The organism is Okibacterium sp. AC114 (assembly GCF_979253355.1).
This window is the reverse complement of the sequence record NZ_CEEDBR010000001.1, coordinates 1-57671: the sequence shown is the minus strand read 5'-3', so window position 1 is coordinate 57671 and position 57671 is coordinate 1. Positions and strand designations below refer to the sequence as shown.

Genomic DNA, 57671 nt, shown 5'->3' with positions numbered 1-57671 from the left:
TGGTCGGGCATGCGCGGCGTGGTCACACTGGCGGCCGCGCAATCGCTGCCCGAGGACACGCCCTATCGGGAGCAGCTCATCCTGATCGCCTTCACCGTCGCGGTGCTGACACTCGTCATTCAGGGCGGAACACTGCCCGCGCTCATCCGCCTGCTGCGCATCGAGGGCATCGACCAGGCGCAGGACCACCGCGAGTTGGCCGAGCTGCTCGACGAGATCAGCTATGCGGGGCTGGCGGTGCTCGACGACCCGAACGAGACGCTCGGCAGCACCGAAGAGATCGACCCCGACGTGATCGAGCGTGTGCGGCAGGCGTCGTTCCTGCGAGCCGAATCGGTGTGGGAGCGCACGCACGAGCTCGACTCCCCCGACGAGACGAGCCTGCGCTCCACCCCGCATCACCTCTATCGCACGCTGCGCTTGGCGGTCGTGGATGCCGAACGCGAACGCCTGCTCCAGGCCGCCAGCCGCGGGGCCTACCCGTCACGGGTTCTGCGCGAGGCCCAGTCGATGCTCGACCTCGAGGAAACGCGGTTGCGGCCCGCCCGCCCGAGCCACTGACGCGTCGACCCGTACGACCCCTCGACTTGCACGGAGGCTCTTGTTTCCGTAACTTTGGTTAGGCAATCCTTACTGCACCTTCCATCCCCACCCTGAGGCGCCGCATCCGAGGCCCGTTCAGCCGCTCGCGCCCTTCCGCGCGACGCCGGCGCCGAGCGGGGATGCGGGCTCTTCGAGAGGAACCCATGTCTCGCGCGTCCCGCTTTCTGACCATCTCCGCCACGGCAGTCCTCGCCGTCGGCCTCAGCGCCTGCAGCTCCGGCGGCGCCACCACCGGCTCCTCGTCGGACGGCGGTGACTTCGAGACCATCACCATCAAGCACGCCCTCGGCACCACCACCATCGACGCCAAACCCGAGCGCGTCGCCACCGTCAACTGGGCCAACCAGGAAGTGCCGCTGGCGCTCGGCGTCGTGCCCGTCGGCATGGCCGCCGCCACGTTCGGCGACGACGACGACAACGGCATGCTGCCCTGGGTCGAGGACAAGCTGAAGGACCTCGACGCCGAGACCCCCGTGCTCTTCGACGAGACCGACGGCATCGACTTCGAAGCCGTCGCCGACACCAACCCCGACGTCATCCTCGCCGCCTACTCGGGCCTGACGCAGGAGGACTACGACACGCTCAGCGAGATCGCCCCCACCGTCGCCTACCCCGAGACCGCGTGGGGCACCCCGTGGCGCGAGATGATCGAGATCAACAGCGAGGCCATGGGCATGAAGGCCGAGGGCGAGGAGCTCGTGGGCAAGCTCGAGAAGGAGATCGCCGACACCGCGGCGAAGTTCCCGCAGCTCGACGGCACGACCGCCATGTTCCTCACGCACGTCGACAGCACCGACCTCAGCGAGGTCAGCTTCTACACGACGCACGACACGCGCGTCGCCTTCTTCGACGACCTGGGCCTCAGCCAGCCGAAGAGCATCGAGGATGCCTCGGCCACGACCGACCTCTTCTCGCTCACGCAGAGCGCCGAGCAGGCGGATGCCTTCAACGACGTCGACGTCATCGTGACCTACGGCGACGACACCCTCGTCGCGGCCCTCGAGGCCGACCCCGTGCTGTCGCAGATGCCCGCCGTCAAGAACAAGGCCATCGTCGCCCTGCCGAGCACGGGTCCGCTCGGCACCGCGGCCAACCCGACGCCGCTGTCCATCTCCTACGTCCTCGGCGAATACACCGAGCTGCTCGCGCAGGCCGCAGACAAGCAGTAGTGGTCCTGACGACGCCTGATCGCGCCGAGGATGCCGCCATCGTGCGGCGTCCTCGGCGTCTTCGTGGTGTCTGGCTGCTGGTCGCGCTCGGCGTGCTGGCCCTCGCCATGTTCGCGTCGCTCACGATCGGCTCGCGCGACGTGGACGTGTCGGATGTCCTCGCCGCCCTAGGTGGGGGCACCGACGGGTTCGCCGAGGCGTCGGTGGCCAAGCGCATCCCCCGCACACTGCTCGCGGTCGTCGCGGGTGCCGCCCTCGCCGTCTCGGGCGCCGTGATGCAGGGGGTGACACGCAACCCGCTCGCCGACCCCGGCATCCTGGGCGTCAACATGGGCGCCTCGCTCGCCGTCGTCATCGGCATTTCCTTCTTCGGCCTCACGGCTGCGAGCGGTTACATCTGGCTCGCCCTGGCCGGTGCCGCGATCGCTGCGGTCTTCGTCTATACGATCGGTTCGCTCGGACGCGACGGCGCAACCCCGCTCAAACTGGCCCTCGCGGGCGCGGCCACGTCGGCCGCCCTCGCCTCCTTCGTGAGCGCCATCGTCATCCCGCGCGGCGACGTCTCGGCCAGCATCCGTTCGTGGCAGATCGGCGGGGTCGGCGGCGGCACGTTCGCGAGCCTCGAACAGGTCGCGCCGTTCCTGCTCGTCGGTTTCGCCATCTGCATCCTGTCCGCGCGCGGCCTCAACTCTCTCGCCCTCGGGGACGATCTGGCCGCCGGTCTCGGCGAACGGGTCGCCCTGGCGCGCGGCTCGGCGGCCCTCGGCGCCGTCATCCTGTGCGGGGCCACGACGGCCATCACGGGTCCGATCGCGTTCGTGGGCCTCGTCGTTCCGCACGCCGTGCGCCTCATCGTGGGCGTCGACCATCGTTGGCTCATCCCCTTCTCGGCCGTCGCCGGCGCCATCCTGCTGACGGTCGCGGATGTCCTGGGCCGCATCATCGCGCGCCCCACCGAGATCGACGTGGGAATCTTGACCGCCCTCATCGGGGCGCCGTTCTTCATCTGGATCGTGCGCCGCCAGAAGATCAGGCAGCTATGACCTCCAGCGCCCTGCACCCCACCTCGCCGACCTCCGACCTGACCTCGGATGCCGCGGGCCGCCGTCTCGTCGACGAGGTCGCGCGCAATCGCATCCGCCGTGGCCGCCGCCGCCGCACCGTGATGATCGTGCTGGCCCTCGCCGTCGTGGCCGTCTTCGTTCTCAGCCTCATGGTCGGGCAGACCTTCTACACGCCGCTCGACGTGTGGCACGTGCTGATCGGCGAGCAGGTTCCGGGTGCCAGCTTCACGGTCGGCCGCCTGCGCCTGCCCCGAGCCACCCTCGCGATCGCGGCCGGGCTGTGCTTCGGCCTGGGCGGCGTCACGTTCCAGACCATGCTGCGCAACCCGTTGGCCAGCCCCGACATCATCGGCATCAGCGCGGGGGCGAGCGCCGCAGCGGCCTTCGCCATCGTCACGCTCTCGCTCGACGACGCCCAGGTCTCGGCCTTCGCCATCGTCGCCGGCCTGGCGGTCGCGCTCATCGTCTACGCGCTGTCGTATCGCGGGGGCGTGGCCGGAACGCGCCTCATCCTCATCGGCATCGGCGTGGCAGCCATGCTCGAGAGCCTCACGACATGGGTGCTGTCCGGCGCGGCGCAGTGGGACCTGCAGGAGGCGACGCGCTGGCTGACGGGCAGCCTCAACGGAGCGAGCTGGCCTCAGATCATCCCCGTCTTGATCGCTCTGGCCGTGCTCGGGCCCGTGCTGCTCGCCCGATCGCGCGACCTGTCGACCACCCAGCTCGGCGACGACACGGCCGCGGCCCTCGGAGTGCGCGTCAACCTGACGCGCCTGGTGGTCATCGTCACGGCGGTCGGACTCATCTCGTTCGCCACGGCCGCCGCAGGACCCATCGCCTTCGTGGCCTTCCTGTCGGGCCCCATCGCGGCCCGCCTCGTCGGGCCCGGCGGCTCCTTGCTCATTCCATCGGCGCTCGTCGGCGCGCTGCTCGTGCTGGTCGCCGACTTCGCCGGGCAGTATGCCTTCGGCTCGCGTTTCCCCGTCGGCGTCGTGACAGGCGTGCTCGGTGCGCCCTACCTGATCTGGCTCATCATCCGCTCGAACCGCTCCGGAGGCTCCCTGTGACCGAACAGCACACGCTCGTCGTCGAACGGCTCGTATTGGGCTACGGCGACCGCGTCGTGATCGACGGCCTCGACCTCGTCGTCCCGACCGGCCGCATCACCGCGATCGTCGGCGCCAACGCGTGCGGCAAGTCGACGCTGCTGCGCTCGATGTCGCGGCTGCTCACGCCCCGCGGCGGTTCGGTGCTGCTCGACGGCAAGCAGATCCACAAGATGCCCCCCAAGCAGCTGGCGCAGACGCTCGGCCTGTTGCCGCAGTCGCCCATCGCACCCGAGGGCATCACGGTGTCGGATCTCGTGGGCCGCGGGCGGCATCCGCACCAGGGCATCTTCTCGCGGTGGAGCACCGACGACGACGAAGCCGTTGCGGCGGCACTCGAGGCCACGGGCATCCTCGATCTCGCCGAGCGTTCGGTGGACGAGCTCTCGGGCGGCCAGCGCCAGCGGGTGTGGATCGCCATGGCCCTGGCGCAGCAGACCGACCTGCTGTTGCTCGACGAACCGACGACGTTTCTCGACGTGAATCACCAGGTCGAGGTGCTCGACCTCCTGACCGACCTCAATCGCGCGCGCGGCACGACCGTCGTGATGGTGCTGCACGACCTCAACCTCGCCGCGCGTTATGCCGACAACCTCGTGGCGATCGCGGATGGCGCGGTGCACGCCGCCGGTCCCGCCGCCGAGGTTCTCACCGAGGACTGCGTGCGCGCGGTCTTCGGCCTCGACAGCCGCGTGATCGTCGACCCCACGTCGGGGGCGCCGCTCATGCTGCCCATCGGCAAGCACCACGTGCAGGTCTGAGCACGCGCCCGCCTTCCCCGCATCGATAAAACGGAGTACACTCCCTTTTAGGATCGATCGGATCAGGGAGGTGTCGGATGTCGCCAGAACAAGGCCGACGCGAGCGCAACAAGCTCGACAAGCAAGAGCGCATCTTCGCGGCCGCCTCCGAGCTCTTCGGGGCCGACGGCTATGACGGCGTGACGACGCAGCGCATCGCCGAGCGCGCGGGCGTCACCAACGGCACCCTGTTCCGCTATGCCGCCAACAAGGCCGAGCTACTGCTCATGGTCATGAACAGCGAGTTCGCGGCGCGCATCTCCGAGGGGCGTGAGGCTGCGGCATCCGAATCGGCAGCCGAGCCCGCCGCCCGCGTGATGGCGCTGCTCGAGCCCATCGCCCGCGGCAGCCGCGATCCCCACGAGAGCACGAGCCACTACCAACGCGAGCTGCTCTTCGGCGAACCGACCGAGCGCTATCGGGCCGAGGGGCTCGCACTGACCGAGACGCTACAGCGGGAGATCTCGGATCTCCTCGGCGGGGAAACCGGCGACGACGCCACGCTCGCCGCCCGCGCCATCAGCAACGTCTTGCACCTCGAGATCGCGCGCGCCGCACTCGAGGGCTCTTCCGCCGACGACCTGAGCGCCACGATCGCGCGGCAGGTCGACCTGATCTCGAGCGGCTACCTCCGCTCCCGGCATCCACTCACCCCGGATGCATCCCTCACAGAATCACCCACGAAAGAGGACAACTCATGACGAAGCTTCAGCGCGTCACCGTGCTGGGAACCGGCGTTCTCGGCTCACAGATCATCTACCAGACGGCCTATCACGGCTTCGATGTCGTGGCCTATGACATCAGCGACGAGGTGCTCGAGGGCGCCCGCACCCGCACGGCCGGCCTCGCGCAGGTCTACACGCACGAGGTGAAGGGCGCCACCGAGGCCAGCACGACCGAGGCGCTCGGCCGCATCACCTACAGCTCCGACCTGGCGGCCGCCGTCGCCGATGCCGACCTCGTGATCGAGGCCGTGCCCGAGAGCCTCGACATCAAACGCGACACCTATCAGAAGCTGGCCGCCGCGGCCCCCGAGAAGACCATCTTCGCGACCAACTCGAGCACGCTGCTGCCGAGCGATCTGCGCGAGTTCACGGGCCGCCCCGAGAAGTTCCTGGCCCTGCACTTCGCCAACCACGTGTGGGCGCAGAACACGGCCGAGGTCATGGGCACCGACCAGACCGACCCCGCCGTCTTCCAGCAGGTCGTCGAGTTCGCCGGGCAGATCGGCATGGTCCCCATCGAGATCAAGAAGGAGAAGGCCGGATACGTGCTGAACTCGCTTCTGGTGCCGCTGCTCGACGCCGCCGCCGAGCTCTATGTCGACGGTATCGCCGACCCCGAGACGGTCGACAAGACCTGGCGCATCGGCACGGGTGCGCCGCTCGGACCGTTCCAGATCTACGACATCGTGGGCCTCACGACGGCCTACAACATCGCCTCGACACACGGCGGCAAGCAGGCCGAGTTCGCCCGCCTGCTGAAGGAGAACTTCATCGACCAGGGCAAGCTGGGCACCGCTACAGGTGAGGGTTTCTACAAGTACAACTGATTTCACGCAGCACATCGGATGCCGTCGCCCCACCTCGGGCGGCGGCATCCGTCGTTTCCTCCCGCCTCTCCGCCCCCATGACGGACACCGACACGGATACCGACACGCCGCGCGCCCGGCAGAAAACCGGGACCTCTTCGACACCCTGATTCCGCACGAAACCGCCGAATGCGAGGCATCCCCGTCGCCGCTTTGTATTAATACAGGGTGCAGATGCATAGGGCTTGCATACTGTGGCAGGACTCGCACGGCGTCCCGACCAACCGGCCCGACGGCCGGGCGGACGCCACAGGCCACCACGGAGGACGACATGAACACACCGCAACGAACACATCCACGGGCACACCGCCCACGACTCGCGCGGTTCGCCGCGCTCACGACCGCCGCCTGCCTCGCGTCGGTCTCGCTGATCGCGACAATGCCCGCCGCGCACGCCGCCGGCGAGGCCGCCACCACGCTGCCCGGCACGATTCTGCAGGGCGGAGTCACGAACAATCACACGACCACGGTCTTCGCATATGTGAAGGCCGGCGAGGCCTTCACCGCGACGTTCGGCGAATACCCCGGCATGGATTCGCGCATGACCGTCACCATTACCGATCCACATGGAAAAGTACGTCAGACGAGCGAACCCGGCGGCCCCGTCGCCATCGACACGCAGATCGTCTCCGACATCGATGGCGTGTGGTCTGTGACGATCACAGATCCCGCCGACATCGGCACCAACCGGCCCCAGTACCCCGGCGTGACGTGGAGCATCGCCGCCGAGAAGGACGGCGTCGCCATCCCCGGTCGCGTGTTCAGCGAATCGCTCGCCTTCAACACCCCCGCCGAGACCACGTTGAGCCTCTTCGCACTCACCAAGACGGGCGGGCTCTACCGCGAGACCCTGCGGGATTACAACGGCGTCGACTCGACCATCCAGGTCACCAACAAGGGCAATGTGCTCGCCGACGACCCGAGCTGCGACCCAGCTTACCTGTCGGTGCCGATGCCCCGGTCGTCCGAATCCGGCGGCTCGGGGGCGGCCTACGAGCAGCCCACCTCCTCCGCCACCTGCGCGGGCCTCGAACGCTACCGCCTGTTCCTCGACCAGCCGGCCGCCGATCTCCCCGCCTCGGTCGCCAACTGGGCCGACGGCCGCACGACCGAGACCTGGGTGGGAGCAACCTACACGGCACCGACGATCTCGGGCCTCGCCTTCGCGCGGTCGGGCACAGCCAGCAACGCGGGCACCCTGACGGGCACGCTCGGCACGCAGCCCGGCACCGTGAACCTCGAGATCGACGCCGACGGCGACGGGGTCTTCAACGGTCCCGCCGACGTCACGCAGACCCTGATCGTTCCTCAGACCGGTCCGTTCTCGTTCGAGTGGGACGGCAAGAACGCCCGCGGCGAACTGGTCGACACGGCGACCACGAGCGCCTTCCGCACGACGCTCGCCCAGACCAACGAGGCGCACTTCCTGCGCGTCGACACCGAAGTCTCGCGCGGAGGCGTCGAGCTGCTGCGGCTCACGGGCGGCAGCACCAACCCGAGCGTCGTCTACTTCGACGACTCGCGTTTCGCCGACACCTCGGCCGAGCGCTACTCAGGCACGTCGGTGCTCGCTTCCGGCCCCGACGGCATCGACAGCACGGGCGGCGTGCACCGCTGGACGGGCGACGACACATCGGCAAACCGTCCCCCCAACGCCAACACGGGCACCACGGGCAGCTGGGGCGACCAGCGCAGCATCGACGACTGGACCTTCGGGGCCGAGAGCGCCGTCGCATCCGTCGCCATCGACCCGCTGACGCCGCACCTCAGCATCGAGAAGCACGGTGCCGCGAGCACGTCACCGCTCCTCGCGGGGAGCACGATCGACTACACGGTCATCCTGACGAGCGACGGCACGGGCGACTTCACGACCACCAACCCCGCCGAAGCCGTCGACCACCTCGACCAGGGCGTGCTCGACCAGGCCACACTCGTCGAGGACAGTATCGCGACGACGACCGGCACGGCCACCATCGACGCTCAGGGGCGTCTCGTCTGGAACGCGGGCGCCCTGCCCGTCGGCGCCACCTCGACCCTCACGTTCAGCGTGACCGTGCTGCCGAACGACGACCCCGCTCGGGCCGACATCGTGAACACCGCCTGCATCGCTTCGGCTCCACACCGGCCGTCGACCTCTGAATACGGCACCGACGAGAACCCGTGCGCCACCGTTCCGTTCACCCCGCCCGTGCCGCCGACCCCGGCGACTCCGCCCGCGACACCGCCCACGGTTCCGCCGACCACGCCGCCGGCCACTCCCCCGGCGCCGCGCGTCACCCCGCCCGGTTTGGCCTCGACGGGTGCCGACAACCCGCTGGTGATGGCCGGCCTCGCCACCGGAACCGTGCTGTTGGGCGCCGCCATCGTCGGCCTCGTGGCACTGCGTCGACGTCGATCGGATGCCGCAGCTTCGGCGTCGGCGGCAGCATCGGGCTCAGGCATCCCCGGGTCTGACACGCCGTAGGCCCGGCACCGCGTAGGGGTTCTCCTCCGCAGCCACGGCAACCGCCGCGGCGACCGCTTGAGCAACTGCTTGAGCAACTGCTTGAGCAACTGCTTCGGCAACAAACGTGGGCTCGCGTCCGGAAACATCCGGCGCGGGCCCACGGTCGTTTCTCCCACCCGGCAGCTGGCAGCGCACCGCGGGGCGCACCGGGAACGACGCGGCACAGAAGAAACCGAGCGGGGAACGGCGCCGCGGTCATAAGGTCGTGGCAAGACATCCGAAGAAGGAGCGCCATGACCGAGAATTTCACGCCCGAGGAACGTGCCGCCATGAAGGAGCGCGCCGCCGAGGTGCGCAAACAGGCGAGAAAAGACGCCAAGGCCGACCCCGAGAAAGACCTGCTCGAGAAGATCGCCGAGATGGCCGACGACGACCGGGCCATCGCCGAGCGACTGCACGCGCTCGTCGCCGAACACGCCCCCGCCCTGACCCCCAAGACCTGGTACGGCATGCCGGGTTATGCGCTCGACGGCAAGGTCCTCGTCTTCTTCCAGGCGGCCTCGAAGTTCAAGGTGCGCTACGCGACCATCGGTTTCAACGACACGGCCGCGCTCGACGAGGGCACGCTGTGGCCGACGGCCTTCGCGGTGACGAAGCTGGGCCCCGACGAAGAGGCGTTCATCGGCGAACTGCTGCGCAAGGCGGTTCCGGCACCGTAGCGTGAGGGCATGACATCCTTGCCGCCGCCACCCGCCGCCGATCGACCCGCCGCCCTCGTCACGGGCGCCTCGCGTGGCATCGGTCGAGCGATCGCGATCGCCCTGGCCGCGCGCGGTGACCGCGTGGCCGTGCACTACGGTTCGAGCCGCGCCGACGGCGAAGAGACACTCGCACTCTTGGCCGGTAACGGCCACACGCTCGTCTCGGGCGACCTCGCCGACGCCCACCAGGTGCGCGCCCTGATGGATGCCGCGAGCGCCGACCTGGGCGACATCCACACGCTCGTGAACAACGCCGCCATCGGCCCCTCGGCAACCAACGGGCACCGCGTCGACGAGGTCCCCTACTCCGACTGGCAGCACGTCTGGACCGACATGATCGACGTCAACCTGCGCGGCGCCGCCAACCTCACCTACTGCTTCGCCAACCACCGCATCGGCGCGGGCGGCGGCGGCACGATCGTCAACATCGGCTCGCGCGGCGTCTTCGTGGGCGAACCCGACTATCCCGCCTACGCGGCCACGAAGGGAGCCCTGCACGCTTTCGCTCAGTCGATGGCGGTCGCCCTGGCCCCGCACGACATCGCCGTCTCCACGATCGCGCCCGGCTTCGTCTCCACCGACCGCCAATCCGAGAAACTCTCGGGCCCGGCGGGCGACACCATCCGCGCCCAGAGCCCCTTCGGCCGCGTCGCCGCGCCACACGAGATCGCCGCCGCCGTGCTCTACCTGTCGTCGCCCGACGCCACCTGGGCGTCCGGCACCATCCTCGACCTCAACGGCGCCTCGCACCTGCGCAGCTGACGGCCGGTCGATCGGAGCTCATCTCAGCACCGGGGCCGGCGCCGGGCACAAGCGGCGGGCTCGCCACGGCCGGTCCGCGACAAGCCCACCGTTGTGCGATCAGCGGTTCAGAGCCGCGTTGCGAGGGCGACGACAGGTCGCCAGCAAGCCGCCCAGCGCGAGGAGCAGCGCGCCGAGAGCGAGCCAGGTGCCGAGTTGCGCACCGGTGTCGGCGAGCCCCCCTGTGGGGCCGCGGGTAGGCAGTGCCGACGCTGGGTCATCGAGCGTGGGCTGGCCGACTCCCGGCGCGAGGGTGCCGGGCAGCTCGGCTCCCGGCTGAGGACCGGGCGTAGGCGTCGGATCGGGCGAGCCGGGCGTGGGCATGGGCTCCGGCGTCGGCGTCGGGTCCGGCGTCGGCGCGGGGTCGGGCGTCGGCGTGGGGTCGGGCGTTCCCGGGTTCCCGGGTTCGGGTTCCGGCTCGGGTTCCGGCTCCGGTTCGGGTTCGGGTTCGGGTTCGGGTTCCGGCGCGATCACGACCAGCCCATCGACTGCCGCGCGGAGCTGCGCGTGAGCAGAGATCGCGGACTCATATGGCGTGTTCTCCTCGGCGAGCACCGCACGAGCCGCCTCCAGAGCGGGCGCAATACGGGCGACGCTCTCGGGCGTGTAGAGCACAGCATCCACCACTTCGGCCGTCGCGATGAGCGCGGCGAGCTGCCGCAGCACCTTCCACTCGAGTTGACCGGCAGACAGCGTGAGACCGCGCAGGGCTTGAGCGACCTCCTGCGACGAAACCCCCTTCTTGGCGGCCGTCTGACGCGCCGCCTCGAGCGCCGTCGTGAAGGTGCGGAAGTCCACGTCGAGGTAGCGGTCGCCCTGCTGCTCGAGCGGCGCGTACCGCGCGATGGCGGCGGCGAGCGGGCCCACGTCGACGCCGTAACCGAAGTCGAGCCAGTCGATGTTGGCCACGTAGGGGTGGGCGGCATCGGCCTGGGTGCGCAGCACGAGGAACACCGTGTGTGCGCCCGAGATACTGGCAGGGAGGTCGATCGTCGTGGTGCCGACGGCGCTCCAGGCCGAGCCGGTGACGGGCAGCGGGATTGTCGCGTACGGCGAACCCTCACGCGTATCCAGGTACACCTCGATACGCGAGTCCTTCCCGCTGCGAGACGAGTTGTTCACGTAACGCACGGTCACCGACGTGGCCGGGTTGGCGCCCAGGTCGACACCGTCGTAGCGCAGCCAGTCCCCGTCGTGCGTGCCCTTGAGGTTGGTGTAGCGCACACCGTCGGACCCGGTGCTGTTCTCGACGCCCAGGTCGCCGCCGCTGTTGGCGGCGAAACTCTCGGCCTCGAGGCGGTAAGACGTGGTCGGGCCTGTCGCCTGTTGCGTGAATCGGAAGGAGTCCAGGTTGGCGATCCACGGGTAGGTGTCCGTAGTGGTGCCACGGAACACGAAGTAGACGCTGTTGGCGTCGGCGAAGGCATCCGCATCACCGATCACTGCCTGCGCCGTGGTGTACGCGTTCCAGTCGGCGCCCGATCGGGGCAAGGCGATAGTCGAGACGAGCGGGCCGTCGGGCGCGTTGACGCGCACTTCCACGGCCGAGTCGGCCGGGCTGCGGCCCGAGTTGGTGACATAGCGAATGTCGAGACCGGTGGGCAGTCCCTCGGCGAAGTCCATTCCCGTGAAACCGATCCACGAGCCCGAACGGACACCGCCCAGGTTGATGCTCTCGTTCTTCAGGTCTCCCCCCGACCATGTGTCGGATGCTTCGGCCTCCAGGGTGCGATAAGCGCCTTCGCCGAGCGTGAGACCGTCAAGAGCCGCGCTCACGGTACGGAACGACTGCTGCAACGCGGTGTCGGATGACTTCGCATCGGCGAGCAGGGCACGGGCGCGGTCGAGCGCCGAGCGGAACGTGCCGAAGCTCGCGGGTGAGTAGTTGCCCTGCACCACGAGGGAGGCCTCCTCGACGAGCTCGCCGAGCTTCACACGCCAGTCAGATCCGATCGCGACCGTGAAGGGCGACACCGGGCTGAGGCCGGCACCCGTCACGTGCTGGGCGCGCACGCCGCCCGCAAAGGCGGTATCGGCGAGCGCGAGGTGGAACGTGGACGGAGCGATGGTCGCGAGGGTGCCCGTGAGCGAGAGCGTCAGGGTCGAGGCGTCGGTGCGCTTGAGGCTCGCCGTGAGCCCCGCCGGCAGCCCGACGATGCTCGCACGGCCGGCGGCAAGCAGGTCCTCTCCCGTGGTTCCCGCGAGGCGCACACCCCCCGTCAGCGTGATGGTCGTCTGGGTCTTCACGGCGCCGGACTCGTCGGCGAGGATGCGCGTCGAGCTCGCTTTTGCGGCGTACCCCTCGAACTCGACCCTCAGGTCGAAGCTCTGAACGGCGCCGGGGATGGATGCGGCGAAGGCGCTCGGCGCGAGTGCGACGGTGATCGCGGCGAGGTCGGTCGAGGACAGGTGAGCCGCCGCGCGGCCGGTCAGCGAGAGCTCGACGGTGGTCGCCGAGCGCTTGATCGCGGAAAGCGTGAGGCCAGCCGGAATATCGGTGGCCGAAACGGCCCCCGCCGCCACGAGATCGCTGCCCTCGGCCCCGGCGAACGAGCCGGTCCCGAGGGTGAGCGTCACGGTGTTGCCGATGGAGCCGTCGTTGGCATCGGCCTCGACGAACGTGCTGGTCGAGCGCGACACGGGGTTCGTGCCGGCGCGATCGTAGACCGACGAGTCGACGTGATCGCTCATCGAGGAGGGCTGCGGTCCGTCGGCCGCCCAGTCGGAGGCCGAGTCGCCCATCGCGAACGTGACGTTGCCGCCCGCCTGGATCTCGTCGTAGGTCAACCAGGTGCGGTCGAGGCTGCCGCCGTTGAGGCTCGCCGATTGGATGTAGAAGTCGTCGGGCGAGACTCCGTCGGCCGTGATGCTGAAGGAACGACCGGCGGGCTGAGCGATGGTGACGTTATCGAAGAACGGGGAGCCGATCTGGTAGGAGTCCGAGCCGGCGGTGACGGGGAACAAGCCCATCGCGGCCGACACGAACGTGGCGCTCATCATGCCGGTGTCGTTGTCCATGGTGGGGAGGAAGCCATCCGAATCGAGCTCGAAGACCTTGTCTTTCACCGGCGGGCGGAATTCGCCTCCGCTCGACGGGACCTCGCCGGTGCTGCCCGTCGCGATGTAGCGGTTCCAGGTGTCCTTCGTGTAGATGTTGCGGGCCCAATACTGCGTGCGGCTCGGAGCGCCGACGTAGTTGAAGAGATAGGGCGCCTGCAGGTCGATCTCGTTGGCGTTCGAGTGCAGCATGCGGCTGCCGTCGTTCGGGGCTTGCTCACCGAAGAGGAAGCTGACGGCCGAGAGCGCGTTCTCCCGCCCACCCATCATTTCGATCATCCCGCCCATGTCGTTGGCGGCGTACCAGTTGTACTGCCACTGGGTGCCCTGGTAGAGGTTCGCGGCCTCGAAACGCTCGGGATCGACTCCCGTCCACCAGGCGCCGTTTGCATCCTTCGGGCTGATGAGACCCACCTGTTGGCCGGCGGCGTTGGTCCAAGCATCCTTCTTGAACAGGTTGGTGTAGTTGGTAGCGCGCTTCAGATAGAACGCCTCGTCGTCGTCATTGCCGAGCGCGTCCGCGATGATCGACATGGACCAGTCGTCGTAGGCCGTTCCTAGGGTGTCGTCCATATCGTCGGCGAGGTAGCCGCGGGCCGTGTTGGCCGCGTTGTACCCGCCACCGACGTGCTTCTTGAGGCCCTGGAACGCGAGGTCGAGCCCCTCGAGCTGCACGCCCTTGGAGATGGCGTCGGCGATGACCACCGAGGCGCGCTCAAAGCGCACGCTCGGCACCGACTGCTCGAGCGCGTTGAGCGATGTGGCATTCGTGTTGGCGTAGGAGGCGAAGAGGTCTACAAGCGATTGCGTGACATCCCGATAGATCTCGGGGAAGGCGATCGCCAGGATCGACTGCTTGCGGAAGTCATCCCACAGACCCCACGAGTCGTAGTGCGTGTAGCCGTCGGCCGTGTAGATGACGCCGTCGACACCGCGGTAGGTACCCGAGGTGCTCGTCGCGTTCGCGGGCGACCCGAACAGACGGTAGAGGTGGGTGTAGAACAGCTTCTTGAGCGTGCCGTCGGGGTCGCTCGTCGTCGTCGCGTCGACAGAAACCGTGCCGAGCAGCGCGTTCCACGCGGCCTTGGTTTCGGCACGCACGATGTCGAACGAGCGCGTGCCGATCTCTGCGGCCTGGTCGATCTTCGCCTGCTCGGCGCTGATGGGCGAGAGGGATGTCGTGAGCTGCACGTCGGTGCCCGCGGCGACGTCGAATTCGATCACGGCTCCGATGTCGGTGCCGCGGCGGTCGGTCGTGCCAGCCGTGAGCGACCCGTCGGAACCCCAGGTGCGCACGGATTTCACCGGCGACGTGGTCTCAGAGTAGTAATACAGCCGGTAGTTCGCGCCGTTGAACGTGCCGGCGACGAAACCCTGGAAGCTCGCGCGTCCATCGGGCAGCATCTCGGTGTCGAGGCTCGCATCGAGGCGGCCCGTGGAGTTGTTGCGCAGGTCGAGCACGAGCGAGGCGGTCCCGGCGTTCGGGAACGTGTAGCGCTGGAGCGAGCTGCGCACGTCGGCCGTGAGCTGCGCCTCGATGGGCGCGCTACCCGGCAGAGGGCTCACGCTGCCGTCGGTGCCGCGCGTGGTTTCGAGGGCCACGCGGTAGTAGCCGGGCTCGGCGTCCTCGTCGTCGTGAGAATAGGTCTTGGCGTAGGAATTCGTGTCGGGACGCTTCGTGTAGGACACGTAGGTGGGCACGACGAGCAGGTCGCCGCCCGCGCCCGAGCCGCCGACACCGTCGATGTTCGTCGATGTGAAGCCGGCGATCTGGTCCTCGGCGTAGTCATAACCGGAGTGCGAGCGACCGGGGGTTGTGAGGGGGTTGAGCTTCGCGAGCCCCGACGGTGCCAGCGCGCCGGGCATGTCCTGACCGAAGTCGTCCTCGGTCGAGACGAACGGGTCGACGAACCGCGTGTAATCCACACCCGGCTGGGGCGCAGCTCGCACGAGGCCGGTCTCGATGCCCGCGGGCGCGAGCGGGGCAGCAGATGCCGACTCCGTCGCTCCGAGGCCGGGAACGAGTCCCGTGGCCACGAGCGCCACGCCGGCGAAGCCGGCGAGAAGGGCCGAGAGGGGGGTGCGTGCGGTGCGAGCCGCGGAAGCCATACGAGCCACTGAATCCATCCTTTTTTGTGCTGTACCTTCATGGGCACAGCCGAAAAGAAACTTGCCAGTCGGAAATGACGCGGGTCCGACGCGTCGGTAAACGACCCCCCAACAGGTGTCGCTCGATCTGCGACTCAGTCGTGTTCGACGGGACGAATTTGGGGTGGCGGAAGGCGCTCTAGGGGGGCCACACTGAGACCACCGGCGGAAGGAGGAGGCATGGGCGACCTCGTTCTGTCGCTGCTTCCGCTCGCGCTCGGCATCGTCATGAGCCCGCTCGCCATCATGGCGCTCGTGGCCGTTCTGTTGTCCCGGCAAGCTCGCGTGACGGGGGTGTTCTTCGCGCTGGGCTGGGTGCTCGGCATCGCGATCGGAGTGGGTGCGAGCTATGCCGTTCTGGGGTTGTTCGACCTGCAGCCGCGCAGCACTCCGCCCGATTGGGTGTCCGCCGTGCGGCTCGTCTTCGCGCTCGTGCTGATACTGGGCGCCGTCTACATCTATCGAAAGGGTCACGCGCGCGCCGTCGCCATGGCCCACGCGCGCACGCCGACCGACGTGACCGAGGCGGCGCCACAGCTGCCCGGATGGCTGCGGTCCGTCGAGACCTTCACCCCGACCCGCAGCCTGCTCCTCGGCGTCGGCATCTTCGTGCTCAATCCCGTCGACCTGTCGTGCGCGATCATCGCCGCCCTCGATGTGCGCCTTGCGGGTTTCGGCGGCGCCGCCGATGCCGTCATCCTCGCCGCATTCGGCCTCGTCGGGGCCCTTCCGATCCTCATCCCTGTAATACTCGTCCTCATGCGCGGCGAGCAGGCGACACCGGTGCTGGCCAGCATTCGCACCTGGATCGCATCGCACACGAGCGTGCTCAACGCGGCCCTCGTCCTCGTGATCGCACTCCTCCAACTTCAGAAGGCGGTATCGGCATTCCTGGCATAGAAACAGCGACAACGCCCGACCTCGACCAGCTGCTCTCCCCGGCGACCATCAGTGGCTGGGACCTGGGTCTGGCGGCGGCCAGCATCCTCGTCGGCTGGATCCTGTCCATATACGCGCGCAAGGGCGTGCTCGCGGCATTGCGCCGGCTGCAGGGCATCAGCGAAGGGGCTGCGATCCTCACGGCGCGCATCGTGCGCTACGCCGTGCTGCTGCTCGGCATCGGCACGGCGTTCGCCTTTCTCGGCGCCTCCATCCAACCCCTGCTCGCCGTGGGGCTCGTCGTCGCAGCCGTCATCTTCCTCGCGTTGCGCGGCATCTCGGCCAACTTCGCGGCGGGCATCGTGCTGCAGACCCGACACCCGCTCAAGGTGGGCGACGAGATCGAGGCGGGCGACTACATCGGTCGCGTGCGCGAACTCAACGGGCGCAGCGTCGTGATCGTCACGCGCGACGGTCGCACCGTGCACGTGCCCAACTCGCTGCTGCTCGAAGAGCCGCTCGTGAACCACTCCGAGTGGGGCCGTCGTCGCTCCGAGGTGCAGGTGCGCTTTCGTTCGACGAAACCGCTCGCGGCGGTCACGGATGTCGCGCTCACCGCACTGGGCACGGTCGCCGGGCTGCGGCCCGAGCATCCGCCCGTCGTGATCGTGCGAGCCGTGGAGCCCGAACGGACCAGCGTCAGCGTCCAGTTCTGGCACGCGCCCGCCGACGACGTCGCGGCGACCAGCCGGGTCGTCGCGGCGCTCGGAACAGCACTGGCCGAGGCGGGCGTCGACGCCGTCGTGACCAGCGAGAGTCCCGTCGAACCGCTCACACCGCCGCCGCCCCTCTAGAGCCGGAACCCCGCACCGTCACCAGAACGTTGACCGCGACGACGATCGCGACACCCAGCCACTCGTGCGCCTCGGGAACCTCCGCCAGGACGATCCGTTGGCCCGGGGCTCGGCGATCACGATCGGCCGAGAACCCCGTCGACGCGGCGCACGATGCCGAGCGGGTTGCCCTCGCGCAGTTCGGGCGGGAGGGCCGCCTCGGGCGCCGTCTGATAGGTCACGGGGCGCAACCAGCGGCGGATGGCGGTCGCACCGACCGACGTGTGCACCGACGTGGTCGAGGGGTAGGGGCCGCCATGGTGTTGAGCCCACGACACGGCGACACCCGTCGGCCATCCGCCGAAGAGGATGCGGCCGGCGCGCGGGCGCAGCAGAGCGACCAGGTCGCCGATCTCCTCGTCCGGTTCGGCGTGGATCGTGGCCGTCAGGCTGCCGTCGAGCGCCGTGAGCGCTCGGGCCAGCTCGTCGTCGTCGTCATAGCGCACGAGCAGCGTCGAGGGGCCGAAGCTCTCCTCGAGCAGGGTATCCGCGTTGGCGAGAACGGTCGGAACATCCGCGCTCAGGATGACGGGGGCGACCTGCCCATCGGCCCCTCTACCCGACGCGTCCGCTGCAGGTGCAACGGCGACGGCGACGGCGCCCGAAGCGAGTTGTTCGGCCGTCCGCCGGGCGAAACCCTCGGCGATCGACGGCGTCAGGAGCGTCCAGGTCGTGCCGGGCAGCGCTCCAGCCACCGAGGCGGCGAAGGCATCCGCGGCCTGTCCGCTCCCGGGAACGAAGACGACACCCGGCTTGGTGCAGAACTGCCCGGCACCCAGCGTGACCGATTCGGAGAGCCCGCGCGCGAGTTCCGCACCGCGCTGGCGCAACGCATCTGGCGTGACGACGACGGGGTTCAGGCTGCCCAGCTCGCCATAGAACGGGATGGGCGAGGGTCGACGGGCCGCGATGTCGAACAGCGCCCGGCCGCCTGGAACCGACCCCGTGAAGCCGACGGCCGCCGTGTCCGGATGCGCGACAAGCAGGGGCCCCACATCGAAACCACCGACCAGCGCGAACAAGCCGTCGGGCGCCCCGGCATCGGCGAGGGCCGCGGTGACCGTGCGGGCGGTGCGCGCCGACAGCTCGGGATGCCCGGGGTGCGCCTTCACGACGACGGCATTGCCGGCCGCGAGCGCCGACGCCGTGTCGCCACCCGCCACCGAGAACGCGAACGGAAAGTTCGAGGCCGAGAACACCGCGACAACGCCGAGCGGCACGAGCATGCGCCGCAGGTCGGGCACGGGCGGGGTGGCCGACGGATCGGGATGGTCGATCGTCGCCTCGAGATAGGAGCCCTCATCGAGCACGCGGTCGAAGAGCCGCAGCTGCGCGGTCGTGCGCGCGAGCTCGCCCGTCAGGCGGGCCTCGGGCAAGTGGCTCTCGCGAGCGGCGATGCGCACCAGCTCGGCGGCGTCGGCGTCGATCGCGTCGGCCGCCGCGACCAGCCAGCGCCGGCGCTCAACAGCGGGCACGCCCTCGGCCACCCGCGCGGCAGCAACGGCGCGAGCCATGATCAGGTCCAGTTCGGCGGCGGATGTCTCACCCATGTGTTCGCGTCCTACATCCATGCTGTCGATCCATCCGTCTTCGTCGGCACCACGCGCTGCCAGTGCACCCAGTCGTCCTCGACGAGCGCGCTCTCGTCGATCTCGATCCCCCAGCCGGGTCGGTCGGGCCGCAACTCGAGGTGCCCGTCGACGGGCTCATAGGGGTCGTGGCACCACGACACGGGGTCGGGTTTGTACTCGAGAATGCCGAAGTTCACGGTCGCCGCCGCGAAATGCACGTTGGCGGCGGTAGCCAGCGGCCCGAGCGGGTTGTGCGGCGACACGGGCACGTAGTGCGCCTCGGCGAGCGCCGCGATCTTCACCATCTGGGTGAGCCCGCCGACCACACAGATGTCGGGCTGGATGATGTCGGCCCCCTGCGCCGTCAGCAACGTCAGGAACTCGTTGGGCGAGTAGAGCGATTCGCCGGTGGCCAGCGGCACGGCCAACTCCTGGCGAATGCGCGCCCACGCCGGAATGTACTCGGGGCGGATCGGCTCCTCGAGGAACAGCGGCTCCGAGGGTGCCAGCGCGGCCCCGAGTTCGACGGCCTGGCGCGGTTCCCACAGGCAGGCGTGCGCGTCGAACGCGAACTCCCAGGCATCCGGATGCCCGCCCCGCACGCTCGCGAAATAGTCGCCCAATTCGCGCGCCGCCAGCCCGAAACGCGTGCGGTGGATGTCGCTGCGATACGGGCTGAGCTTGAACGCCGTGAACCCGTTCCGCTCGTTGAGCGCCGCCGTCTGGTCCTGCAGGTCGGGCAGGTCGGGCGCCGAATACAGGCCGGCGTACACGCGCACGCGGTCGCGAACCGAGCCGCCGAGCAGGCGGTAGACGGGCAATCCCGCCGCCTTGCCCGCGATGTCCCAGAGCGCGTGGTCGATGGCCGCGATGGCCGCCAGACCCATGGCGCCCGGAGGGAAACGCGAGGACTGCAGTAGGTACTGGTTGATGAAGCTCGTGCGCGAAGCATCCATGCCCCTGATCTGGGCGAAGAGGTAGTCGAGCATGGGCGGGAACGCCAGGTCGGGGCCGTGGTTGTAGACCTCGGACCACCCCTCGAGCCCTCCGTCGGTCGTGATCTTGACGAGCACGCGCGGCCGGTTGCCCACGCGCTGCAGGAAGGTTTGCACCCGGTCGATGCGCAGGCTCATGCGCGCACCCCCGCGAGGGCCGGCCAGGCGGCGATCGACCGGGCGACCTCGGCGGCCCCCTCGGTGGTCAGGGCCCGGCTCGGCGGCCGGACGCTGGGCAGGCAGAGACCCAGCTGATGCATGGCCTCCTTCACCACCGACACGTTGTCGGCCGAGCGGTTGCGCGCGCGCAGCTCCTCGAAGAGGCGGATGTCGCGCCACACGTCGTTGGCCGCCTCGGCGTCGCCGCGGGCCAGGGCGTCGAACATGTCGAGCGAGACGCGCGGCGACACGTTGACGAGGCCGGACGTGAAGGCCCGGGCCCCGGCCGACCAGTAGGCGGGGGCGTAGGACTCGGCGAGGCCCGCGATCCACAGCAGGTCGCCGCCCGCGTGGAAGCGGGTGGTGGCGAAGAAGGCCGGGTCGGGCACCGAATACTTCAGCCCGATCACGGTGGGGGCGCGGTCGACGAGGCTCGCGACATCCGCCCCCGTGATGAGAGTCGAGCTCACGTAAGGCAGCACGCCCAGCTCGGGCACCGCGGCCGCGACCGTCGCAACGTAGTCGACCCAGCCGCCGGGCGAGAGGTAGGGCAGCACGGGCTGATGCACCATGATCGCGTGGGCGCCGGCATCGCGCGCGAACCGGGCGTCCGAGACGGCGGTGTCGAGGTCGAAACCGACACCCGCGATGATGACCGTCTCGGGTTGAGCGGCTCCGACGACGACCGCGAGCACGTCTCGGCGTTCGCGGGGCGACAGGGCATAGAACTCGCCCGTGTTGCCGTTCGGGGTGAGGGCCGTGACGCCGTTCTGCACGAGGCGCCGGGTGAGAGCGGCCGTGAGGTCGAGGTCGACCGCTCCCTCCTCGTCGTAGGGCACGACGGGGATGCCGATCACGGTGTTGAGGCGCCGTCGCAGGTCGGCGAGCTCGGGGCTGGCGTTTGTCGGGGTCATGCGTGATTCTCCGTGTTCTCGGGTCGCAGCGCGGCGACCTCGTCGAGCGTCTTGACGGGTTTGATGCGCACCCAGAAGGCATAGATCGAGGCGCTGATCAGGCAGCTCACGGCGGCGAAGATCATCGGGCCCAGGTAGGAGTTGTTGCTGAAGGTGAGGAACAGTCCAATTGCGATGGGGCTGATGAGGTTTCCCACCTGCGAGCCGAAGTTCTGGAAGCCCGCGATCGAGCCCACCGTGTCGGGTGAGTCGGCGACCTCGCCGGGCAGGCTCAGGATGGCCGCGCCCGCGAAGGAGTGAGCGGCGCTCGACACCGTGAGCACGATCATGAGCACCAGGTTGCTGTCGATGAACGGGCTGAAGCCGATGCAGGCGCTCAACACGAGACCCGAGATGATGGGCACCTTGCGCGCCACGTTGGTCGAGAGCCCCGCGGCCAGCATGCGGTCCGAGACGATGCCGCCCAGCACCGTGGCGCCGATGGCGATGAGCGCCGGAATCGCGCCCACCAGACCGAAGTCCTCCTCGCTGAAGTTGCGGTCGTTCAGAAGATAGCTCGGGTACCAGGTGAGGAAGAAGGCACCGGCCAGCGAGCGGAAGATGTAGCCGAACGTGAGCGCCCACACCTGGTTGTTCTTCAGCAGGTCGCGCCACGGCTTCTTTTCGCCCGACAGCTCCTTCTCGACCATCTCGCCCTGATCCGAGCGGATGTAGTCGAGCTCTGCCTGCGACACGCGCGGGTGGTTCTCGGGGGCGCGATAGACGGCCACCCAGCCGATGATCCAGAGCACGCCGACCGCGGCGATGAGCACGAAAGCGAACCGCCAGCCGAAGGTGATGGCGAAGAACGTGACGAGCGGAACAGACACAGCCGTGCCGATCTGCTGCCCCATGTCGAACAGGCTCGAGGCGAAGGCGCGCTCCTTGCGCGGGAACCACTTCGAGACGACCTTGACGTTGGCGGGCTGCACGGGCGCCTCGCCGATGCCGAGGCCCAGCCGGAACACGATGACACTCACGACACCGGTCGAGAAGACGGTGAGCGCGGTCCAGATCGACCACCAGCCCACGGCAATCGGATAGATCACGCGCGGGCCGAACTTGTCGAGCAGCCATCCGGACGGAATCTGGAAGAGCGCGTAGGTCCAGAAGAAGGAGGAGAGCAGCAGACCCTGGATGGCGGGGCTGATCTCGAATTCCTTAGACATGAAGGGCAGGGCCACGCTGAGGGCAGCGCGGTCGAGGTAGGCGATGGCGAGGCCGAGGGCCGAGAATCCGACGATCGTCCAGCGCATATTGCTGCGTTGCGGGCGGGGCCGAGACGGCCGGTCGGTGGCCTGAGGCCGTGTGTCATGATGAAGCATCGTTGCTCCTAGCTAGTAACGGTGAGCGCTCCCGTCAGGGAACGTGGTGAAGGGGTGCGGCCCGCTTACTTGCCGGTGACCGGGCCGCATCCTGACGCGTGTGCGTGCGTGTGGTGCTGAGGTTCTGGGCTGGCGCTACGGCTCCTCTCGGCTCTGCCGACGTGAGAAGTCGTCGATATGCGCGGCCACGAGCGCGGCTGCGTCATCGGCCCGGCCCGCTTCGGCGGCCTCGAGGATGCGTGCGTGCTCGTCGGCCTCCTTCTGCCACGAGGCCGTGCGCGCCCACGCCGACACCGAGACGAGTGCGATCTGGTCGCGCAGGTCGTCGAGCGTCTTCGTGAGAATCGGGTTGCCGCAGGCCGCGAACAGGATGCGGTGGAAGTCGCGGTTGGCCGTGCTGCGGCCCGAGGCATCCGGTGCCGAAGCTGCGCGGTCGAGGGCGGCTCGTGCGGCTGCGACATCCACGCCGTTTCGGATGCTGCGGCGCACCGCCTCGGGCTCGATCAAGAGCCGCATGTCATAGATCGCCTCGACTTCGGCCTCGGTGAGCGAGCGCACGGAGGCGCCGGCGTAGGGGCGGATGACGACGAGCCCGGCGCCCTCAAGAGTCTTCAGCGCCTCGCGCACGGGCGTTTTCGACACCCCGAGCTCGACGGCCAGTTCGCTTTCGACGAGCGCGCGGCCCGAGGGGAAATCGCCGTTCAGGATGCCGGAGCGCAAGAGTTCGAGCACGAACGTCGTTCGTGACGGGGGTGCCGCCGTGGGGAGCGCCATCGCTCACCGCCCTTCATCGGATCGTATATGAGATACGACCGTAGCAGGCGTGTGGGCGCAGGTCTACACCCGGTTCGCGGATGCGCTGATGCGGCCGGTCAGCAGATGCCGACGAGCTGCTTGATCTGAGCTTCGCTCTGCTCCTGCAGATCGGCGAGAGCCTGTGGGTCTACGGTCGTGCCGTCGACGGCGTCGTTGGCCAGGGCGATCAGATCGTCGACCGTGGACTGCAGACCGGCGATGGCGTCGGCCGTCTCGGACCCTTCGACCGCGGTGGCGCCGGCAGCCGCGAGGGCCGTGCGCGCGGTCTCGAGGGTGTTCAACGCACCCGACGGGTCGACCTGGATCTGGGCGATCGCGTCGGAGACGTTCGTCGATACCTGGTCGATGACTCCCGATCCGATCGCACACGTGGCGTTATCGACCTGCTCGGCGACGATGCCTTCGACGGTGGAGCACCCGGTCAGGGCCCCGGCTGCCAGCATCCCGCCTGCCAGGGTGGCCGTCAGCCGACGACTGACACGAAAACGGGAAGGGCGCGGGTTCTGAACGAGCGTCATGCCCCCAACCTAAAGCCCCCTCCTCGACAAACACTGTGCCCGTCGCCGAATGCGCACCACCCAAATCGGCCCCGATCGGCGCACGTTACGGCAGCCCGTCCTACTCAGTGAACGCTGCCGCGTACTCAGCAAGGGACGCCCAACTACTCAAGTTGCCGGGCGCTCTACTCAAATGAGCCGCACGCCCTTTACCCGCGAAGATCACGATGTCTTAATTCCAACATGACAAATATCAGACTTCGAATACTCGCAGTCGCCCTAGCATGCGGCCTCACGCTCGCCTCGGCTACGCCCGCCGCTGCACAGGAATCCCTCTGGGGTCCCGCAGAATATTGCAGCTCGTCCTCGGGATGCATTGGCCAGCAGAACGGCAAGAACATCTATGCTCCGACACCCAAGTTGAGCGCACGCGAACGCAATCTCCTCCTACAGTGCAACCTCACCTTGGCCGGCGCACTTGTCGGCGGTGCTTCCCGCAGCTGGCAGGCCATCGGCGCCGCAATCTTTGGCGGTGCAGCGGGACTTTCTGGACCGTGCCGCGATCTGTGGCGCTCGACGGCCAGGTTTCGATAGGAACAGGAGATCTACGATGTCAACGAAACTCGATTTGCCCGCAGTCCTGGCTGGTTCCGTTATCGCCCCGACTAGCCTTGCTTACCTCCCAATCGCAGACGTCCCCTTAGTCGGGCTAGCCGGGGTCGCCGTCGGGATCGCGCTCATCGCGCTCGGGATCAAAGGGCATTCAGCCCGCCGCCACAATTGAAGCGCCCAGGGCCCCTTGCGATGTTCTGTCCAGCCACGCGCGTCGCAACCTCTCGAGTGCCGACAATCGGTCTGAATCACTCAGCGTGCCCGCGGCCGACGATGCGGACCTCTTCGATGTCGAGGCGGTCCTGGATGTCGCGCAGCACGATGTCGTCGATGCGGCCCTCGTCGCGCAGCTGCACGACGGCCGCCCGTTTGCGGCCGATGAGGGCGAGGCGCAACTGGCTGTAGTGGTCGTGGCGGGCGAGCGTCTCAGTGCCCTCGGCCTCGTCGGGTTCGGCGCGCAGCACGTCGAGGTGGTCGGCGTATTCGGTGCGCAGGCGTTCGATCACGTCATCCGTCGCCCCGCTTTCTCGGCCGAGCTCGGGCAGGGCTTCGAGCGCCTTCTCGTTGGCGTAGACCTCGGCGAGCCGGCGCTCGGTGTCGACGCTCGTGTCTGTCGGCAGGTTCGCCCAGCGCACGATGGCGGGCAGCAGCAGGCCGGGGATGACGAGCAGCACCACGATGACGCCCGTCGTGACGAAGACGATCATGTCGCGGTCGGGGAACGGCGCTCCGGACGCGACCGTGCGGGGAACGGCGAGCGCGGCGGCCAGCGACACGGCCCCGCGGAAGCCCGACATGCCGCTGATCACGCGGGCCCCGTGCGTCTGTCGGCGAGCGCGCTGCGAGGGCCGGCGGTCGACGAGCCGGATGAGGTACGCGCTGCCGAAGAGGAACGCGAAGCGCACGGCCACGAGCAACACCGACACGACGGCGACGGCCAAGACACCCGCACCGAGCTGAGACATGCTCAGCCCGCGCACGGCCGCCTGCACCTCGATGCCGACGAGCACGAAGAGGGACGCGTTCAGGAGGAACGTCGACAGCCCCCAGAACGACTCGGAGATCTGGCGGCTGTCCGCGCGGCCCACGCGCGGTCCGGCCTGACTCATGATGAGGCCCGCGACGACGACGGCGAGCACACCCGACGCCCCGATCAGGTCGGCGACGAGGAAGGCCGCGAAAGGCGTGAGCACGATCACGATGTTCTCGGTGAGGGCATCCCCCGTGCGTCGGCGCAGCAGGATCACGAGGCCCGCGACGAGCGCTCCGGCGAGCGCACCGCCGCCGTAGGAGAGGGCGAGCGACCCCGCGAGGTAGCCGGGCGACAGCGTGATCTCGCCCACCGTCACGGCCACGGCGATCGAATAGAGCACGAGCGCCGTGCCGTCGTTGACGAGGCTCTCGGCGCGCAAGAGTGTGACGTTGCGGCGCGGCAACGATTTGGTGAGCGCGGCGACGGCCGTGGCATCCGTGGGCGCGACGGCGGCACCGAGCACCCAGGCCGGCCCCCACGCGAGCCCGAGCTGGTGGGCCACGACGGCGACGGCCGCGGCCGTGACGATCACGAGCAGCGTGGACATGAGCATGATGCCGCGCAGGTTCTTGCGGATCTCGCGCAGCGACGTGGTGATGCTCTCCCAGTAGAGCAGCGCCGGCAGGAAGAGGAGGAGCACGGCCTCAGGTGGCAGCTGCACGCCGCGCAGGGCGGGGATGAAGCCGAGCAGGACTCCGCAGACGAGCAGCAGGATGGGCGGGGCCACACGGGCGCGGCGGGCCACGACGGTGCAGAGCAGGATGGTGATGCCCAGGATGACGACCATCTCGAGTGCGAGCACGGTGGCACCTTTCTGCGGTTGCGGAGCACGAACAATGCCGTGTGGGAAGGCTAACGCGCGCCGCCGCATTCGCCATTCCCCCGCCGCCTCGGCCATCCCCCAACGACCGCCTGGGGGTTGTCCCCCACCGGGACGGGCACCCGCCCCATGCCGTGCGAGAGCGGCCGCTCATAGCGTCGAAACATGAGCATTGGAACAACAAAAAGTGGCCGCGATGGAGCCGTCGACCTCGTGCGCGCCGCGTGCCTCATTCTCATCGTGGCGCTGCACGCTCTCATGGTGGGCGTCAGCCTCGGCGCCGACGGGCCGATCCTCGAGAACGCCCTCGACGCCCAGGCCTGGTTCACCCCCGCCAGCTGGGTCGTGCAGGTCATGCCGCTCTTCTTCATCCTGGGCGGCTTCTCGTCACTGCGGCACTGGGAGCGCCTTCAGGCCACCGGCCTGCGTCCTGCCGATTATGTGCGCGAGCGCACCGTGAGGCTGCTGAAACCGTCGATCGTGCTCGTCGGCACCGTCGGCCTCGGCCTCGTCGGGCTGCTCGTGGCCGGTGTGCCCGCCGAGATCGTGGGCATCGCGGGATTCCGCATCAGCCAACCGCTGTGGTTCCTGGCCGTCTACCTCGGCTGCTCGGCGCTCGTCCCACTGCTGGTGCGCGCGCATCGGCGTGGCCCCGCGGCGACGCTCGCCAGCTTGGGGGCGGGCATCCTGGCGGTCGACGTGCTGCGGGCGGCCACCGACATCCCGGCCCTGGGGTTGCTCAACTTGGCTTTCGTGTGGCTGTTCGCACAGCAACTCGGCTTCTGGCTGGCCGACGGTCACGTCGAGCGGATGTCGCGGCTGCTGCGATCGGCCCTCGCGGCAGGTTCGTTCGGCGCGCTCGTCGGCCTCACGGCATCCGGTCTCTATTCGGCAAACATGTTCACCAACCTCAACCCGCCCACCGTCTGCCTGGCCCTGCTGGCCGTGGCGCAGCTCGTGCTCTTCTCGCTGGCCCGCCCCGCCCTCGAGCGGCTCGCCGGCCGTGCCGCCTCTCGCGCCCTCATCCGCACCGTCGGACCGAACGCCATGACCATCTACCTCTGGCACATGACGGTGCTCATCGTCTTGGCGGGCGCCCTGCTCCTCCTCCCCCTGCCGCTGCCCGCGCCCGGCACCGGCGAATGGTGGGCGACGCGTCCCCTCTGGCTCATCGCCGCCGCGCTCCTCCTCATCCCCGTTGTGCGCGCCTTGGGCCGCTTCGAACGCGGGGCGGTGCGCGGGGTGGTGCGCGGTGCCGGGCGGCAAGCATCCACAGCTCACCGCCCGGCACGGCCTTCGACAGCCCGGATGATCTCAGCCAACGCGCTCGGCATCATCGGCGTCGTCTCGCTGCTCGTCGTCGGCATCACGCCCCTCACGGCCCTGATCAGCGTGACCCTCCTGGCCGCGGCCCTCGTCCTCACCCGGCGTCAGGGGTGCGCTTCCTCCAGCATCCGCTCGGCGCGTTCGGCGCTGCCCTCGGCGAGCCCGCGGTCGATGGACCGGCGCGAGCCCACGAGCAGCCCGATGCCGACCAGAAGCATCACGCCCTCGGTCACGGTCAGCGCCCAGATGATGCCGGGCAGGCCGAACCACAGGTTGCCGAGCAGCACGACGGGGATGAAGAGCAGGCCCTGCGTGAGCGACATGGTCGTCGCGGCCACTGCTCGACCCGTCGCCTGAAACGTCGAGGTCAGCAACCCGGTGAACCCGTTCGCGACCATGGCCACGAGCTGCGCGGTGAGGACGGTGGCGCCGAGGGCGAGAACCGAGGCATCCGACACGAACGCACCGAAGAGTTGCTCGCGGAACACGTAGGCCAAGACCGCCGCCAGCAACCCGATCGCCCCCACCGTCACGGCCGAGGAGCGCACCGCCGAGACGAAACGCGCACGGTCACCCTTGCCGTAGGAATAGGCGAGCAGCGGCAGCACACCCAGGGTCACACCCATCAGCAGGAACTCGGGCACCTGGGCGATGCGCACCGCGACCCCCATGGCCGCGAGCGCGCCGTCGCCGTAGTTCGCCGCGAGGTTGTTGAGCACGAGGGCCGTCACGATGAGGAACGACGCCTGGAACAGCTCGCTCACCCCCACCGCGAAAACGGGCTTCACCACGGCGGGCGACAGCGTGAACCAGCGCGGCGCCAGACTCAGGTGCTCGCTGTTGCGGTGCAGCCACACGGCAAAGTAGCCGATCACGACCAGGTTCGCGAGCCCCACGGCCAGCGCCGCCCCGGCCACACCCCAGTGCAGCACGAGGATGAACAGCACGTCGAAGACGACGTTGGCAATCGTGGATGAGATGAGCCCCACCATCACCTGACGTGAGGCGCCCTCGGCTCGCACGAGCTGTTCGAGACAGAACGCGGCGGCGAGAACGGGCACGAACGCCAGGGTGACGGCGACGAATCCGGCCGTGGCGGGGGCGGATGCGGCATCCGCTCCGAGAAGCGCGACGAGCGGGTCGAGCATCAACAGTCCGATGCCACCCAGCACGGCGCCCACGATCACGGCGCCCCACACCGAGAATGCAGAAACGTGTTTGATCTCGGATGCTTTTGCGGGGTCGTGTTCGGCGGCCCCGAGCAACCTCGAGATGAGCGCGCCGCCGCCCGTTCCGAAAACGCCGCCCACCGCCATGACGAGCGCGAGCAAAGGCGAACCGAGGGTGACGGCCGCGAGCAACGTGGTGTCGTGCAGCGAGCCGATGAACCCCGCGTTGATCACGTTGTAGACGGCACCGACGATCATGGCGGCCGCCATAGGAATGCAGAGATGGATGAGGGCGCGCACGATGGGCGCCGAGGAGAGGTACCAGCGGTTGGAGCCGACGGTGTCGGCGGACGGGCTGGACGGGTTCTGAATGCTCATGACTGCTCCTTTCTGGGCAGGTCAGAGCGCGCGCCGACGAACGCCGGCACGGCGAAGATGGAGGTGGTGGGCGCGCCGAACACCGCCTTGAGACGGCGGTCGCCTGCGCGGTGCGTGCCCCCTGAGGGCATGCCGAAGGTCGAGCTGTCGGTGGCGCTTCTCCGACAGCGAGCGGATGTTCGAGCTACACGGCCAGGGCCGCGTATCGCCGGCTACGGCCGGTTCGGTTGGGGCAGTTTCGCGGTGATCTTGAGCAGGAGCGTGTCGAGTGCGGCGCGTTCGTCGGCGGTCAGCGGTTCGAGGATCGTCTCGTCGACCGCGTTGACCGCGTCTTCGAAACCGGCGACGAGTTCGGCGCCGGCCGGGGTGGCATAGACCCGTTTGCGGCGTTCGTCACCGTTCTCGGTGCGCCGCTCGATGAGCTCGCGTCGCTCGAGACCCTGCAGAAGGCTCGAGACGCTGGCCGGGGCCGTGCGACTCACCTGGGCGATGTCGCGCTGGATCGAACCGGGGTTTTGCACCAGGTATCCCAGCACGAAACCCTGTTCGTGGCTGAGCCCGCGCGTGCGGATCCAGTCTTCGGCAGCTTTGCGCTGCGCCAACCCGATCCACCTCACGAGCCCCAACGTGCCGCCGGGTCCGGTCCACTCTTCGCTCATGGTTAGAACTCTAACAGTTAGATCTCTAACTTTCAAGGATGTCGCACAAACGCCCGCGATGGCGACGATGTGCCGTTCGTGTCACGAGGCGAGGCGCCGTCACCGGGACATTCGCCCTACGCCGTCCCGCGGCCCCTTCCTAGACTCACCGCATGAACTTCGCCATCCGCCTCACGTTCGCCATCGCCCTCCTCGTGATCGGCATCGCCACGCTCGTCGGCTGCCTCATCGCCGACATGGAGGGCGGGCCGTCGTGGCTGCACGCGCTCACCTGGACGGGCGGCGCACTCACGGCGACGGGCGTCTCGCTCATCCGCCTGGCCCTCAACAACCGCGTCACGCCCGTCACCCCGGCCGACCAGCGCCGCACCCGCTCCTGAATCGGAGTCGTCGTCGGGCCCAAGGCCGTCGTCGCGATCGACCCGAAGCCGACACGACCGGCCGGTCGCGCCCGGCACCCAGCCCGATCGGGCATCCTTATCCCATGACCGACGCCACGCCCAGCCGGCAAGACGCCATCAGTTCGCTCGAACAGGATGTCGGGCACCTCGTGCGCACGGCGCGCCGGGTCGTGGCCAAGAATGCCGACGCGTTCGACCCCGGCATGCAGCCGACCACCTACCTGGTGCTGCGAACGATCGTCCGGCGGCAGCCCGTGCGCCCGGCCGATATCGCGACCGAGACCGGCATGGACAAGAGCTTTGTGAGCCGCCAGCTGAAGCTTCTCGCCGAGGCAGGCTTCGTCGTCAGCGTCGCCAACGATTCGGATGGCCGCGTGCGCGCGTTCAGCGCCACCCCCGAGGCCGAGGCCCGACTCACCGCCATCCGCTCGGCCACGCACGAACGTTTCGGCCGCGCCCTCGACGCCTGGTCGGACGACGATGTCGTGCGCTTCGCCCAGCTGCTCTCGACCTTCAACGACGAGGTCACGATCCTCTGACGCCCGGCGCATCACGCGTCAGCCGCGCGGCCGGCCGCCGTGTTCCGTCACGCTGGCCAGGCAAGCGGACCGGCGTCAGCTGTGCAACCCGGCCGCCTCGGCATCGGCCACGAGCTCGTCCTGCCCGCCGCGGAACTGCGTGCGATAGAGCTCGGCATAGGACCCGTTCGCGGCGAGCAACACATCGTGCGACCCCTGCTCGACGATGCGCCCGTTCTCCATCACGAGGATGGTGTCGGCATCGCGGATCGTGGACAACCGGTGCGCGATCACGAACGACGTGCGGTCGGTGCGCAGGGCAGCCATGGCGTGCTGAACGAGCAGCTCGGTGCGCGTGTCGACCGACGAGGTCGCCTCGTCGAGGATGAGCAGCTTGGGCTGCGCGATGAACGCGCGCGCGATGGTGATGAGCTGCCGCTCGCCCGCCGAGATGCTGCCACCGTCGGCGTCGATGATGGTGTCGTAGCCGTCGGGCAGCTGGCGCACGAACCGGTCGACCATGGTGGCTTCGGCGGCCGCCGTGACCTCGTCGTCGGTGGCATCGAGGCGCCCGTATCGGATGTTCTCGCGAATCGACCCCTCGAACAGCCAGGCGTCTTGCAGCACCATGCCCACCTGCGAGCGCAGCTCGGCCCGCGACAGGGCCGTCACGTCGACACCATCGAGCAGGATGCGCCCACCGGTCAGCTCGTAGAACCGCATGACCAGGTTGACGAGCGTGGTCTTGCCGGCACCGGTCGGCCCAACGATGGCAACCGTCTCACCCGGTTTGGCCGAGAACGACAGGTTCTCGATGAGCGACTTCTCGGGCGTGTAGCTGAAGGACACTCCGTCGAACTCGACGTGCCCGTCGGCGCTCTCTGGCAGGTGGGCCGTCACGGTGTCGGGGTCTTGTTCGTCGGCGTCGAGCAGCTCGAACGTGCGCTCGGCCGAGGCCACGCCGGACTGCAGCTGGTTCGCCATGCCGGCGATCTGGCCGAGCGGCTGCGAGAACTCACGGGAGTACTGGATGAAGGCCGTCGCGTCACCGAGCGTCATCTGGCCCGAGGCCACGCGCAGGCCGCCGACCACGGCGATGAGCACATAGGACAGGTAGGACACGAACGTCATGGCTGGCATGATCATGCCCGAGACGAACTGAGCGCCGAACGCGGCGTTGTAGAGCTTGTCGTTGCGCTCGTCGAACTCCTTCAGCATCTCTTTGTCGCGGCCGAACACCCGCACGAGTTCGAGCCCCGAGAACGATTCTTCGATGTGACCGTTGAGCGAACCGGTGTTCTTCCACTGCGCGGAGAACAGCTTCTGCGAGCGCGAGCCGATCACACCGGCCACGAGCGCCGAGAGCGGCAGGGCGATGAGCGCGATCAGGGCCAGCTGCCACGACACGATGAACATCATGGCGATGATGCCGATCACGGTGAGGGCCGATTGCACGAGCTGCGAGAACGCCTGCTGCAGCGCGGTCTGGATGTTGTCGACGTCGTTCGTCACGCGCGACATGAGGTCGCCGCGCTGGCGGGTGTCGAAGTAGCTGAGCGGCAGGCGGTTGAGCTTCGTCTCGATGTCTTTGCGCAGCTTGTAGACGACGCGCATGACGAGCCCGTTGAGCACGTAGCCCTGCGCCCAGTTCAACGTCGAGGCGATGACATACATGCCCAGCACGATGATGATGAGGCGGCCCAGCACCATGAAGTCGATGCCTTGACCCGGCACCACACCGGATGCCTCGATCATGTCGGCGTATTGGCCGTTGCCGTTTGCGCGGGCCGCCGACGCGACCTGGTCGAGCGTGGCGCCGGCTGGCAACTGCGCGCCGAGCACACCCTTGAAGATGGTGTCCATGGCCTGGCCCAGAATCTTGGGCGCGATCACGGTGAGTACGACCGACACGACCACGAGGGCCACGACGAGCGTCATCTTCGCCCTCTCGGGCGCGAGCAGGCCCATCAGCCGCTTGGCGGAGGGCCAGAACTGCTGAGCCTTCTTGGCCGGGGCGCCACCGAACATGTCGCCGTCGGCCTCGCTCGGCACGAACTCGGGATCGAGCAGCTCGTCTTCGACGCCCGTGATCTCGGGCGCCTGCTGCGTGTCGGTGGAGCGGGTTCCGGCGGCATCGGATGCGGCGGCGCGACGATTCTTGCGTGGTGAACGGGCCATCATGCCACCCCTTCCGTGGTCAGCTGCGATTCGACGATCTCGCGGTAGGTGTCGTTGGTCTCGAGCAGTTCGTCGTGCGTGCCGCGGCCGACGATTGCGCCGTTGTCGAGCACGAGGATGTGGTCGGCTTCGCGGATGGTGGCGATGCGCTGCGCCACGATGATGACGGTCGCGTCGCTCGTGTCTTTCGCGAGCGCCGCACGCAGCCGCGCGTCGGTCGCGACATCTAAGGCCGAGAAGGAGTCGTCGAAGAGGTAGACGCGCGGGCGGGCCACGAGGGCGCGCGCGATGCACAGTCGCTGCCGCTGGCCGCCCGAGACGTTGGTGCCGCCCTGGGCCACGCGGTCGTCGAGCTGCTGGGGCTTGGCGCGCACGAAGTCGTCGGCCTGTGCGGTGTGCAACGCGGCCCAGATCTCGGCCTCGTCGGCGTCGGGCCGCCCGAAGCGCAGGTTCGACCCGATGGTGCCCGAGAACAGGTAGGGCTTCTGCGGCACGATGCCCACGACGCCGGCCATCTGCTGGCGGGTGAGCGCCGAAACGGGCACGCCGTCGATGGTGACCTGACCCTGTTGCGGGTCGTAGAGGCGCGGGATGAGCGACAGCAACGTGGTCTTGCCCGAACCCGTCGAGCCGACGATCGCCGTGGTCTTGCCCGGTTCGGCCGTGAACGTGACGTCGTCGAGCACGGGGCGCTCGGCGCCCGGGTAGCCGAACGTGACGTGGCTGAACTCGACGCGACCGGCCGTGGGGATGCGCACATCGGCGTTCGTGGGCACCTCGAGGCTGGGCGAAGTCTCGAGCACCTCGGTGATGCGCTCGGCGCAGACCACGGCGCGCGGGATCATCATGGCCATGAAGACGCCCATCATGACGGCCGTGAGGATCTGCAGCAGGTATTGCAGGAACGCCGTCAGCGAGCCGACCTGCATCTCGCCGGCCTCGACGCGCTGGCCGCCGAACCACAGCACGGCCGCGGTGGCCAGGTGCAGCACCATCATGATGACGGGGAACATGAGCACGAAGATGTTGCCGACCTTGACCGAAACGCGCGTGAGCGCCTCGTTGGCCCGGTCGTAGCGCTCGGATTCGAACGGCTCGCGCACGAAGGCCCGCACGACGCGGATGCCGACGATCTGCTCGCGCAGCACGCTGTTGATGCCGTCGATGCGGTCTTGCATGAGGCGGAAGAGGGGCAGCAGCAGGTAGACCAGGAAGCCGACGATGATGAAGAGCAGGGGAACGCTCACCCACACGAGCCAGGAGAGGCCGGCGTCTTCGCGCAGCGCCATGATGATGCCGCCGACGCACATGATGGGCGCCGAGACCATGAAGTTGAGCGCCATGAGCACGAGCATCTGCACCTGTTGCACGTCGTTGGTGCCGCGCGTGATGAGCGTGGCGCTGCCGAAGCTGCCCACCTCGAGGGCGCCGAGCGAGTCGACCTTGCGGTAGACCTCGCGGCGCAGGTCTCGGCCGATGGCCATGGCCGTCTTGGCGCCGAAGTAGACGCCGCCGATGGCCGCTGCCACCTGCACGAGGCAGACCGTGAGCATGGTCATGCCCGTGGCCCAGATGAAGTCGGTATTGCCCGTCGAGACGCCCTCGTCGATGATCTGGGCGTTGAGGCTCGGCAGGTAGAGCGCCGCGATGGTCGAGATGAGTTGCAGCGCGAAAACCGCGATCAACCAGCCCTTATAGGGTTTGGCCGTGCGCCAGGTGAGGGCTAGGAGAGCCACACGTGCTCCTTCGAGGGTGTCGGCCGGGCGCGCAGTCGGAGGACTGCTGCCGGGCCGTTTCATTCTCCCCCCGCGGGGCGCGATGCACCATCAAAATGTTCCGACGGCGCAGTGTGGGGATCCCAGAATGTTACAACAGGCCACCGACACCGGGGCTCGCGAGTCGCCCGGCGCCGCTCCCCTAGCGGTAAGACGCGGCGAGTCGCCGGAAGCCCTCGTCGAGCGACACCTCGGGCGTCCACTCGAGGTCGCGACGCGTGCGCCGCTGGTCGAACCAGTGCGCCGTCGACAATTGCTCGGCGAGGAAGCGCGTCATGGGCGGTTCGTCGACACCGGGTTTGACCGACCACAGCGCCTCGACGGCCGAACCCGCCGCGCGTGCCAGCGATGCGGGCACACGCCAGGCGGGCACCGGCGCGCCGGCGGCCTCGCAGATCGACGCCAGGATGTCGGCGACCGGGCGGGGCTCGCCGTTGGTCACCACATAAGAGTTGCCGTGCACAGCGTCCACGCGTCGCAGGGCGGCCGCGATGGCGGAGGCGGCGTTGTCGACGTAGACGCTGTCGATCAGCGCGGCGCCGTTGTCGAGGATGGGCAGTCGGCCCGAACGCGCGCGGTCGACGACGCGCTCGATGAGTTGCGTGTCCCCCGGGCCCCACACGAGGTGCGGGCGCACGACGACGACGCGCAAGGCATCCGAGTCGTGGGAGAGGGCGAGCAGTTCGGCCTCGGCCTTGGTGCGGGCGTAGTCGCCGTGCGCACGCTCGGGGTCGGCGGCTAGAGCGTCGTCCCCCACGATCGACGAGCCGGAGTGCGCGACCGACGGCGACGACACGAAGACGAAACGCTCGACACCGGCGATGCGGGCGGCGTTCAGGAGCATGCCCGTGCCGCCCACGTTGACGCGACGGAAGTCTGCGGGGTCGCCCGCGAGCGAGACCTTGGCCGCCAGGTGCACGATGGCATCGACACCGTCGACGGCGCGGGCGGTGGCTGCGGCATCCGTCACCGAACCGAGGTGGTCTTCGAAACCGGGCTCACCCGCGAGGCCCGACGGGCGGCGTTGGAACGTGCGCACCGTGTGGCCATGAGCGGCGATCGCGCGCGCCGTGGCTGCGCCGAGCAGACCGGATGCCCCCGTGACGAGAACCTTCACGGCTGACGCATCCGTCCGCCCGCGAGCACGTCGGCGGCCCAACGCGACAGGCCGCTGCGGTCGATCTTCGAGTTGTGCCGAATGTCGGTGGGCAGGCGCGGCACCTCGAGCACGGCCGCCACGGGCACACCGGCAACCGCCCGAATGGATGAGGTGAGCTCACGATCGGCCAGCGCCACCCGCCGCGCGGGCGAGGCCGTCTCGACGATCACGACGATCTGCTGCGTGCCGCGTGGACCGACACCGACGACGGCGGCGCGCGCGACACGGTCGAGCGATTCGACGCGCTGCTCGGGCGCCACCGGGGTGACGACGCCGTCCGGTGTGGCGATGACGTGGGGCAGGCGACCCTCGACCCACAGGCGGCCGGCCTCGTCGAGGTGTCCGACATCGCCCGTGCGGTGCCAGCGGGTGCTGGTGGATGCCGCGGCGGCAGCGGCCGAGAAGGCCCCGGGTGAGGCATCCCCATCGCGGTGGTCGGCGTCACGGCGGTCGGCGAACGCGGAGTCGGTGCCCACGCGCGAGGCGCGATCCGTCATCCAGAGCCGGTCGTAGTTGCTCTTGAGGTGCGGGGCCGAGACGACGATCTCGCCCGTGACACCGGCTTCGGTCGTGGGCTCGCCGACGGGTTGCCCGAGGTCGTCGAGCGCGCTGATGCGCACCTGCACGGATGCCGCGGGGGTTCCCACGCACACGCCGCCGGCCGTTCGGGATGCGGCGGCGTCGCGGATGCCGTCGAGCGAGATGTCCGTCATGAGCAGGCCCTCGGTCATGCCGTAGGGCGTGTGCGCGCTCGCGTTGGGCATGAGGTCGGCCGCGGCGGCGAGGAGCGCCTCCGAGACGGGGGCGCCGGCCGACAGGAACGTCTGCACGCCGGCGAGGGCGTCGCGCTGGGCGTCGGTGAGGGCATCCGCGGTGGCGACGACATTCGTGACGGCGGCGGGTGACAGGAACACGACTGTCGCATCGACGGCCGCCGCGGCCTGGGCGACGGCCGTGGCGGTGAGGGTTTTCGGTGAGGTGACGTCCATATCGGGCGTGACCGAGCGGGCGCCTAAGGCCGGGCCGAGCAGCGCGAACGGCGCGAACCCGGCGACCAAGCCCGTGCCGACCCCGACGCCGTACTGGGCGGCCAAGGTGTCGCGGATGGCGCCGAGCTGGGCGTGACTGTAGACGACGCCCTTCGCGGGACCCGTCGAACCCGATGTGAAGAGGATGGCGGCGGTGTCGCTCGGAGCGGGCGCCGCGGGCAGCGTCTTGCCGCGCCCGTCGCGCACCAGTTCGGCGAGCGTGTGCGAGATGCCGAGCGCACGGGCGACCGCGCGCGGGAACGTCGCGACCGAGATCTTCTGGCCGGGCCAGCCGAGGGCGCGCGCGGCGGCGAGCCCGGGGGCCGCGCCGATCACATGGTCGGCCTGAGCGCCACGAATGGCTCGTGTCAGACCGGGCAGCCCGAGGCCCGCATCGGCGACGACCACGACCGCACCGAGGCGCAGGCAGGCATACAGAACGGCCGTCAGGTCGGCACCGGGCTGCACGAGCAGCGACACGCGGTCGCCCTTCTTCACGCCCACACCGGCCAGGCCGGCGGCGATCTCGCGCACGCGCCGCGACAGCAGCTTCCAGCTGACCACACGCGGCTCTGCGCCGTTTCCGGGGTTCATCTCGACCAGGGCGGTCTCGTGGCTCTCGCCCAGCTCGTCGAGATAGTGCCACAAGGGCCGGGCGGATGTCGCAGCATCCGATTCGGCGACGCGCGGCGCAGCTTCGGCCGCAACCGCTTTCGAGCCGTCGGCAAGGGAATCGACGTAAGTGTCGGCCGATCGGTCAGAGGAAGCGCCGGCCGTGACGCGGCCCGCGTTATCGCCGAGCCACGTGAGCAGGGCCCCGGCATAGTCGACGTCCTCGGCGATCAGGTGCCCGGCGCCCTCGAAGCGGTGCACATCGGCGTGCGGCAGGCGGTCGATCAGGTCGTCGAGGTAACGGTCGCTGAAGATCGGGTCGCGCGGGCCCCACAGCATGACGGCGGGCACCGTCAGGCGGCGCAGGGCCGACGAGATGCGGCTCAGCTCAGCGAAGCTCTGGTGCGAGGCATCCACCGGGATGTCGGCGACGAAACCGCCGATGCCCCCGCGTCGGGCGGCGCCACGATACGGAGCGCGATAGGCGTCCTTCACAGCGCGTGAGACGGCCGGATGTCCGAGCGCCAACGTGGTATCGAGGAAGGCGGGGGTCGCCACGGTCGCCTGACCGAGCACGCCGCGCGCCAGAGCGAGCCGCAACGGCGCCGGGATGGGCGCATCGGACGGCTGGTGGATGGCGGTGTTCAGTAGCATCAGGCCACTGAGGAGCTGGGGATGGTCGACCGCCCAGCCCATCGAGACGACGCCGCCCCAGTCGTGGCCGAGCGTGACGACGGGGCCCTCGAGCCCGATCGCGTGCGTGAAGTCGGCGAGGTCGCGCACGCGCTGCGCGAGCGGACGGTGCACGCCGGTGCGCTCCGAGAAGCCCATGTCGAGCTGGTCGACCGCGATGACGCGCCAGGCGTCACCCGAACCCGTGGCCGCGACATCCGTGGCCTGCTGCACGAGCTCGCGCCACAGGTAGGACCAGGTGGGGTTGCCGTGCACGCACAGGATGGTGCCGACGGGCGTGACGCCCAGACGCGCGAGCTCGGCGCCGTTGTCGAGCGCATGCCATCCGCGTGTGGTGCCGATGGCGTCACCCGAATCGGGAACGAGGACGATGCGGGAGAAGCGGGAGTCGAGCCCCGGCAGGCCCTGGGGTGGCATCGACGCGGGCGCCGGGGTGCGTGCGGCACCCGGCATCCGGTCTGTCACCACGCGATTTCCATCATGGCGGTGTTGAGGCCAGAGCCCACACCCATGAGCAGCACGCGGTCGCCCTTCTTCAGGGTGTCTTTCTCGGCCTCGAGAGTGATGGGGATGGAGGCGGGCCCGACGTTGCCGTAGTGCGGGTAGGTGACGGGCACCTTGCTGCGGTCGATGTGCGCGGCCTTGACGATGGCGTTGGTGTGCACCTCGCTGACCTGGTGCAGGATGTAGCGGTCCATGCTCGACCAGTTCCAGTCGCGCTTCGCTTCCTTCCACGCCGAGACGACGAGTTCCATGCCGCCCTTCAGCAGGGCCTTGGCGTCGGTGAACATGCCGTCGACGCTGCCCACGCACAGCTCGTTGAACTGGGTGGCCGCGCGCGTGACGCCGCCGAGGATGCGGTGACCCTCTGGGTGCAGGTCGGCGGGGCCGATGACGGCGGCCGCGGCACCCGAACCGAGCGTGAGGCTGGCGAACTCGCTCATGAACTCTTTGCGGCCGATGCCGCCCTTGCTGAGGCGCTCGATGGTGTTGACCTGGATCTCGTCGGCGTCTTCGCCGTCGACGATCATGGCGTATTTGATCTGGCCGGACTCGATGAGCTGCGCGGCCAGCGACATGCCGTTGACGAAGCCGAGGCACGCGTTCGCGATGTCGAAGTTGATGGCCGACGACGGCAGGCCGAGTCCGTTGTGGATGCGCACGGCGACGGACGGCTCGAGGTGCTTGCGCGTGACCGACGTGTTGATGATGAGGCCGATCTGCGACGGCTCGATGCCCGCCTCGGCGAGCGCCTTCTTGCCCGCGGCGACCGCGGCGTCGTCGAAGTTCTGGCCCTCGTCCCAGTTGCGGCGCTCGAGCACTCCGGCGACCCGCTGCAACAGACCCTGAGGCAGCTTCAGCTTCTTCAGAACCGGCTGCAACCGACTGTCGATGTCTTCACTCGTCGTGATGCGGGGGGCGATCGTGGTCGCCACCGACAGCAGTGCGACGTTGCTGTGAGTCGTCGTTGCGTTTCCGTCCAACGGATAGTCCTATCGAGTTATTGGTCTGGTCGCGGGTGAAAACACACGCCACCGGTCAATTGTTCCGTATTTCCCATGCACCGAGAGGAATGGGGATTACTCGGGCATCCGCTCATTTTCCCACGTTTCCCTGGGCGCCGGATGCTCACGGCCTGGGGCTTGCGCGCGGTGCGATTAGTCGTCGTGGCCGAGCACACCCAGCAGCAGGGCCCGGCGCACGGCGTCGATGCGCGAGGTGGCGCCCAGCTTCGCGTAGAGGTTGCTGGTGTGCCGCTTGACCGTGCCCTCGGTGATCGACAGTTCGCGCGCGATCTCGGCGTTGGAGCGCGCGAGCGCGATGAGGCGCAACACCTCGTATTCGCGGGGCGACACGAGCCCCACGTCGGCGCCGACGGCGGTCTGGTCGGTGCGCGCGGCGACGGCGTGCACGGCGCGCAACAGGTCGGCGCTCGGCATGGTCTTCGTCAGGTAGGCGGCGGCGCCGGCCTGGCGCAGCGACTCGGTGAGCATGGCGTCGCGGTGCATGGTGAGCACGACGATGCGCGTCTCGGGGGCGTGGCGGCGGATGCGGCGCACCGTGGTTGCCGCGCCGGGGCCCGGCATCTCGACGTCGAGGAGCAGCACATCGGGGCGGTGCGCGATCGCCACGCGCAGCGCATCGTGGCCGTCCGAGGCCTCGGCGACCACGTCGACGAGGGGGTCGTGGCCGAGGATCGCGACGATGCCGTCGCGGAACAGGTCGTGGTCGTCGGCGATGGCAAGCCGGATGACGGGGGCGGCGGGTTTCGTCATCAGACGTCGTCCCTCGGCCGCGTGCACCGAGACGGCTCGGGAGCGGCTGGTTCGGGCGAAGCCGCCCGGGTCGGGGGCGCCGACGGGACGGTCGGAACGTCGAGGCGGATGCGGGTGCCGGCCGAACAGCTGTCGATCTCGAGCGTGGCGCCGATGGCATCCGCACGTTCTTGCATGCCGACGAGGCCGAGCGACCCGCCGCGGCGCACGGCGGGGTCGAAGCCCGGACCGTTGTCGGTGACGCGCACGACCACGCTCTCGTCGAGCCACTCGGTCGACACGTGCATGCGGGAGGCGCCGCGTGCGTGTTTGCGCACGTTGCGGATCGCCTCGAGCACGATCGTGAAGGTCTCTTCGCCCACATCGGGGGCGAGCCGCACGGGCGTGCCCGCGGTGGTGAACTCGGGCGCCGGAGGAATCGATCGCGAGTGGTCGAGGTAGTTCTTGATCGCCTCGTCGAGGAAGGCCGTGCCCACGAGCTGGCGGATGTCGAACGCCATGCCCTGCACGTCTTCGAGTGTCGTGCGCAGGATCTCGACGGCGTCGTCGAGGTGGCCGAGGTCGCCCGCGATCGAGCTCAGTTCGACGCGCTGCAGACCCGCCGCGATGCCGTGGGCGACGTGGTCGTGCAGGGCGCGCGAGATGCGTTTGCGCGAGTCCTGGTCGGCCTGCGCCAGCTGCACGCGCAAACCCTCGACGTAGGCGATGGCGCCCGGCGGGAAGCGACGCCACAGCGCGTGATGCAACGTGTTGGCGATGCGCTGGGTGAGGGCGACGGCATCCGCGGCGGGGGCTGATGTATCGACGTAGAGCTCGACGAGCACGGGCAGCGCGACGAAGTAGATGACCTCGGCGGCCATGAGGTTCTCGGCGGGGTCGGCGTTCTGGGTCGCCCGCAGGCGGCCGACGCGGTCGAAGTCGGCGGCACTGGCATAGTCGACGGCGACGGGTGAGGTGACGGGGGTGCCGTCATCCGGATGCGTGAGCACCAACGATTCGGTCAGGATCGAGCGTGCCTGCTCCTCGAAGATCGGGTCGAGGGCACCTTCCGTCGCGAGCGAGCTGCCGCGCTCCTCGAGCGCCCCGATGAGGTCGCCGATGATGCGGTCGATCGTCTCCCGGTGCGGCGGGTGGACCGACGACGTCGAGGCGGAAGCGGGCTTCCCGGGCGCATGGCTCGCGGCTCGTGCGCCGTGTTCCGTTTCGCTCATCTCGCCTCCCCCGATCGTGATCCGCGGGGGACGACACCGTTCCCCCTTCATCGATGATGTCTCAGTGCCGCGCGAAGTGCACATCGAGCGGCGGGGCGGACTACATCTAAAGTCACATTTTGTGAGACGAACGCCCTACTTTCGGCCCGAAACGGCGCCGAAGCGGGACATTCTGCTCCCGACGGGCGCAGACGCGGTGTTATGTTTCGAGCGCTAGCACCGCCCCGGCCCCGATCGGGCGCGAGACGGCGCCGGCCGTCGGAGATCTATCGATGGGGAATCGATGGGGGGAGCCTCCGATGTGCCGGAACAGCTCCGACTTTGTCGTTGAGCACAGAGAGAGCGGGATCGCCTGGGGAGGCGGCCCCGCTCTCTCTGCGTCTGCGGACGACTCAGCGTTTAGACGACGGCATCCAGCGTCTGGTATTCGTCGTCGCTCAGCTCGATGAGCGCACCCTGCAGGTTGTCCTCGAGGTGGGCGACGCTCGACGTGCCCGGGATGGGCAGCATGGCGGGTGAGCGGCGCAGCAGCCACGCGAGGGCGAGCTGGCTCGGGGTCGACCCGTGCGAGGCGGCGATCTCGGTGAGCGGGCCGCCCTCCTTGGTGAGCTCGCCCGTGGCCAGCGGGAACCACGGAATGAACCCGATGCCGTTCTCGGTGGCGTAGTCGAGCAGCGCCTCGGACTTGCGGTTGGTCAGGTTGAACAGGTTCTGCACCGACACGATGTCGACGACCTTCTGGGCCGCCTGCAGCTCGTCGACGCTCACCTCGGACAGGCCGATGTGGCGCACCTTGCCCTCATCCTGAAGCTTCTTCAGCTCGCCGAGCTGCTCCTCGAGCGGCACCTTCGGGTCGATGCGGTGCAGCTGCAGCAGGTCGATGCGCTCGATGCCCAAGTGGCGCAGGTTGAGTTCGGTCTGCTGGCGCAGGTACTCGGGGCGGCCGACGGGAATCCACTCGCCCGGGCCCTGGCGCGTGAAGCCCACCTTCGTGGCGATGACGAGGTCGTCGGTGTAGGGATGCAGGGCCTCGCGGATGAGAGCATCCGTCACATAAGGGCCGTAGGCGTCGGCCGTGTCGATGAGGTTCACGCCGAGTTCGACGGCGCGGCGCAGCACGCGGATGGCCTCGTCGCGGTCGCGCGGTTCACCCCAGACGCCGTCACCCGTGAGCTGCATGGTGCCGTAGCCGAGGCGGTTGACCGTGAGGTCCCCGCCCAGGGTGAACGTGCCGGATGCTGCGGCGGGGCGTTCGGTGCCGGTGTTGGTGGTGTCGGTCATCGGTTCTCCTTCTGGGTCACGTCGATCAGCACCTTGCCGACCGTATTGTTCTCGACGGCGTCGTGCGCCTGGGCGGTCTCGGCGAGCGCGAAACGGTGCAGCGGCAGGCCGGCCTCCTCGCCCACCGCGAGCGCGCCGTCGGCGATGGCATCCGAAATGGCGTCGACGGCGTTCTGCTTCTGCGTGCTCGTCGTCGTGTAAGTGAGGATGAATTGGAAGCGGATGTTCTTGACCATGCTTTCCCGGAACGGCACCGCGAGCGGCTCGCTCGAGTCGGTGGCGTAGAGGGAGATGGTGCCGGAGGGCGCGATGACCGCGAGGTCGGCCTCGAGGTTGGCGTAGGGGTTCACGTCGACGATCACGTCGACGCCACCCGCGGCGATGTCGCGCACGCGGGCTGCGACATCCTCGGTGCGGTAGTTGATGATGTGGTGAGCGCCGGCCGCACGCGCCAGGGCGGCCTTCTCGTCGCTCGAGACCGTGGTGATGACGGTGGCACCGGCCCAGACGGCGAGCTGGATGGCGGCGTGACCGACGGCCCCGGCGCCTCCCGTGACCAGAATCGTGCGGCCATGCAAGCTCGCGGGGGTGAGGCGGTCGGGCAGGGTTTCGGATGCCGTGAGCGCGCGGTGGGCGGTCAGAGCGGGAATCCCCACCGAGGCGCCCACATCGAGCAGGGCTTCGTCGGGCAGCGGAACCACCTGGTATTCGGGCAGCACCACATACTCCTGCGCGGTGCCGTCGTCGCGCTGCCACGCGGCGTCCCACACCCACACGGGGTCGCCCACGCGCACGTGTTCGACGTCGTCGCCGATCGCGTCGACGAAACCGGCCCCGTCTTGGTTGGGCACCTTCGGGGTGTCGAACTCGTCGCTCGAACCCGAGCCGGCGCGCGACTTCCAGTCGGTGGGGTTCACGCCCGAGACGACGATGCGCACGCGCACCTCGCCCTTCGAGACGTCGGGCACCGGCCTGTCGACCAGCTCGAGAACGCTCGAGTCTCCCGTGCGTCGGTATTGAACAGCCTTCACGTCTTCCTCCTCAACGAAACGATGGGCGGGCGACGGGCCCGTCAGTGTCGGCAACGCGGCATGCCCGGTCACAATTCCGAGCGCCGCGAAGTGCACCACCTCTGTCATAGCCCAGGAAGCTGAAGGTTGTTCAGCCCGTTGCCCGCCGAGGCATCCGGGTGTAACGCTGGAGCATGACTACTGAACAGGTGACCAAAGACCGTGCGCTCGCGTTGCAGGCGCTGCACCAGGACGCGAAGATTCTGAGCGTCGTCAACGTGTGGGATGCCGTGAGCGCGAAGGCCGTCGCGGCACTGCCCCAGACATCCGCCATCGCCACCGCGGGGCACTCGATCGCCGCGAGCTACGGCTATGAAGACGGCGGCATGCCGCTCGACGTGGCACTCGCGGGCGTGAAGACCGTGGTGGATGCCGTGGACCTCCCCGTCACCGCCGACCTCGACGACGGCTACACCGACCCCGCCGAGACCATTCGCCGTGCCATCGCGCTCGGCGTCGTGGGCGCCAACGTGGAGGACCGCCTGCGTCCCTTCGACGAGTCGGTGCAGCGCGTCAGCGCCATCATGCGCGCGGCCGAGCAGGAAGGTGTCGCCTTCCAGCTGAATGCCCGCACCGACGCCATCGTGCGCGGCGGCGACCGCCCGGCCCACGAGAGCATCGAGGATGCCATCGCCCGGGGCAAGGCGTTCCTCGACCAGGGTGCGGCCCTCGTCTTCGTGCCCGGCGCACTCGACCGCGAGGCCATCGAACGACTCGTGGAGGGGCTCGGAGCGGGCAAGCTGTCCGTCATCGGCGCACCCGGCGCCCTGCCGGCCCCGGAGCTCGAGGCACTCGGCGTGGCGCGCGTCTCCTACGGACCGTTCACGCAGCGCGTGGCCCTGCGGGCGCTGCAGAACCTCGCGAGCGACCTGTACGGCGGAGGCGTCATCCCCACCGACACGCCGGCCCTCAACTGATCCTGGCTCGTTCGTCCGCGTCTGTTCAGCCGCGGACCAGCGGCTTGCGCTAGATTCTCTGGCATCAGACATCACCCCCCTCTGAGCTTCGGCTCACGGGGGTGATTTTCGTTTGCGGCAGTTCGCGCGCCCCTCACGCACCCTGCACCGCGTCGGGCCGGTCCTGTATCGTGCTGGGAAGTGGCCGCAGTGGACCGCCCCTCGAGGGGCAGCGACCGTTGCGGCGTCCGCGCGAGCGCAGCTCCCCTGAGAGGACCGCAAAACATGTTCGTCCCCCTCGACGCCACACCCCGCGACTATGCGTGGGGGTCGACCACGGCGATGGCCGCGCTGCTCGGCACGACGCCATCCGGTGCGCCGGAGGCGGAGCTGTGGTTGGGCGCTCACGACGGCCGGCCGACGCCCATTGCGTCCGGGGCGCCCGTGAGCGAACACGCCGACCTCGCCGACTGGTTCGCGAGCGACCCGCGCACGGCGCTCGGCGAGCTCGACGAGCTGCCGTTCCTGCTCAAGATTCTCGCCGCGGCGCATCCGCTGTCGCTGCAGGCGCACCCGTCGTTGGCGCGCGCCGGTGAGGGTTTCGACGACGAGGAGCGGCGCGGCATCCCGATCGATGCCGCCCACCGCAACTACAAGGATCGCCTGCACAAACCCGAGCTCATCGTCGCGTTGCGCGACGGATTCCAGGCGCTGTGCGGTTTTCGCGAGCTATCGGGCACCGACGCCCTGCTGGCTGATCTCGCATCGACCGCGCCCACGGCCGAGCAGCGTGCGCAGGTCGAGGGTTTGCGCGAGAGCCTGGCAGCCCCGGATGGATTGCGCACGACGGTTGCGCGCGTGCTCGGCGAGCCGGCGCAGGATCTCGTGAGCGCGGTCGTGGCCGCGGCCGCGGGCGGCGACACATCCTCCGATTTCGCGGCCGAGCGGGCCCTCGTGGCGCGCCTGGCCGAGGAGTACCCGGGCGACCCGGGCATCGTCGTGGCGACGCTCGTCAACCTGGTGACGCTGAGCGCGGGCGAGGCCCTGTTCCTTCCCGCCGGAAACATCCACGCCTATTTGGATGGCATCGGCATCGAGCTCATGGCCGCGAGCGACAACGTGCTGCGCGGCGGGCTGACTCCGAAGCACGTCGACGTGCCCGAGCTGCTCGACGTGCTCGACTTCGAGCCCCGCCCCGTGCCGCGGCTCGAACCGACCGCCCTTGCCGATGGCCTCGACCTTTTCGTGCCATGGGATGTGCCGGACTTCGAGCTGCTGCGGGCCGACGTAAACGCTCATGAGTCTTCGGCGACTCCTGAGTTCGACCTGCCTGGCCCAGCAATCGCGATCGTCACCGATGGCCAGGTCACGCTCACCGGCGAACACGGATCGACAACCCTCGACCGCGGGCAATACGCCTTCGTCACACCGGATGAGGGGCGGCTGGTCTTCACGGGCAGCGGAACGGTTTTCGTCGCCACGACGCAGGGACGCTAGCGCTCGCGCTTATTTAGTTCTGCGACCGCAGGCCGCGGTCGACCAGATCGATGAGCCACTCGAAGCTGTCGTCGACGTCTTCGGCCCAGCGGAAGCCGCCCGTCGACTGGATGCTGGCGAACCCGTGGAACATGCTGCGCACGGCGCGCAAGGCGTGGGTCGACTGCTCGGGCGCAACGTCGTACCCCTGCAACACGGCTCTCAGGGGGCGCAGGCCCTCTGCGGCGGCGAGAGCCAGGGGGTCGTCGGGGCTGAGCGGCTCGAAACTCACGGTGGCGGCATAGCGACCCGGATGCTCGAGCGCGAAGCTCCGGAGCGCGTGCGCCGCGGCGGCGAGCGCATCCCGGCCCGCGAGCCCCTGGATGGCGGCGCCCATCGCCTCGCCCGCCTCGGTGAGCGCCAACGTCGCGATCGCACGGTTGAGGTCGGCCTGGTTCTCGACGTGTTTGTAGAGCGACGGCGTGCGCACCCCGACGCGCTGGGCGAGCGCCCCCATGCTGAGCGCCGCGAAGCCGATCTCGTCGGCCAGGTCGGCGCCTGCCGCGATGACGGATGACCGGTCGAGGCCCGCCCTAGGCATGCGAACCGTTGCGGGTGGGGGCGATCGTGCTGAGGAAGGGGAGCATCGCCTCGAGTGTCTCATGCGGCGCCTCGACGTGCGGGTAGTGCCCGGCGCCCTCGATCACGGTCAGCTGGCCGAGTCCCGCGGGCAGGTCGGCGAGGATCGCTTCGCCTTCGGCACGGGGCGACACCCAGTCAGGATCGTCGGAGCCCTGGATGACGAGCACGGGGCGTGTGACGCGCGGCAGGGCCTCGCCGGCATCGACGGGCGGCAGCGACCCCATCTTCTGCAGCACTTTCATGCGGCCGGGCTGCTCGAGCGAGGTCGTGATCTCGCCGAGGCGCGCGGACCAGTCGGCGGGTTTCGCGCCCGGGTAGGCGACGTCGAGGTATTTCGCCCACTGACGGGTGCTGCCGAGCATGGTCGTGCCGATGAGGTGCAGCGCGCCGCGGCGGTAACGAGCCACACCGAAGTCGCCGAGGTGGATCTTCTGCTTGCGCGTGAACGGGCCGAGTTCGACGACCGCGGTGACGAGCTCGGGGGCGTCGGCGGCGGCGATGCTGACGGCGCCGCCCGCGATGGAGTGCCCGACCAGCACCGCCGGGCCACCGAGGTGACGCACGAGGGCGAGCAGATCGCCCGCGATGGCCGTGCGGGTGTAGGTGGGCCAATCGACGCTGGATTCACCGCAGCCGCGCAGGTCGACCGAGGCGACGCGGTAGCCCGCCGCCACGAGTGCGGGGGCGATGAAGCGGAAGGCTTCGCGGCTATCGCCCATGCCGTGAGCGAGGACGACGAGCGGGCCGGAGCCGGCGATGTCGTAGGCGAGGGTGCCTTCGTCGAGGGCGAGGAACTCGGTCATGGTGGACTCCTGTCGGTTCGGCTAACGCCGTTAGCTAGAAACTAACAGCGTTAGCCACAGGTGTCAACCGGCGTCTGAAAACCTGGTCCGATCACGCCGGGGCGGAGAGCCCATACCCCGCCCGGAAGAGTGGAGCCACCGTATCGAAGGGCACGTCCTCGCGGGATGCTTCGACCGCTTCCATCGACGACGGGATATCAAAGGGCAGGATGCCCGAGAACGGGAACTCCCCCCGGAACCCGCCGACGACCACCTGGTCGCTCGCACCGAAGTCACCGATCAGCATCCCGGCGTGCTCGATCAACGGCCCGACGATCGCGGGCCGCTCGAGGAACACCGACAGGAAGACGGGGGCGTGCTCGGCATAGGCGGCGATGCGCTCGACGGTCTCGGTCGGGAACGCGAGGCTGCCGCCGTGGAAGAAGTCGGCCATCGAGCCACGACCCGGCTCGAACGGCGCATCGAGTCTCACCAGGATGGCATCTGCCGCTTCCGGCCGGTCGACGACGTTCAGCCCCGCGGTATCCGCGAAGCCCTCGACGAACACGGCCGCGTCCTTGGACAGCACACCGCCGCCATCCGACGCGGCGAGAAGCACCAGGGAATCCCGCTGCGCGGCAGCCCCGAGGGCGACGTTCTCGGCAGAACCGCAGACCTCGCGAGCGCGCGACGCATCCACGCGGCGGTGTTCGAACAATCCGAGCCGGAACTTCTCACGCAGCAGCCGACGCGCGGACTCGTCGAGACGCTCCTCGCTGACGTCGCCCCGGTCGACCAGCTCCTCGATGAGGGACGGGTTACGGTCGCCACCGAACTGGTCCACGCCGGCCTCCAGAGCGATGCGTGCTCGATCTCGCGGCGACAGATGCTCGAGACCCCACCCGTTCGGGCCGAAGTCCATGCCGCCGATCTTTTCGCTCTCGAGCAGGTTCCAGTCGGTGACGACGATGCCATCGAAGCCGAGGCGGCGACGCAGGATGTCCTTGACCACCGGGCTATTGAACGCGAAGCCGACCTCATCCCACTCTGTTCCGACGGGTTTGCCGTAATAGGTCATGACCTGCGTGACACCGGCAGCGAATGCCCGCTCGAACGGACGGAGGTGCAGTTCCTGCTGCCCGCCCGGGTAGACCTGCTCCGGGTAGCGGGGGTCGTGCGCATCGTCGCCCTTCAACTGAGGGCCCGCCCCGGGGAAGTGCTTGACGACCGCGGCCACGGATTCGGGCCCGAGCTGCGGGCCGCCCCGCAGGGCTTCGATGAAGGCGATGGTGAGTTCTGCGACACGCTCGGGGTCCTCGCCGAAGGTGCCGAAGCCGCGCGACCACCGCGGTTCGCTGAAAATGTCGGCCATCGGACCGAGATAGACGCGGATGCCCAGGGCGATCAGTTCCCGGCGCACGACCTCACCGTAGGTCCGGGCCGCCTCTACGTCACCGATGGCCGCGATACCCGTGGTCTCCGGCCAGCGCGACAGGCTGTCGAGCGCCTGCCCGGTGAAGGGGTTGTCGCGAAACCCGTGACGCGGGTCGGTGGAGAGGGTGATCGGAATTCCGAGCCGGGTGCTCGAAGCGAGCTCCTGCAGCGTGTTTGACCATTCGGCCACGGCTGTGCTGTCACGCCCACCGAGAACATTGAAATGCGTGATGCCCCGTTCGACGACGTTGACGGATGCCATATCCACTGCCTCGGCGTCGGTGAGCGTCCCTCCCCCGGGCTCGGTCGACGGGTGGAAGAGCAGAGCCGCTTTCTCGGCGACGGTCATCCGGTTCACCAGATCGTCCACGCGACGGTCGAGGGGCAGAGTGGGGTCGAGGTAGTCGTTCATCAGACTTTCCGTTCGTGTGAGGTCGGCGTCAGCGCGTCGAGCGAATCCAGAGCATCGGGATGATGCCGGCGAGCGTGAGCGCACCGCTGACCAGAAGCAGCAGGGCGTAGTTCGGTTCGCCGTTGCCGACTCCGAGCAGGAGGGGTGCCGCGAACGGCATGATCGAGAAGGGCAGGGTGAACGCGATATTCGTCACACCGAGGTCTCGCGCCGACGTGCGCGGGTCGTTCATGGTGGCGATCGCGAAGCCGATATAGCTGCCGTAGAGCATCCCCGCCCCGACTCCGGACACCAGACTCACGCCGACCAGGAACGGACCGACACCGTCGGCCATCGTGATGACGACGATTCCGGCCGCCGTGACGACGGCGGTCGCGGCGAAGAGCAGTTTGCGGCGGCCGGTCTTGTCATTGAGCCATCCGGCTAGCGGCGCGAACAGAACGGCGAGGATGCCCGGGATCACGTAGGCGAGGGTGATCACGCCCGGCAACTGATCCTCCGCGATCTTGATGCGGTCTTGCAGGATGTAGACCGTGTAGGTCGAGACCACTCCGTACCCGCACGAGACGAGGAACATCGTCACGAGGAATCGGGCGAAATCGGGCGAGCGACGCGGATTCACGTAGAAGCTGCCGAAGAATTCGCGCACGCTGAACGGGCCGATGTCGTCGCCCGCCGGAGTGTCGTCGCGGAAGACGAGAACCAGCAGCCCGCCGAACACGATCGCGGCAACGACCGGGAACCCGAACTGCGCCAGCACGTTCGACGGGAACCACTGCACGAAGAAGACCCCGAAGAGGAGCGAACCGGATGCCGCCATCCCCGACAGCGCGCCGACGAGCCCCTGCTGCGCTTCGGGCACGCGGTCGGCGACGATCGCCAACGCCGCGGCGATCGCGGCGTTCACGAAGGCTTGCATGATGATCCATCCCAGGAGGAGCAGAGCCATCGAGTCACTAAGGCCGATGACAGCGGCGCCCACGATGGTGCCGGCCATACCGATGACGATCCAGGGGCGGCGGCGGCCGAATCGACTGCGTGTGCGGTCACTCAACCGACCGAACAGGGGGTTGGCGATCAGGGCGGTGAGCGTGCCGATGCCCGCGGCAACCGAGTAGCTCGTGGTCTTGCCCGCGGGGTCGATCTCGGAGATGCGCAGCGCGAGGGTGACCGACGCCGGGAGGTTGATCGACATCCAGATGCCGAACATCGCGAGCGCATAGATGGCGATGAAGCCGGCCCCGACGGGTGGTTTGGGGAGAGCGGGGGTGCCGGTTGTTGCGGTGTGTGACATGCGGGCCTCTTCGTTGAGCACGGTTTTGGAATCGCTACCGGTAGCGTTACCGGAATCGCTTTCGGTAGACTAAGACACGTTCACGCGATGAGTCAACATCATGCGCGAGGCTGGAGATTTCGAATGGACAAGCGCGTTACCCTCGCCGACGTCTCGCGGGTGGCCGGGGTCGGGGCCGCAACGGTCTCACGCGCGCTCGGCGATCACCCCGACGTGAGCGCCGCCACGAGGCAACGGGTGCGCGACGTGGCTCAGCAGCTCGGCTATCGCCCGTCCATCGCCGCTCGCGCCCTCCGCGGGGGCGGCTTCCACGCGATCAGCGCAATCGTCCCCGATGAGGCCTGGGGTTGGTGGGAGCCGGTCATCCATGCAGCATCCGACGCCGCGGCCGAGGCGGGATATCAGTTGATGGTGCACCCGATCGCGGGAATGGAGGGAGGGGCAGCATCCGTCGTCGATGGTCTCGCCAGCATGCCGACAGAGGGCGTCATCGTCATCAGCGTCCCCGATCAGGCGACCGTGCGAAAAGCATGTGACGACATCGGCCTGCCCGCCGTAGCGATCGATGACACGGCTCCCGTCATCCAGTTCCCCACCGTCTCCCCCCGCAACCGCGAGGGCGCCAAAGCCGTCGTCGCGCATCTGATCGAACAGGGTCGATCATCGATCGCGCTTCTGCGGGGCACGCTGGAGCCGTCGGACAGGCAATGGGGTGCGGGACTCTTCATCGACGAGCGCGAGGCGGGATATCGAGACGCCCACGCCGAAGCGGGCCTCACAGTAGACGAGGAACTCATCATCGATGTCGCACAGCCCTTTGCCGAGACCGCCGTTACCTGGCCCGAGTTCGACACACTCCTCTCCCGCGGCGCCCGGATCGATGGGCTCTTCTGCATTGCCGATCTGATGGCCCCGCCCGCATACCGCACGCTGCGGAAGCACGGGTTGGCGATCCCCGCAGACGTCGCCGTTGCGGGCTTCGACGACGAACGGGCCGCGCGACTCGTCGACCCCCCGCTCACCACCGTGCGACAGCCCTATCGCGAACTCGGTTCCACCGCGGTCCGGCTCCTGCTTCAGGCCATCCACGGCGAAGACGTACCCCATGTGCGACACGAGCTCGCCACCGAGGTCATCCCTCGGGAGTCCTCGGTTTCCCCTGTCGGCGCCTAAGAATTCCTCGCGCGTCGCAGGATGAGCGGCACGACCACCCAGATGACCGTGACGACGATGAGGATGCCGGCGCCCGCGACGATTCCGGCGGTGCGCCCGATCACGAAATCGCAGACGAACATGGCGACGCCGCCGAACAGCAACGAGCCGAGAGCGAGACACACGATCAGGATGCGGCTGGCCGCCGTCACGAGCACGGCTTTCGCCCCGCGGCGGAACAACAGGCGGTGCAGGGCGACCGGCGCGAGGGCGAGCAGCGTGACCGCGGCCGCCAGGAACACGAGCACCAGATAGGTCGTCACCTCAAACGTGTCGAGCTTCGTGAAGCGCGCCTGGAACGGGAGCGTGACGAGAAAGCCGGCGAGGATCTGCGTGCCCGTCTGCAGCACCCGGAACTCCTGCATGAGCTCGTCCCAGTTGCGGTCGGAACGCTCGTTGGGTGTCTCGTTGCGGCCGTCGTTCGGCGCGGCATCCATCGTCGTCTGCATGTGACGCCTCCCTCGGTGTCTCGGGCGGCGATCGGGCGCGGACCTCGCCACCGCTGGGCCAGAAGTTTAGTCCCGTCGGGCGGAGCTCGCGCGGGCGTGGCACCACGATTGTCGGGGCCGTGCGAAGGTGGGAAGATCGACGGATCGCGTGCGTGCGGCCGTGGGTTGGGAGACACGTGGACGAGCGGGAATCGACATCCGGTGTGCACGGGCTGCCCGCCGGCACCGAGAAGCCCGCGCATCTGCAGTGGTCGCTCATCGCGTTGGTCGCGGTCGGCGGGGCCGTCGGCACGGCCGCGCGCGAGGCGTTGACGCTGGCCTTTCCCGTGCAGACCTCGGGCACCGACGGAGCGATCGGCTCCGCGGCCCCGGGCCTTCCCCTGACCGTCGGCCTCATCAACGTGGGCGGCGCCTTCGTGCTCGGCATCCTGCTCGCCGCCCTCACGGCACGGGGCCCCGATGTCGGACGCCGCCGCACCCTGCGCGTGACCTTCGGCACAGGTGTTCTCGGCGGGTTCACCACCTACAGCGCCCTCGCCGCCGACACCGCGGGGCTGCTCACGAGCGGCTCGACGAGCCAGCAACTCACCGGCGCCGCCTATGCGGTCGGCAGCATCGTCATCGGCGGCGCGGCGAGCGCCCTGGGCATGTGGATCGGCAGTCGCGGCGCACCACACGCGGGCAGTCGCCCGCTAGCCGCAGACTCCCCCGCCGGCGGCCCGCGCCCGGCTGTGCCCCGCGAACGCGCAGGTGACTCGTGACCCCGCTGCTCTTCATCGCCATAGCCCTCGCGGGTGGTCTCGGTGCCGCCGCCCGGTTCGTGCTGGACGGCGTCGTTCGCGCCCGAACGGCATCGCGCACGACGTTCCCGGTCGGCACCTTCCTCATCAACGCGACGGGTTCGCTCCTGCTCGGCCTCGTCGTGGGGCTCACCGCGGCGCAGCTTCTTCCCGAAACGCTGCACGCCGTCGTGGGGGCGGGATTCCTCGGCGGCTACACGACCTTCAGCACGGCCAGCTTCGAGACGGTCCGCCTGCTGCAGGAGCGACGTTTCGGCGCTGCCGCCCTCAACGGCTTCGGGATGCTCGCGGTCTGCGTGCTTTTCGCCACCGCCGGGCTCCTTCTCGGCTCAGCCCTCTGACGTCGAGGGCGCGCCCAGGAGCCGGTTTCGGCGCGGAGCGAACGCCGTGGTCACGGTCACCGAAACGGTGACGCTGACGGGCTCGGGCAGGCGCGCAACCCGCTCGGCCAAGACATCCTCGTCGACGTGGTGGGCGCTCGGACCCATGAGCACGTCGTTCAGGACATCCGCGTGACTCATCGACGTCTCGTATTCGACGACGATCGACGACAGATCGGTAAACCCGTCGAGCTGGGCGGCCAGGCGCTCCTGTTTGCGATCGTCGACGCCGATCATGCCGAGCGGGCCCACGAGTTCGCGCAGGTGGCGGGCAGTCGGCGTGACGACGACGAGCCGTCCGCCCGGCTGCAACACGCGCAGGATCTCGGGCCTGTTGCGCGGCCCGAAGATGCTCAGGATGGCGGCGGCCACACCCGTTTGCAGGGGCAGCGGTTGCCACACATCCGCCACGATCGCGGCCAGCGTCGGCGAGGGGACATCACCGTCGGGAGTGCCACGGCGGGCCGCGCGGCGGGCGGCGAACTTCGACAGGTCGATGTCGATGCCGCGCATCTCGGGATGGGCTCGCAAGACGCGATCGAGGTAGTAGCCCGTGCCGCCCGCGAGGTCGACCACGAACCCCTGCCGGCTCACGGGGGTCGGCGCCGGCGCGCGAGCAGGAGCCTCGGCCTCGGCGTCGGCGTCGGCGTCGGCGTCCTCGCCCACCCCGGAAGAAGGCACGGTCGCGAGAGCGGCGGCCACGGCATCGGCGATGCGCTCGTAGTGGCCGCGGCCGAGGAGGGCGTCGCGCGCCGCGACCATATCCGCGTTATCCCCTGTCCCCGCGTTTCCGCCCCCGCGAAGCAGCGACACGTAGCCCTGTTTCGCGACGTCAAAACCGTGTCCGGCGGCGCAGGTCAGCGCAGTCTCGTCGTCGTTGACGGCGATCGCCTCGCCGCAGACGGGGCACGCGAGCGCATCGATCACCCGTGAGAGCGAACCGCGCCGCGCACGGTTGGCCGACGCCGACGCAGCCGGCGTCGCGGTCGTTCGAGAGAACGAACCCGTCGCGGTGGTCGCCGCGCGTTCTGCGTGCTCGCTGCCGGATGTCACGGTCGAAGTCTCCTCGAGGTCGATCCATCCTCCCACGCGCTCGATGGTGCGACCGGGGGCCGGGCGCGGCGGAAAGCTCAGCGCTGCGAGGCGCTCCACTCCAGCGAGTGCTGCACCTGCTCGGCGCTCAGCTGCGTCTCGGCGCCGCAATTGGTGCACCGGTTGACGTGCTTCTTCGAGAACGAGAACAGGGGCACGAAGAACAGCGTGAAGCGGTTGGCACGTTTGATGACCTGCTGCGGCGCCCGCACGTTGCACACGGCGCAGACGAAGGTGACGACGTTGACGATGCTCTCGGTCACGCGGCTTCCGAAGATGAGGAGCACGGGCGCGCCCCTACAGTTCCGAGGCCGAGACGGCGAACGTGTCGCACGCCTGCGGCCCGCCGTCGAGACCCGCGGTGAACCACTTCTGGCGCGAGGCGCTCGAGCCGTGCGTCCACCTGTCGGGGTCGACCTGGCCCGAGGACTGTTCCTGAATGCGGTCGTCACCGATGACGGACGCCGCATTCAGGGCATCCGCGATCTGCTCGTCGGTGAAGGGTTTGAGCAGGGCCTGGCCCGACGCATCCTCGGTGGTCGACGCGAATTTCGCCCAGGCACCCGCGTAGCAATCGGCCTGCAACTCGGTGCGCACCGAATCGGATGCCGGGCCCGAGCCTCCACGGTCGGTGCGATCGAACACGCCCGTGACCTTTTGGATGTGGTGGCCCCACTCGTGCGCGATGACGTACATCTGCGCGAGCGACCCGCCAGACGCGCCGAACTGCGTGCGCAGCTGCTCGAAGAACGACGGGTCGACGTAGATCTGCTCGTCGGCGGGGCAGTAGAACGGGCCCGTGGCGCTGGATGCCTGGCCGCAACCCGTGGAGATGCCCTGGCTGAAGAGGTTCACGTCGGCGGGCGACCGATAGGCGGCACCGAGCACGGCGGGCGAAGCCTCGGCCCAGTAGTCGTCGAGCGAGTTCGAGGCGCCGACCACCAGGCAGTCGGTGCGCTCGTTGGCGTCGGCCCCGGTCTCGCAGTCGAGCGCGACCTCTTGTGACGAACTGCCCCCGCCGACACCGCCGCCGCCCACGAGCCCCGTGAGGTCGACACCCAGCAGCTGCGACAGGATGAACAGCCCCACCACGACGACCGCGCCGCCACCGCCGGCGATCGCGGTGTTGCGGCCGCGCTTCGACACCTTGGACGTATCGAGGCGCGCGTTGTCGTTGAAAGTCATCCCCCGAAGTTACCTGTTTCCCGAACCACCCGGGGAGGGGTTGCGCGGCCCGACCGGCACTGTTTCGGGCACGAACGAGGGGTGGGATGCCGCAGCCCGCGCAGCATCCCACCCCTCGTGATCGAGCGTGATCGGCTATTGCCCGCCCGCCTGGGTGTAGGCGGTCATGGCGGCGGCCTGCGCGTCTTCGAGCGCCTTCTCGGGCGTCTTGTCGCCCAGCAGCGCCGACGTGATGGCGTTGTTCAGCTCGCTCTTGATGGCCTGACCGGCCGGCGAGGAACCGAACGAACGGCCCTCGGCGGCAACGTCGTAGAACGTCGAGATCGTCTGGTCGAATCCGGCGTTCCCACTGTCTCCGACGAACTTCTCGCGCACGGCCTTGTCGGCTTCGGGCGATCCGGTGAAGAGGCCCGTGTTGATGGCGCCGGGCTTTGCGGCGATGGTGTCGGCTCGGGCCTCACCCGCGGCCATCCAGGCGTCCTGCGAGGTCAGATCGAGGGCCCACTGGCACGCGGCCGACGGGTTCTTGGCGCCCGTCGGGATGACGAACGCGGTGCCGCCGGTGACCGAGAAGGGCTCGCCGTCCTGGTCGCGGAAGGGCACGGCCTCGATCTCGACCTGGTCGGCATAGGGCGAGAGCACGTTCACGTACCACTGCGCGTTCAGCTGCGCGCCGACCTGGTCGGCCACGAACTGGTTGTTGTCGCCGAACGTGTCGAAGGAGTCCGAGAAGCTCTTCATCTTGGCGAAGCCGCCCTGCGCGTCGGCCAGCTCGGTCAAGAACTCGATCGCCTTGACGTTGTTCGGGTCGTCGAGCGTGGGCTTGCCGTCGTCGTCGATGACCTGGCCGCCGTAGCCCAGCATCCACAGTTCGCCCTGGCCGGTCGCGACCGGGTCGAAGCCGATGGTGGTCGGGTTGCCGCCCGATTCCTTGTACATGTTCTTGGCGGCCTCGATGAGGACGTCGGGTTTCGAGGTGTCCATCTGGTCGGCCGTGACGCCCGCGGCATCCATGACCTTCTTGTTCAGGATGATTGCGGGCGGCTGGTAGAACTGCGGAACACCCCACATCTGGTCGTCGTAGGTGACATCGTCGACCACGTTCTCGTACCAGCGCTCGTCGGCGTCGACGTCGCCCGCCGCGAAGCATTTGTCGAGGGGCTGGATGAGGCCTTGCGCGGCGTAGGTGCCCACGAATTGGCGGTCCATCTGCACGATGTCCGGCACCGAACCGCTCGCGGCGCGCGTGGTGAACTTCTGCGCATCGAAGGCGGTCTGGTCGATCTTGATGTCGATGTCTTTCAGCTGCGCCTTCGCGTAGTCGAGGCGGCTGGTGCCCACGTCGTCCGCGTTGTCGAAGCCCCAGGCGTTGAGCGTGCCCGTCGGCGTGGTGGTGAAATCGGCGGCGGCGGTGTCGTTGCCCCCGCCGGAGCATCCCGCGAGTGCGACCAGGGCGGTCGCGACCCCGACGGCGAGCAGAGTCTTCTGTGACTTCTTCACGTGTCCCTCACTTCTTTCGAAACTACTTCTTAACAACCACAGCGGAGAAGCGCTGGTCAATCCCTTTCATTGCCAGCGCTTCTCTGCCAGCGGATGCGAGCCGGTCTCGTTTTCGACCGGCGATCAGCCCTTCCGCCACTCGTCGGTCTCGAGGTGCGAACCCGCCTGCGGCCCCATCTGCAGCATGCCGCCGTCGACCACGAGAGAGGCACCCGTGACATACGAGGCCTGCGGCGAAGCCAGGAAAGCGATGGCCGCGGCGATCTCTCGGGCGTCTCCGGGGC

The 57671-nt window shown here is 68.9% G+C and carries 48 protein-coding genes and 1 pseudogene (1 of these 49 running past the window's edge); 20 read left to right on the top strand and 29 right to left on the bottom strand.

The features are described 5' to 3' along the window. The 10 genes from ACZ6IE_RS00245 to ACZ6IE_RS00200 form a co-directional block, all read left to right on the top strand. Positions 1 to 561: the 3' portion of a cation:proton antiporter gene (locus tag ACZ6IE_RS00245; RefSeq protein WP_464606087.1), read on the top strand. The gene continues 1182 nt to the left of window position 1, outside the view; 561 of the gene's 1743 nt are visible here — the last part of the coding sequence; its start codon lies beyond the left edge, outside the window; the stop codon is at positions 559 to 561. A 185-nt stretch (positions 562 to 746) separates the two neighbouring features. After that, positions 747 to 1772, top strand: coding sequence for an iron-siderophore ABC transporter substrate-binding protein (locus tag ACZ6IE_RS00240; RefSeq protein ID WP_464606085.1), 1026 nt, complete (start codon positions 747 to 749; stop codon positions 1770 to 1772). Continuing rightward, positions 1772 to 2815 carry a FecCD family ABC transporter permease gene (locus ACZ6IE_RS00235; RefSeq protein ID WP_464606083.1) on the top strand — a complete coding sequence of 348 codons (1044 nt, stop codon included), beginning with the start codon at positions 1772 to 1774 and terminating at the stop codon, positions 2813 to 2815. Before ACZ6IE_RS00240 ends, ACZ6IE_RS00235 begins: the two co-directional genes overlap by 1 nt. After that, positions 2812 to 3903, top strand: a complete 1092-nt coding sequence (locus tag ACZ6IE_RS00230; protein ID WP_464606081.1) for a FecCD family ABC transporter permease — start codon at positions 2812 to 2814, stop codon at positions 3901 to 3903. Before ACZ6IE_RS00235 ends, ACZ6IE_RS00230 begins: the two co-directional genes overlap by 4 nt. Beyond that, positions 3900 to 4703, top strand: a complete 804-nt coding sequence (locus ACZ6IE_RS00225) for an ABC transporter ATP-binding protein (RefSeq protein WP_464606079.1) — start codon at positions 3900 to 3902, stop codon at positions 4701 to 4703. Before ACZ6IE_RS00230 ends, ACZ6IE_RS00225 begins: the two co-directional genes overlap by 4 nt. 77 nt (positions 4704 to 4780) lie before the next feature. Next, positions 4781 to 5443, top strand: coding sequence for a TetR/AcrR family transcriptional regulator (locus tag ACZ6IE_RS00220; protein ID WP_464606077.1), 663 nt, complete (start codon positions 4781 to 4783; stop codon positions 5441 to 5443). Next, a complete protein-coding gene (locus tag ACZ6IE_RS00215; RefSeq protein ID WP_464606075.1) occupies positions 5440 to 6294 on the top strand; it encodes a 3-hydroxyacyl-CoA dehydrogenase in 855 nt (284 codons plus the stop codon). Before ACZ6IE_RS00220 ends, ACZ6IE_RS00215 begins: the two co-directional genes overlap by 4 nt. Before the next feature lie 310 nt (positions 6295 to 6604). Further along, the gene (locus tag ACZ6IE_RS00210; protein ID WP_464606073.1) at positions 6605 to 8797 is read left to right on the top strand and encodes a DUF7927 domain-containing protein; all 2193 of its coding nucleotides are present in this window, start codon (positions 6605 to 6607) and stop codon (positions 8795 to 8797) included. 275 nt (positions 8798 to 9072) lie between these two features. Continuing rightward, positions 9073 to 9498 (top strand): iron chaperone, encoded by a 426-nt coding sequence (locus ACZ6IE_RS00205; protein ID WP_464606071.1) that lies wholly within the window; start codon positions 9073 to 9075, stop codon positions 9496 to 9498. Positions 9499 to 9507: 9 nt separating this feature from the next. After that, a complete protein-coding gene (locus tag ACZ6IE_RS00200) occupies positions 9508 to 10302 on the top strand; it encodes an SDR family NAD(P)-dependent oxidoreductase (RefSeq protein ID WP_464606069.1) in 795 nt (264 codons plus the stop codon). 99 nt (positions 10303 to 10401) lie between these two features. Here the strand turns inward: ACZ6IE_RS00200 and ACZ6IE_RS00195 are convergent, their stop codons facing one another. After that, positions 10402 to 15507 (bottom strand): glycoside hydrolase domain-containing protein, encoded by a 5106-nt coding sequence (locus ACZ6IE_RS00195; protein ID WP_464606067.1) that lies wholly within the window; start codon positions 15505 to 15507, stop codon positions 10402 to 10404. A 219-nt stretch (positions 15508 to 15726) separates the two neighbouring features. On the opposite strand from ACZ6IE_RS00195, the gene ACZ6IE_RS00190 reads away from it, so the two are divergent. Both ACZ6IE_RS00190 and ACZ6IE_RS00185 read left to right on the top strand, forming a co-directional pair. Continuing rightward, the gene (locus ACZ6IE_RS00190; RefSeq protein WP_464606065.1) at positions 15727 to 16446 is read left to right on the top strand and encodes a GAP family protein; all 720 of its coding nucleotides are present in this window, start codon (positions 15727 to 15729) and stop codon (positions 16444 to 16446) included. 125 nt (positions 16447 to 16571) lie between these two features. Beyond that, positions 16572 to 17279 (top strand): mechanosensitive ion channel family protein, encoded by a 708-nt coding sequence (locus ACZ6IE_RS00185; protein ID WP_464606063.1) that lies wholly within the window; start codon positions 16572 to 16574, stop codon positions 17277 to 17279. A gap of 116 nt (positions 17280 to 17395) precedes the next feature. Here ACZ6IE_RS00185 and ACZ6IE_RS00180 read toward each other — a convergent pair whose 3' ends face one another. The 7 genes from ACZ6IE_RS00180 to ACZ6IE_RS00150 form a co-directional block, all read right to left on the bottom strand. After that, positions 17396 to 18889 carry an aldehyde dehydrogenase (NADP(+)) gene (locus ACZ6IE_RS00180; RefSeq protein ID WP_464606061.1) on the bottom strand — a complete coding sequence of 498 codons (1494 nt, stop codon included), beginning with the start codon at positions 18887 to 18889 and terminating at the stop codon, positions 17396 to 17398. Continuing rightward, entirely contained in the window at positions 18880 to 20022 is a 1143-nt protein-coding gene (locus tag ACZ6IE_RS00175; protein WP_464606059.1) for a mandelate racemase/muconate lactonizing enzyme family protein, read from the bottom strand. Before ACZ6IE_RS00175 ends, ACZ6IE_RS00180 begins: the two co-directional genes overlap by 10 nt. Further along, entirely contained in the window at positions 20019 to 20957 is a 939-nt protein-coding gene (locus ACZ6IE_RS00170) for a dihydrodipicolinate synthase family protein (RefSeq protein WP_464606057.1), read from the bottom strand. Before ACZ6IE_RS00170 ends, ACZ6IE_RS00175 begins: the two co-directional genes overlap by 4 nt. After that, complete coding sequence (locus tag ACZ6IE_RS00165) at positions 20954 to 22321, bottom strand: MFS transporter (protein ID WP_077054515.1); 1368 nt, start codon at positions 22319 to 22321, stop codon at positions 20954 to 20956. Before ACZ6IE_RS00165 ends, ACZ6IE_RS00170 begins: the two co-directional genes overlap by 4 nt. 135 nt (positions 22322 to 22456) lie before the next feature. Beyond that, positions 22457 to 23095: a GntR family transcriptional regulator gene (locus ACZ6IE_RS00160; RefSeq protein ID WP_464606055.1), complete on the bottom strand. Its 639-nt coding sequence runs from the start codon at positions 23093 to 23095 to the stop codon at positions 22457 to 22459. 98 nt (positions 23096 to 23193) lie between these two features. Continuing rightward, on the bottom strand, positions 23194 to 23655 hold the full coding sequence (locus ACZ6IE_RS00155) for a hypothetical protein (protein ID WP_464606053.1): 462 nt from the start codon (positions 23653 to 23655) through the stop codon (positions 23194 to 23196). Between the two features lie 839 nt (positions 23656 to 24494). Further along, on the bottom strand, positions 24495 to 26081 hold the full coding sequence (locus tag ACZ6IE_RS00150) for a Na+/H+ antiporter (protein WP_464606051.1): 1587 nt from the start codon (positions 26079 to 26081) through the stop codon (positions 24495 to 24497). Positions 26082 to 26264: 183 nt separating this feature from the next. Here ACZ6IE_RS00150 and ACZ6IE_RS00145 point away from each other — a divergent pair. After that, a pseudogene (locus ACZ6IE_RS00145) lies at positions 26265 to 27278 on the top strand (acyltransferase family protein); the annotation flags it as partial. 251 nt (positions 27279 to 27529) lie between these two features. Here the strand turns inward: ACZ6IE_RS00145 and ACZ6IE_RS00140 are convergent. Together ACZ6IE_RS00140 and ACZ6IE_RS00135 are read right to left on the bottom strand one after the other, a co-directional pair. Beyond that, positions 27530 to 28972 carry an MATE family efflux transporter gene (locus ACZ6IE_RS00140; protein ID WP_464606049.1) on the bottom strand — a complete coding sequence of 481 codons (1443 nt, stop codon included), beginning with the start codon at positions 28970 to 28972 and terminating at the stop codon, positions 27530 to 27532. Between the two features lie 212 nt (positions 28973 to 29184). Continuing rightward, entirely contained in the window at positions 29185 to 29631 is a 447-nt protein-coding gene (locus tag ACZ6IE_RS00135; RefSeq protein ID WP_464606047.1) for a MarR family winged helix-turn-helix transcriptional regulator, read from the bottom strand. 152 nt (positions 29632 to 29783) lie between these two features. Between ACZ6IE_RS00135 and ACZ6IE_RS00130 the strand changes: the two genes are divergently transcribed. Then, complete coding sequence (locus ACZ6IE_RS00130; protein ID WP_464606045.1) at positions 29784 to 30011, top strand: hypothetical protein; 228 nt, start codon at positions 29784 to 29786, stop codon at positions 30009 to 30011. Positions 30012 to 30115: 104 nt separating this feature from the next. Continuing rightward, a complete protein-coding gene (locus tag ACZ6IE_RS00125) occupies positions 30116 to 30571 on the top strand; it encodes a MarR family winged helix-turn-helix transcriptional regulator (protein ID WP_464606043.1) in 456 nt (151 codons plus the stop codon). Positions 30572 to 30646: 75 nt separating this feature from the next. Here the strand turns inward: ACZ6IE_RS00125 and ACZ6IE_RS00120 are convergent, their stop codons facing one another. From ACZ6IE_RS00120 to ACZ6IE_RS00080, 9 genes are all read right to left on the bottom strand, one after another. Beyond that, the gene (locus ACZ6IE_RS00120; RefSeq protein ID WP_464606041.1) at positions 30647 to 32731 is read right to left on the bottom strand and encodes an ABC transporter ATP-binding protein; all 2085 of its coding nucleotides are present in this window, start codon (positions 32729 to 32731) and stop codon (positions 30647 to 30649) included. Beyond that, a complete protein-coding gene (locus ACZ6IE_RS00115) occupies positions 32728 to 34464 on the bottom strand; it encodes an ABC transporter ATP-binding protein (RefSeq protein WP_464606039.1) in 1737 nt (578 codons plus the stop codon). The genes ACZ6IE_RS00120 and ACZ6IE_RS00115 overlap by 4 nt, the downstream gene beginning before the upstream one ends. Before the next feature lie 181 nt (positions 34465 to 34645). After that, positions 34646 to 35620, bottom strand: a complete 975-nt coding sequence (locus tag ACZ6IE_RS00110) for an NAD-dependent epimerase/dehydratase family protein (protein ID WP_464606037.1) — start codon at positions 35618 to 35620, stop codon at positions 34646 to 34648. Then, positions 35617 to 38448 carry an alpha/beta fold hydrolase gene (locus ACZ6IE_RS00105; protein WP_464608564.1) on the bottom strand — a complete coding sequence of 944 codons (2832 nt, stop codon included), beginning with the start codon at positions 38446 to 38448 and terminating at the stop codon, positions 35617 to 35619. The genes ACZ6IE_RS00110 and ACZ6IE_RS00105 overlap by 4 nt, the downstream gene beginning before the upstream one ends. Before the next feature lie 8 nt (positions 38449 to 38456). Then, entirely contained in the window at positions 38457 to 39479 is a 1023-nt protein-coding gene (locus ACZ6IE_RS00100) for a 3-oxoacyl-ACP synthase III (RefSeq protein WP_077054528.1), read from the bottom strand. 174 nt (positions 39480 to 39653) lie between these two features. Beyond that, complete coding sequence (locus ACZ6IE_RS00095) at positions 39654 to 40271, bottom strand: response regulator (RefSeq protein ID WP_464606035.1); 618 nt, start codon at positions 40269 to 40271, stop codon at positions 39654 to 39656. Then, positions 40271 to 41482: a sensor histidine kinase gene (locus tag ACZ6IE_RS00090; RefSeq protein ID WP_464606034.1), complete on the bottom strand. Its 1212-nt coding sequence runs from the start codon at positions 41480 to 41482 to the stop codon at positions 40271 to 40273. Before ACZ6IE_RS00090 ends, ACZ6IE_RS00095 begins: the two co-directional genes overlap by 1 nt. Positions 41483 to 41881: 399 nt before the next feature. Further along, positions 41882 to 42763, bottom strand: a complete 882-nt coding sequence (locus tag ACZ6IE_RS00085; RefSeq protein ID WP_464606032.1) for an aldo/keto reductase — start codon at positions 42761 to 42763, stop codon at positions 41882 to 41884. Further along, on the bottom strand, positions 42760 to 43794 hold the full coding sequence (locus tag ACZ6IE_RS00080) for an NADPH:quinone reductase (protein ID WP_464606030.1): 1035 nt from the start codon (positions 43792 to 43794) through the stop codon (positions 42760 to 42762). Before ACZ6IE_RS00080 ends, ACZ6IE_RS00085 begins: the two co-directional genes overlap by 4 nt. Before the next feature lie 173 nt (positions 43795 to 43967). On the opposite strand from ACZ6IE_RS00080, the gene ACZ6IE_RS00075 reads away from it, so the two are divergent. Together ACZ6IE_RS00075 and manA are read left to right on the top strand one after the other, a co-directional pair. Next, positions 43968 to 44750 (top strand): isocitrate lyase/PEP mutase family protein, encoded by a 783-nt coding sequence (locus tag ACZ6IE_RS00075; protein ID WP_464606028.1) that lies wholly within the window; start codon positions 43968 to 43970, stop codon positions 44748 to 44750. 264 nt (positions 44751 to 45014) lie between these two features. Further along, positions 45015 to 46226, top strand: a complete 1212-nt coding sequence (gene manA, locus ACZ6IE_RS00070) for a mannose-6-phosphate isomerase, class I (RefSeq protein ID WP_464606026.1) — start codon at positions 45015 to 45017, stop codon at positions 46224 to 46226. A gap of 13 nt (positions 46227 to 46239) precedes the next feature. On the opposite strand, the gene ACZ6IE_RS00065 is transcribed toward manA, so the two are convergent. The 4 genes from ACZ6IE_RS00065 to ACZ6IE_RS00050 form a co-directional block, all read right to left on the bottom strand. Next, a complete protein-coding gene (locus ACZ6IE_RS00065) occupies positions 46240 to 46806 on the bottom strand; it encodes a TetR/AcrR family transcriptional regulator (RefSeq protein ID WP_464606024.1) in 567 nt (188 codons plus the stop codon). Then, positions 46799 to 47650: an alpha/beta fold hydrolase gene (locus tag ACZ6IE_RS00060; protein WP_464606022.1), complete on the bottom strand. Its 852-nt coding sequence runs from the start codon at positions 47648 to 47650 to the stop codon at positions 46799 to 46801. Before ACZ6IE_RS00060 ends, ACZ6IE_RS00065 begins: the two co-directional genes overlap by 8 nt. 91 nt (positions 47651 to 47741) lie before the next feature. Next, entirely contained in the window at positions 47742 to 49475 is a 1734-nt protein-coding gene (locus ACZ6IE_RS00055; RefSeq protein ID WP_464606020.1) for a glycoside hydrolase family 3 protein, read from the bottom strand. 28 nt (positions 49476 to 49503) lie between these two features. After that, the gene (locus tag ACZ6IE_RS00050) at positions 49504 to 50769 is read right to left on the bottom strand and encodes an MFS transporter (RefSeq protein ID WP_464606018.1); all 1266 of its coding nucleotides are present in this window, start codon (positions 50767 to 50769) and stop codon (positions 49504 to 49506) included. A gap of 123 nt (positions 50770 to 50892) precedes the next feature. On the opposite strand from ACZ6IE_RS00050, the gene ACZ6IE_RS00045 reads away from it, so the two are divergent. Beyond that, the gene (locus ACZ6IE_RS00045) at positions 50893 to 51942 is read left to right on the top strand and encodes a LacI family DNA-binding transcriptional regulator (RefSeq protein ID WP_464606016.1); all 1050 of its coding nucleotides are present in this window, start codon (positions 50893 to 50895) and stop codon (positions 51940 to 51942) included. Here the strand turns inward: ACZ6IE_RS00045 and ACZ6IE_RS00040 are convergent. Then, on the bottom strand, positions 51939 to 52430 hold the full coding sequence (locus ACZ6IE_RS00040; RefSeq protein WP_464606014.1) for a DUF6328 family protein: 492 nt from the start codon (positions 52428 to 52430) through the stop codon (positions 51939 to 51941). The genes ACZ6IE_RS00045 and ACZ6IE_RS00040 overlap by 4 nt on opposite strands. 176 nt (positions 52431 to 52606) lie before the next feature. Between ACZ6IE_RS00040 and ACZ6IE_RS00035 the strand changes: the two genes are divergently transcribed. Beyond that, positions 52607 to 53191, top strand: a complete 585-nt coding sequence (locus tag ACZ6IE_RS00035) for a fluoride efflux transporter FluC (protein WP_464606012.1) — start codon at positions 52607 to 52609, stop codon at positions 53189 to 53191. Continuing rightward, positions 53188 to 53571, top strand: coding sequence for a fluoride efflux transporter CrcB (gene crcB / locus ACZ6IE_RS00030; protein WP_464606010.1), 384 nt, complete (start codon positions 53188 to 53190; stop codon positions 53569 to 53571). Before ACZ6IE_RS00035 ends, crcB begins: the two co-directional genes overlap by 4 nt. Here the strand turns inward: crcB and ACZ6IE_RS00025 are convergent. From ACZ6IE_RS00025 to ACZ6IE_RS00005, 5 genes are all read right to left on the bottom strand, one after another. Next, positions 53560 to 54762 (bottom strand): putative RNA methyltransferase, encoded by a 1203-nt coding sequence (locus ACZ6IE_RS00025; protein WP_464606008.1) that lies wholly within the window; start codon positions 54760 to 54762, stop codon positions 53560 to 53562. The genes crcB and ACZ6IE_RS00025 overlap by 12 nt on opposite strands. After that, positions 54741 to 54989 (bottom strand): zinc-ribbon domain-containing protein, encoded by a 249-nt coding sequence (locus ACZ6IE_RS00020; RefSeq protein ID WP_079726373.1) that lies wholly within the window; start codon positions 54987 to 54989, stop codon positions 54741 to 54743. Before ACZ6IE_RS00020 ends, ACZ6IE_RS00025 begins: the two co-directional genes overlap by 22 nt. 10 nt (positions 54990 to 54999) lie before the next feature. Continuing rightward, positions 55000 to 55887, bottom strand: a complete 888-nt coding sequence (ypfJ, locus tag ACZ6IE_RS00015; protein ID WP_464606005.1) for a KPN_02809 family neutral zinc metallopeptidase — start codon at positions 55885 to 55887, stop codon at positions 55000 to 55002. A 135-nt stretch (positions 55888 to 56022) separates the two neighbouring features. Continuing rightward, entirely contained in the window at positions 56023 to 57387 is a 1365-nt protein-coding gene (locus tag ACZ6IE_RS00010; protein ID WP_464606003.1) for an ABC transporter substrate-binding protein, read from the bottom strand. A gap of 123 nt (positions 57388 to 57510) precedes the next feature. After that, positions 57511 to 57671: SDR family oxidoreductase (locus tag ACZ6IE_RS00005; RefSeq protein ID WP_464608563.1), on the bottom strand; the 161-nt coding region annotated here is incomplete at its 5' end.

Coding starts and splice junctions, on each gene's coding strand:
- ACZ6IE_RS00240 (WP_464606085.1), top strand. CDS start 747: ATGTCTCGCGCGTCCCGCTTTCTGACCATCTCCGCCACGGCAGTCCTC.
- ACZ6IE_RS00230 (WP_464606081.1), top strand. CDS start 2,812: ATGACCTCCAGCGCCCTGCACCCCACCTCGCCGACCTCCGACCTGACC.
- ACZ6IE_RS00220 (WP_464606077.1), top strand. CDS start 4,781: ATGTCGCCAGAACAAGGCCGACGCGAGCGCAACAAGCTCGACAAGCAA.
- ACZ6IE_RS00215 (WP_464606075.1), top strand. CDS start 5,440: ATGACGAAGCTTCAGCGCGTCACCGTGCTGGGAACCGGCGTTCTCGGC.
- ACZ6IE_RS00210 (WP_464606073.1), top strand. CDS start 6,605: ATGAACACACCGCAACGAACACATCCACGGGCACACCGCCCACGACTC.
- ACZ6IE_RS00205 (WP_464606071.1), top strand. CDS start 9,073: ATGACCGAGAATTTCACGCCCGAGGAACGTGCCGCCATGAAGGAGCGC.
- ACZ6IE_RS00200 (WP_464606069.1), top strand. CDS start 9,508: ATGACATCCTTGCCGCCGCCACCCGCCGCCGATCGACCCGCCGCCCTC.
- ACZ6IE_RS00195 (WP_464606067.1), bottom strand. CDS start 15,507: ATGGCTTCCGCGGCTCGCACCGCACGCACCCCCCTCTCGGCCCTTCTC.
- ACZ6IE_RS00190 (WP_464606065.1), top strand. CDS start 15,727: ATGGGCGACCTCGTTCTGTCGCTGCTTCCGCTCGCGCTCGGCATCGTC.
- ACZ6IE_RS00180 (WP_464606061.1), bottom strand. CDS start 18,889: ATGGATGTAGGACGCGAACACATGGGTGAGACATCCGCCGCCGAACTG.
- ACZ6IE_RS00175 (WP_464606059.1), bottom strand. CDS start 20,022: ATGAGCCTGCGCATCGACCGGGTGCAAACCTTCCTGCAGCGCGTGGGC.
- ACZ6IE_RS00170 (WP_464606057.1), bottom strand. CDS start 20,957: ATGACCCCGACAAACGCCAGCCCCGAGCTCGCCGACCTGCGACGGCGC.
- ACZ6IE_RS00165 (WP_077054515.1), bottom strand. CDS start 22,321: ATGCTTCATCATGACACACGGCCTCAGGCCACCGACCGGCCGTCTCGG.
- ACZ6IE_RS00160 (WP_464606055.1), bottom strand. CDS start 23,095: ATGGCGCTCCCCACGGCGGCACCCCCGTCACGAACGACGTTCGTGCTC.
- ACZ6IE_RS00155 (WP_464606053.1), bottom strand. CDS start 23,655: ATGACGCTCGTTCAGAACCCGCGCCCTTCCCGTTTTCGTGTCAGTCGT.
- ACZ6IE_RS00140 (WP_464606049.1), bottom strand. CDS start 28,972: ATGAGCATTCAGAACCCGTCCAGCCCGTCCGCCGACACCGTCGGCTCC.
- ACZ6IE_RS00135 (WP_464606047.1), bottom strand. CDS start 29,631: ATGAGCGAAGAGTGGACCGGACCCGGCGGCACGTTGGGGCTCGTGAGG.
- ACZ6IE_RS00130 (WP_464606045.1), top strand. CDS start 29,784: ATGAACTTCGCCATCCGCCTCACGTTCGCCATCGCCCTCCTCGTGATC.
- ACZ6IE_RS00125 (WP_464606043.1), top strand. CDS start 30,116: ATGACCGACGCCACGCCCAGCCGGCAAGACGCCATCAGTTCGCTCGAA.
- ACZ6IE_RS00120 (WP_464606041.1), bottom strand. CDS start 32,731: ATGATGGCCCGTTCACCACGCAAGAATCGTCGCGCCGCCGCATCCGAT.
- ACZ6IE_RS00105 (WP_464608564.1), bottom strand. CDS start 38,448: ATGCCGGGTGCCGCACGCACCCCGGCGCCCGCGTCGATGCCACCCCAG.
- ACZ6IE_RS00095 (WP_464606035.1), bottom strand. CDS start 40,271: ATGACGAAACCCGCCGCCCCCGTCATCCGGCTTGCCATCGCCGACGAC.
- ACZ6IE_RS00090 (WP_464606034.1), bottom strand. CDS start 41,482: ATGAGCGAAACGGAACACGGCGCACGAGCCGCGAGCCATGCGCCCGGG.
- ACZ6IE_RS00085 (WP_464606032.1), bottom strand. CDS start 42,763: ATGACCGACACCACCAACACCGGCACCGAACGCCCCGCCGCAGCATCC.
- ACZ6IE_RS00075 (WP_464606028.1), top strand. CDS start 43,968: ATGACTACTGAACAGGTGACCAAAGACCGTGCGCTCGCGTTGCAGGCG.
- manA (WP_464606026.1), top strand. CDS start 45,015: ATGTTCGTCCCCCTCGACGCCACACCCCGCGACTATGCGTGGGGGTCG.
- ACZ6IE_RS00065 (WP_464606024.1), bottom strand. CDS start 46,806: ATGCCTAGGGCGGGCCTCGACCGGTCATCCGTCATCGCGGCAGGCGCC.
- ACZ6IE_RS00060 (WP_464606022.1), bottom strand. CDS start 47,650: ATGACCGAGTTCCTCGCCCTCGACGAAGGCACCCTCGCCTACGACATC.
- ACZ6IE_RS00055 (WP_464606020.1), bottom strand. CDS start 49,475: ATGAACGACTACCTCGACCCCACTCTGCCCCTCGACCGTCGCGTGGAC.
- ACZ6IE_RS00050 (WP_464606018.1), bottom strand. CDS start 50,769: ATGTCACACACCGCAACAACCGGCACCCCCGCTCTCCCCAAACCACCC.
- ACZ6IE_RS00045 (WP_464606016.1), top strand. CDS start 50,893: ATGGACAAGCGCGTTACCCTCGCCGACGTCTCGCGGGTGGCCGGGGTC.
- ACZ6IE_RS00040 (WP_464606014.1), bottom strand. CDS start 52,430: ATGCAGACGACGATGGATGCCGCGCCGAACGACGGCCGCAACGAGACA.
- ypfJ (WP_464606005.1), bottom strand. CDS start 55,887: ATGACTTTCAACGACAACGCGCGCCTCGATACGTCCAAGGTGTCGAAG.